This is a genomic window from Lysinibacillus canaveralius, from assembly GCF_047301505.1.
Lineage (GTDB): Bacteria > Bacillota > Bacilli > Bacillales_A > Planococcaceae > Lysinibacillus_B.
This window is the reverse complement of sequence record NZ_CP154840.1, coordinates 2399381-2457051: the sequence shown is the minus strand read 5'-3', so window position 1 is coordinate 2457051 and position 57671 is coordinate 2399381. Positions and strand designations below refer to the sequence as shown.

General features: G+C 37.7%; 56 protein-coding genes, 3 pseudogenes and 1 riboswitch (1 of these 60 cut by a window edge). Of the genes and pseudogenes, 37 read left to right on the top strand and 22 right to left on the bottom strand.

The features are described from left to right. The 4 genes from AA0Y26_RS12450 to AA0Y26_RS12435 form a co-directional block, all read left to right on the top strand. A protein-coding gene (locus AA0Y26_RS12450; RefSeq protein WP_413362098.1) for a ThiF family adenylyltransferase crosses the window boundary here: on the top strand, window positions 1-926 show its 3' portion. Its footprint begins 100 nt before the window's first position; only the last 926 of its 1026 coding nucleotides appear in the window; the start codon falls outside the window, past its left edge; the stop codon is at window positions 924-926. 522 nt (window positions 927-1448) lie between these two features. Continuing rightward, a complete protein-coding gene (locus AA0Y26_RS12445) occupies window positions 1449-1598 on the top strand; it encodes a hypothetical protein (RefSeq protein WP_413362096.1) in 150 nt (49 codons plus the stop codon). Between the two features lie 234 nt (window positions 1599-1832). Continuing rightward, the gene (locus AA0Y26_RS12440; protein WP_413362094.1) at window positions 1833-3308 is read left to right on the top strand and encodes a S41 family peptidase; all 1476 of its coding nucleotides are present in this window, start codon (window positions 1833-1835) and stop codon (window positions 3306-3308) included. A gap of 68 nt (window positions 3309-3376) precedes the next feature. Further along, window positions 3377-4279 (top strand): CobW family GTP-binding protein, encoded by a 903-nt coding sequence (locus AA0Y26_RS12435; protein ID WP_413362092.1) that lies wholly within the window; start codon window positions 3377-3379, stop codon window positions 4277-4279. A 71-nt stretch (window positions 4280-4350) separates the two neighbouring features. Here AA0Y26_RS12435 and AA0Y26_RS12430 read toward each other — a convergent pair. Then, window positions 4351-5923 (bottom strand): annotated as a pseudogene (locus AA0Y26_RS12430) (IS3 family transposase). A gap of 486 nt (window positions 5924-6409) precedes the next feature. Between AA0Y26_RS12430 and AA0Y26_RS12425 the strand changes: the two are divergent. After that, entirely contained in the window at window positions 6410-7486 is a 1077-nt protein-coding gene (locus AA0Y26_RS12425; RefSeq protein WP_413362090.1) for an undecaprenyldiphospho-muramoylpentapeptide beta-N-acetylglucosaminyltransferase, read from the top strand. 232 nt (window positions 7487-7718) lie between these two features. On the opposite strand, the gene AA0Y26_RS12420 is transcribed toward AA0Y26_RS12425, so the two are convergent. After that, window positions 7719-8267, bottom strand: coding sequence for a GNAT family N-acetyltransferase (locus AA0Y26_RS12420; protein ID WP_413362088.1), 549 nt, complete (start codon window positions 8265-8267; stop codon window positions 7719-7721). Window positions 8268-8603: 336 nt separating this feature from the next. On the opposite strand from AA0Y26_RS12420, the gene dapF reads away from it, so the two are divergent. The 11 genes from dapF (at window position 8604) to AA0Y26_RS12365 (ending at window position 22511) form a co-directional block, all read left to right on the top strand. Beyond that, window positions 8604-9581 (top strand): diaminopimelate epimerase, encoded by a 978-nt coding sequence (gene dapF / locus AA0Y26_RS12415; RefSeq protein WP_413362086.1) that lies wholly within the window; start codon window positions 8604-8606, stop codon window positions 9579-9581. 157 nt (window positions 9582-9738) lie between these two features. After that, window positions 9739-11769 carry a diguanylate cyclase domain-containing protein gene (locus AA0Y26_RS12410; protein ID WP_413362084.1) on the top strand — a complete coding sequence of 677 codons (2031 nt, stop codon included), beginning with the start codon at window positions 9739-9741 and terminating at the stop codon, window positions 11767-11769. Window positions 11770-11912: 143 nt separating this feature from the next. Further along, entirely contained in the window at window positions 11913-12584 is a 672-nt protein-coding gene (locus AA0Y26_RS12405) for a response regulator transcription factor (RefSeq protein WP_413362082.1), read from the top strand. Beyond that, window positions 12581-13984 (top strand): sensor histidine kinase, encoded by a 1404-nt coding sequence (locus AA0Y26_RS12400; RefSeq protein WP_413362080.1) that lies wholly within the window; start codon window positions 12581-12583, stop codon window positions 13982-13984. The genes AA0Y26_RS12405 and AA0Y26_RS12400 overlap by 4 nt, the downstream gene beginning before the upstream one ends. A 230-nt stretch (window positions 13985-14214) precedes the next feature. Then, complete coding sequence (locus AA0Y26_RS12395; RefSeq protein WP_413362078.1) at window positions 14215-17019, top strand: 2-oxoglutarate dehydrogenase E1 component; 2805 nt, start codon at window positions 14215-14217, stop codon at window positions 17017-17019. 147 nt (window positions 17020-17166) lie between these two features. Then, complete coding sequence (gene odhB / locus AA0Y26_RS12390) at window positions 17167-18426, top strand: 2-oxoglutarate dehydrogenase complex dihydrolipoyllysine-residue succinyltransferase (RefSeq protein WP_413362076.1); 1260 nt, start codon at window positions 17167-17169, stop codon at window positions 18424-18426. A 202-nt stretch (window positions 18427-18628) separates the two neighbouring features. After that, window positions 18629-18814: riboswitch (Lysine riboswitch) on the top strand. Window positions 18815-18921: 107 nt separating this feature from the next. Beyond that, entirely contained in the window at window positions 18922-19764 is an 843-nt protein-coding gene (locus AA0Y26_RS12385) for a transporter substrate-binding domain-containing protein (RefSeq protein WP_413362074.1), read from the top strand. Between the two features lie 86 nt (window positions 19765-19850). Further along, complete coding sequence (locus AA0Y26_RS12380) at window positions 19851-20579, top strand: amino acid ABC transporter permease (protein WP_413362072.1); 729 nt, start codon at window positions 19851-19853, stop codon at window positions 20577-20579. A gap of 19 nt (window positions 20580-20598) precedes the next feature. Further along, a complete protein-coding gene (locus AA0Y26_RS12375; RefSeq protein ID WP_413362070.1) occupies window positions 20599-21333 on the top strand; it encodes an amino acid ABC transporter ATP-binding protein in 735 nt (244 codons plus the stop codon). 358 nt (window positions 21334-21691) lie between these two features. Then, window positions 21692-21889 (top strand): DUF6501 family protein, encoded by a 198-nt coding sequence (locus tag AA0Y26_RS12370; protein ID WP_413362068.1) that lies wholly within the window; start codon window positions 21692-21694, stop codon window positions 21887-21889. A gap of 319 nt (window positions 21890-22208) precedes the next feature. After that, window positions 22209-22511 carry a hypothetical protein gene (locus tag AA0Y26_RS12365; RefSeq protein ID WP_413362066.1) on the top strand — a complete coding sequence of 101 codons (303 nt, stop codon included), beginning with the start codon at window positions 22209-22211 and terminating at the stop codon, window positions 22509-22511. Window positions 22512-22680: 169 nt separating this feature from the next. Here AA0Y26_RS12365 and AA0Y26_RS12360 read toward each other — a convergent pair. The 4 genes from AA0Y26_RS12360 to AA0Y26_RS12345 form a co-directional block, all read right to left on the bottom strand. Then, window positions 22681-24011, bottom strand: a protein-coding gene (locus AA0Y26_RS12360; protein WP_413362064.1) for an IS3 family transposase whose coding sequence is annotated in 2 segments (ribosomal slippage) — window positions 22681-23633 and window positions 23633-24011 — 1332 coding nt in all. Because the reading frame shifts where the segments join, the coding sequence is not laid out codon by codon here. 257 nt (window positions 24012-24268) lie between these two features. Then, a complete protein-coding gene (locus tag AA0Y26_RS12355) occupies window positions 24269-25375 on the bottom strand; it encodes a toxic anion resistance protein (RefSeq protein WP_413362062.1) in 1107 nt (368 codons plus the stop codon). Further along, window positions 25375-26010, bottom strand: a complete 636-nt coding sequence (locus tag AA0Y26_RS12350) for a 5-bromo-4-chloroindolyl phosphate hydrolysis family protein (RefSeq protein ID WP_413362060.1) — start codon at window positions 26008-26010, stop codon at window positions 25375-25377. Before AA0Y26_RS12350 ends, AA0Y26_RS12355 begins: the two co-directional genes overlap by 1 nt. A 93-nt stretch (window positions 26011-26103) precedes the next feature. Continuing rightward, on the bottom strand, window positions 26104-26385 hold the full coding sequence (locus AA0Y26_RS12345; RefSeq protein WP_413362058.1) for an acylphosphatase: 282 nt from the start codon (window positions 26383-26385) through the stop codon (window positions 26104-26106). A 312-nt stretch (window positions 26386-26697) separates the two neighbouring features. On the opposite strand from AA0Y26_RS12345, the gene AA0Y26_RS12340 reads away from it, so the two are divergent. The 3 genes from AA0Y26_RS12340 (at window position 26698) to AA0Y26_RS12330 (ending at window position 28789) form a co-directional block, all read left to right on the top strand. Next, entirely contained in the window at window positions 26698-27012 is a 315-nt protein-coding gene (locus AA0Y26_RS12340) for a DUF1033 family protein (RefSeq protein ID WP_413362056.1), read from the top strand. A 213-nt stretch (window positions 27013-27225) separates the two neighbouring features. Next, window positions 27226-27426: a cold-shock protein gene (locus AA0Y26_RS12335; protein ID WP_036158806.1), complete on the top strand. Its 201-nt coding sequence runs from the start codon at window positions 27226-27228 to the stop codon at window positions 27424-27426. Window positions 27427-27853: 427 nt separating this feature from the next. Next, window positions 27854-28789, top strand: coding sequence for a hypothetical protein (locus AA0Y26_RS12330; protein ID WP_413362054.1), 936 nt, complete (start codon window positions 27854-27856; stop codon window positions 28787-28789). A gap of 181 nt (window positions 28790-28970) precedes the next feature. Here the strand turns inward: AA0Y26_RS12330 and AA0Y26_RS12325 are convergent, their stop codons facing one another. Further along, window positions 28971-29612, bottom strand: a complete 642-nt coding sequence (locus AA0Y26_RS12325; RefSeq protein ID WP_413362052.1) for a hypothetical protein — start codon at window positions 29610-29612, stop codon at window positions 28971-28973. A gap of 884 nt (window positions 29613-30496) precedes the next feature. Here AA0Y26_RS12325 and AA0Y26_RS12320 point away from each other — a divergent pair. Continuing rightward, a complete protein-coding gene (locus AA0Y26_RS12320; RefSeq protein ID WP_413362050.1) occupies window positions 30497-30655 on the top strand; it encodes a hypothetical protein in 159 nt (52 codons plus the stop codon). A 12-nt stretch (window positions 30656-30667) separates the two neighbouring features. Here AA0Y26_RS12320 and AA0Y26_RS12315 read toward each other — a convergent pair whose 3' ends face one another. Together AA0Y26_RS12315 and AA0Y26_RS12310 are read right to left on the bottom strand one after the other, a co-directional pair. Then, window positions 30668-31666, bottom strand: a complete 999-nt coding sequence (locus tag AA0Y26_RS12315; RefSeq protein WP_413362048.1) for an EAL domain-containing protein — start codon at window positions 31664-31666, stop codon at window positions 30668-30670. Then, on the bottom strand, window positions 31663-32556 hold the full coding sequence (locus AA0Y26_RS12310; protein ID WP_413362046.1) for a MerR family transcriptional regulator: 894 nt from the start codon (window positions 32554-32556) through the stop codon (window positions 31663-31665). Before AA0Y26_RS12310 ends, AA0Y26_RS12315 begins: the two co-directional genes overlap by 4 nt. Window positions 32557-32813: 257 nt before the next feature. Here AA0Y26_RS12310 and AA0Y26_RS12305 point away from each other — a divergent pair, with 257 nt between their 5' ends. After that, the gene (locus AA0Y26_RS12305; RefSeq protein ID WP_413362044.1) at window positions 32814-34007 is read left to right on the top strand and encodes a methyl-accepting chemotaxis protein; all 1194 of its coding nucleotides are present in this window, start codon (window positions 32814-32816) and stop codon (window positions 34005-34007) included. A 143-nt stretch (window positions 34008-34150) separates the two neighbouring features. Here the strand turns inward: AA0Y26_RS12305 and AA0Y26_RS12300 are convergent, their stop codons facing one another. Next, the gene (locus AA0Y26_RS12300; protein ID WP_413362042.1) at window positions 34151-34324 is read right to left on the bottom strand and encodes an asparagine synthase; all 174 of its coding nucleotides are present in this window, start codon (window positions 34322-34324) and stop codon (window positions 34151-34153) included. A gap of 111 nt (window positions 34325-34435) precedes the next feature. Then, entirely contained in the window at window positions 34436-35938 is a 1503-nt protein-coding gene (locus AA0Y26_RS12295; RefSeq protein WP_413362040.1) for a DNA/RNA helicase domain-containing protein, read from the bottom strand. Between the two features lie 314 nt (window positions 35939-36252). Between AA0Y26_RS12295 and AA0Y26_RS12290 the strand changes: the two genes are divergently transcribed. Further along, a complete protein-coding gene (locus AA0Y26_RS12290; RefSeq protein WP_413362038.1) occupies window positions 36253-36720 on the top strand; it encodes an NUDIX domain-containing protein in 468 nt (155 codons plus the stop codon). Between the two features lie 62 nt (window positions 36721-36782). After that, window positions 36783-37409, top strand: coding sequence for an NUDIX hydrolase (locus tag AA0Y26_RS12285; RefSeq protein ID WP_413362036.1), 627 nt, complete (start codon window positions 36783-36785; stop codon window positions 37407-37409). Window positions 37410-37478: 69 nt separating this feature from the next. On the opposite strand, the gene AA0Y26_RS12280 is transcribed toward AA0Y26_RS12285, so the two are convergent. Continuing rightward, window positions 37479-38342 carry a manganese catalase family protein gene (locus AA0Y26_RS12280; RefSeq protein WP_413362034.1) on the bottom strand — a complete coding sequence of 288 codons (864 nt, stop codon included), beginning with the start codon at window positions 38340-38342 and terminating at the stop codon, window positions 37479-37481. A gap of 160 nt (window positions 38343-38502) precedes the next feature. Further along, window positions 38503-39345, bottom strand: coding sequence for a hypothetical protein (locus tag AA0Y26_RS12275; protein ID WP_413362032.1), 843 nt, complete (start codon window positions 39343-39345; stop codon window positions 38503-38505). A 276-nt stretch (window positions 39346-39621) separates the two neighbouring features. Here AA0Y26_RS12275 and AA0Y26_RS12270 point away from each other — a divergent pair, with 276 nt between their 5' ends. Next, window positions 39622-40389: a polysaccharide deacetylase family protein gene (locus AA0Y26_RS12270; protein ID WP_413362030.1), complete on the top strand. Its 768-nt coding sequence runs from the start codon at window positions 39622-39624 to the stop codon at window positions 40387-40389. 67 nt (window positions 40390-40456) lie between these two features. Here AA0Y26_RS12270 and AA0Y26_RS12265 read toward each other — a convergent pair whose 3' ends face one another. The 3 genes from AA0Y26_RS12265 to AA0Y26_RS12255 form a co-directional block, all read right to left on the bottom strand. After that, window positions 40457-40729 carry a Parvovirus coat protein VP1-like protein gene (locus AA0Y26_RS12265; RefSeq protein WP_413362028.1) on the bottom strand — a complete coding sequence of 91 codons (273 nt, stop codon included), beginning with the start codon at window positions 40727-40729 and terminating at the stop codon, window positions 40457-40459. Window positions 40730-41139: 410 nt separating this feature from the next. Beyond that, window positions 41140-41445 carry a hypothetical protein gene (locus AA0Y26_RS12260; RefSeq protein ID WP_413362026.1) on the bottom strand — a complete coding sequence of 102 codons (306 nt, stop codon included), beginning with the start codon at window positions 41443-41445 and terminating at the stop codon, window positions 41140-41142. 106 nt (window positions 41446-41551) lie between these two features. After that, entirely contained in the window at window positions 41552-42010 is a 459-nt protein-coding gene (locus AA0Y26_RS12255) for a DinB family protein (protein WP_413362024.1), read from the bottom strand. Between the two features lie 460 nt (window positions 42011-42470). Between AA0Y26_RS12255 and AA0Y26_RS12250 the strand changes: the two genes are divergently transcribed. From AA0Y26_RS12250 to AA0Y26_RS12230, 5 genes are all read left to right on the top strand, one after another. Next, window positions 42471-43070 (top strand): TetR/AcrR family transcriptional regulator, encoded by a 600-nt coding sequence (locus tag AA0Y26_RS12250; RefSeq protein ID WP_413362022.1) that lies wholly within the window; start codon window positions 42471-42473, stop codon window positions 43068-43070. A gap of 105 nt (window positions 43071-43175) precedes the next feature. Continuing rightward, window positions 43176-45365, top strand: a complete 2190-nt coding sequence (locus AA0Y26_RS12245; protein WP_413368187.1) for an MMPL family transporter — start codon at window positions 43176-43178, stop codon at window positions 45363-45365. A gap of 136 nt (window positions 45366-45501) precedes the next feature. Continuing rightward, entirely contained in the window at window positions 45502-45726 is a 225-nt protein-coding gene (locus tag AA0Y26_RS12240) for a hypothetical protein (protein ID WP_413362020.1), read from the top strand. Between the two features lie 46 nt (window positions 45727-45772). Beyond that, window positions 45773-46090, top strand: a complete 318-nt coding sequence (locus tag AA0Y26_RS12235) for a hypothetical protein (RefSeq protein ID WP_413362018.1) — start codon at window positions 45773-45775, stop codon at window positions 46088-46090. Continuing rightward, window positions 46075-46377: a hypothetical protein gene (locus tag AA0Y26_RS12230; protein WP_413368185.1), complete on the top strand. Its 303-nt coding sequence runs from the start codon at window positions 46075-46077 to the stop codon at window positions 46375-46377. Before AA0Y26_RS12235 ends, AA0Y26_RS12230 begins: the two co-directional genes overlap by 16 nt. A 77-nt stretch (window positions 46378-46454) precedes the next feature. Here AA0Y26_RS12230 and AA0Y26_RS12225 read toward each other — a convergent pair whose 3' ends face one another. After that, complete coding sequence (locus AA0Y26_RS12225; protein ID WP_413362016.1) at window positions 46455-47081, bottom strand: hypothetical protein; 627 nt, start codon at window positions 47079-47081, stop codon at window positions 46455-46457. 714 nt (window positions 47082-47795) lie between these two features. On the opposite strand from AA0Y26_RS12225, the gene AA0Y26_RS12220 reads away from it, so the two are divergent. The 4 genes and pseudogenes from AA0Y26_RS12220 (at window position 47796) to AA0Y26_RS12205 (ending at window position 50607) form a co-directional block, all read left to right on the top strand. After that, window positions 47796-48356: a transposase gene (locus tag AA0Y26_RS12220; RefSeq protein WP_413362014.1), complete on the top strand. Its 561-nt coding sequence runs from the start codon at window positions 47796-47798 to the stop codon at window positions 48354-48356. Beyond that, a pseudogene (locus tag AA0Y26_RS12215) lies at window positions 48317-49183 on the top strand (IS3 family transposase); the annotation flags it as partial. The gene AA0Y26_RS12220 and the pseudogene AA0Y26_RS12215, both read left to right, overlap by 40 nt. A 235-nt stretch (window positions 49184-49418) precedes the next feature. Next, window positions 49419-50270 carry a hypothetical protein gene (locus AA0Y26_RS12210; protein ID WP_413362012.1) on the top strand — a complete coding sequence of 284 codons (852 nt, stop codon included), beginning with the start codon at window positions 49419-49421 and terminating at the stop codon, window positions 50268-50270. Between the two features lie 97 nt (window positions 50271-50367). Continuing rightward, window positions 50368-50607, top strand: a complete 240-nt coding sequence (locus tag AA0Y26_RS12205) for a hypothetical protein (RefSeq protein WP_413362010.1) — start codon at window positions 50368-50370, stop codon at window positions 50605-50607. 1155 nt (window positions 50608-51762) lie between these two features. Here AA0Y26_RS12205 and AA0Y26_RS12200 read toward each other — a convergent pair. From AA0Y26_RS12200 to AA0Y26_RS12180, 5 genes and pseudogenes are all read right to left on the bottom strand, one after another. After that, window positions 51763-53367, bottom strand: a complete 1605-nt coding sequence (locus tag AA0Y26_RS12200) for an ABC-F family ATP-binding cassette domain-containing protein (protein ID WP_413362008.1) — start codon at window positions 53365-53367, stop codon at window positions 51763-51765. 168 nt (window positions 53368-53535) lie between these two features. Continuing rightward, entirely contained in the window at window positions 53536-54381 is an 846-nt protein-coding gene (locus AA0Y26_RS12195) for a tyrosine-type recombinase/integrase (protein WP_413362006.1), read from the bottom strand. Window positions 54382-54961: 580 nt separating this feature from the next. After that, window positions 54962-55138: pseudogene (locus AA0Y26_RS12190) on the bottom strand (excalibur calcium-binding domain-containing protein); the annotation flags it as partial. Window positions 55139-55399: 261 nt separating this feature from the next. Further along, complete coding sequence (locus tag AA0Y26_RS12185) at window positions 55400-56215, bottom strand: S-layer homology domain-containing protein (RefSeq protein ID WP_413362004.1); 816 nt, start codon at window positions 56213-56215, stop codon at window positions 55400-55402. Between the two features lie 216 nt (window positions 56216-56431). After that, window positions 56432-56617, bottom strand: coding sequence for an ImmA/IrrE family metallo-endopeptidase (locus tag AA0Y26_RS12180; RefSeq protein WP_413362002.1), 186 nt, complete (start codon window positions 56615-56617; stop codon window positions 56432-56434). Between the two features lie 180 nt (window positions 56618-56797). Between AA0Y26_RS12180 and AA0Y26_RS12175 the strand changes: the two genes are divergently transcribed. From AA0Y26_RS12175 to AA0Y26_RS12160, 4 genes are read left to right on the top strand one after another with little or no spacing between them, the layout of a single operon-like run. Continuing rightward, window positions 56798-56950 (top strand): hypothetical protein, encoded by a 153-nt coding sequence (locus AA0Y26_RS12175; RefSeq protein ID WP_413362000.1) that lies wholly within the window; start codon window positions 56798-56800, stop codon window positions 56948-56950. Window positions 56951-56975: 25 nt separating this feature from the next. Beyond that, a complete protein-coding gene (locus AA0Y26_RS12170; protein WP_413361998.1) occupies window positions 56976-57257 on the top strand; it encodes a RusA family crossover junction endodeoxyribonuclease in 282 nt (93 codons plus the stop codon). A 4-nt stretch (window positions 57258-57261) separates the two neighbouring features. After that, window positions 57262-57384, top strand: coding sequence for a RusA family crossover junction endodeoxyribonuclease (locus AA0Y26_RS12165; RefSeq protein ID WP_413361996.1), 123 nt, complete (start codon window positions 57262-57264; stop codon window positions 57382-57384). After that, on the top strand, window positions 57381-57626 hold the full coding sequence (locus AA0Y26_RS12160; RefSeq protein WP_413361994.1) for a hypothetical protein: 246 nt from the start codon (window positions 57381-57383) through the stop codon (window positions 57624-57626). The genes AA0Y26_RS12165 and AA0Y26_RS12160 overlap by 4 nt, the downstream gene beginning before the upstream one ends. Window positions 57627-57671 lie beyond the last annotated feature (45 nt).

Here is a 57671-nt window from a genome sequence, read left to right as displayed (position 1 = left end):
GCTCAGCTAGTGCTGAAATGCTGGCGAGGGCTGGTGCTGGGAAACTAACGATTGTCGATCGAGATTATGTTGAATGGAGCAATTTGCAACGGCAACAGCTTTATATAGAGACGGATGTTCATCAGAATTTACCAAAAGCAATTGCTGCTGAAAAAAGATTAGCACAAATAAATAGTGAAACTACTATTTCAGGTATTGTGGAAGATGTACATGGGCTAAATATTGAGGAATTAATGAAAAGTCATACCATTGTCGTCGATGCAACCGATAATTTTGAAACAAGCTTAATGATTAATGATGCGGCAATGAAGCAAGGCATCCCGTACATATTTGGTGCTTGTGTCGGGAGCTACGGCCTAGCATTGCCTATTATTCCAGGGAAAACACCATGCTTACATTGTTTGCTGGAACATCTACCACTTGATACAATGACCTGCGATACAGTTGGGATCATTAGTCCAATCGTGCAAGTTATTGCTGCTTTTCAAGTGACGCATGTATTGAAATGGCTTGCAGGAAAAACAATGGCACCCATCGTCCAATCAATAGATCTGTGGAAAGGGGAGAGAGCTGAAATTAATGTGGCAAAGCTTAAAAATCCACATTGTCTAACCTGTGGAGAAAAACCAATCTATCCGTTTCTCCAATTTGAAAATCAAATGAAAACACATGTACTTTGCGGGCGTGATGCAGTTCAGCTAAGACCCGGTCTCGTGCAAGAGTATTCACTAGAACAGCTAGCGAGCAACATAAGTCGGAAAGTCACAAACCTTGTATTAAACCCGTATTTATTATCATGTCAGTTTGAGGTATATCGTATCGTTTTCTTTGCGGATGGACGTGCCATTATCCATGGTGTAACAGATTCGAAAAAAGCACGCGTAATCTATAACAGATTTATACAAATGGGGGGAGCATGCAAATAAGGTAGTGATTCTTTAAAGTGAAAGTTTTTAATATGCAGCTAATTGGCTGGCATGAGTTCGGTATTGTACCAAGCTCATGCCGGCCAATTTTGTTTGAAAATATCAAGCTCGTTGAGATTAAGGGATTGTAGGTAGATTCATATTCCCCAAACATTTGAATTAGAACCTGGTATTTGGAGTAAAATCTATATTTAGAAGGCATTGGGGATTCATTAGAGACATTTTCTCATCAATAGTATTCGCTGTCTTTTTATAATGGATTGTCTCAGCTGTACTCAGATGGAAGCAAACAATAATAAGGATTCATCAGGAGGTAGTAAAAAGGATGATTTATGAGATTGATTCAATTAAATTTAATTGATTTTTCATTTTACATGCAAGACAGGACACGTGCTGCCAATTACTATTTCCCTAAAAAGCTTTTTTGAAGGAGAGGGGACAAACTACCTGTAAACACTGCTATTTCATCATTGAATCACGGGTAAATGAATCATTTTAAATCTTTACAGGAGCTGGATGGAGATGTACAATAGCACTTTCGGGACCTGTGATTACAACCGTTCTGAAATTGATATAAGAGCTGCTGCATTGCCATTAATAAAATTCAGTATGCTGGTATATATGAAAGGTTCTGAGCGTATGGTATACAATTTAGGACAGCTGTTTTTATAAAATAACGGCGCTTACATAAATACCCCTTAGATTTCAACAGAGAACTGTGTGATTTGATGTATCGGCAGTTCTATGCAGATTAGCAATCTAGCAGCTTATATGAAAAGGCGTTTCGATGATCAGTACGTTTAAAAGGAACTTTCTAAAAAAGTTGACGTCTTTTCTTTTCGAAGCGGAATCAACCTGTTAATATGTTATATAGCATGCAATGCAAGTAAGAGAGTGGTGAATAGAATGGATGAACAAAAACGCGAGGAAGAAGTAAGTGAACAGCCAGTAAAGCCGGCGGGAAAATATTTACGTGTCAAACCGTTTGCTTTGATCATGATGCTCTTTCTGACAATTCTTTTAACAGCTGGATTGACGATTTTCGCCCTGACATTTGGCGAGAAAAAAGTCGTTGAGGTGAAAGTGCCTGTTGAAAGGGAAGAATTTACAAGATTATATGAAGCTTTTGATGAATTAAAAGATAATTATTATGTAGATGTGGATGAAGAAGCCGTTATCTCAGGTGCAATCAACGGGATGTTTGATGCATTGGATGATCCTTATACAGATTATATGAATACGGATGAGGCAGATCATTTTAACGAGAGCCTGTCTTCTAGCTTCCAAGGAATCGGGGCTGAAATTCAGGAGCGCAACGGTCATATCGTCGTTGTCTCGCCAATCAAGAATTCTCCGGCTGAGAAGGCTGGTATTATGCCGCAGGATATGATCCTAGCTGTGGATGGCAAAAGCATACAAGGTATGACTGCCTCGGAAGCAGTGCTGCTGATTCGCGGTGAAAAAGGTACATCTGTTACATTAACAGTTCAACGCGGGGATGCAGAACCAATTGAAATGACAATTGTTCGTGATGATATTCCAATCGAAACTGTGTATGGTGAAATGGGAGATGACAAAATTGCCCACATTCAAATTACGTCCTTCAGTGAGGAAACGTATGATGAATTATTGGCTATTTTGACTGAGCTAGATGGACAAGGCATGAAAGGGATTATCCTTGATGTTCGCCAAAATCCAGGCGGCTTCCTAGACGCTGCTATCGAAATTTCAAATCTGTTCCTAGAAGACGGGAAGCCAATCCTTCAAGTACAGGGACGTGATGAAAAACCACAAGTATTTACCGCAGAGGGCGGCAAAAAATTCGAACAGCCTGTCACAATCTTAATTGATGAAGGAAGTGCATCGGCATCTGAAATTTTGGCTGCTGCATTGCTTGAGTCAGGGAATGCAGAAGTCATTGGGGTTTCTTCATTCGGTAAAGGAACGGTTCAGACGGTGAGCTATTTAGAGGATGGCGCAAACCTGAAGTTCACTACTGGAAAATGGCTGACACCAAAAGGAAATTGGATTAACGAAAAAGGTGTAACACCTACAATTAAAGTAGAGTACCCAAGCTATGCCTCATTGACTTATGTTAACCCGGAAACAGAGCTGACAATGGGTATGAATGATAAAATGATCGAATCGGCTGAGGGGATGCTCGCAGCAATTGGATACGACCCAGGGAAAGTAGATGGCGTATTTGATAATAACACTGCAGAGGCTGTAAAGTCGTTCCAAAAGGCGGAGAACATTGAACAGACGGGTGTTATTGCAGGAGATACGACGTATGCATTGATGGATGCATTGCGTGAAAAAATCGAGAATGATGACCCGATGCTGTTAAAGGCAAAAGAAGTATTAACAGGTAATGCTGAATAGTAAGTAACTGAATAACCAAAAAAGAGCTGGCGTATTGTCAGCTCTTTTCTATAGAGGAAGTGTGAGGAATGAAGGATGTATATTTATTTAGTGGTTTTTTAGGGAGCGGTAAAACATCTATGCTTACAGATGTCATTCGCCAATTGAAAGAGCAGGGGATGAAGCCGGCTGTTATTATGAACGAGCTTGGGAAATTGAATTTTGACTCGCAGGCTGTAGATGAAGATATTCCATTAAAAGAAATGCTTGAAGGATGTATTTGTTGTTCCGGGGCTGAGAAAACAGAGGCACAAATTCAGTCTTTGCTCCACGATGCTGATTTCGATGTCTTAATTATTGAAACGACAGGAGCTGCTCATCCTGTGGAGGCACTGGATGCAGTTTATTCGCCCCTTTTTGCAGAAAAGCTTAATATAAAGGGAATCGTAACCGTGGCTGACGGCAAGCTTTGGCTGAACCGGACAGGCCTGTCACCACAGGCCCGTTCGCTATTCATGGAACAAATTCGTCATGCACATTTGCTGCTGGCTAATAAGATGGACCTGCTGACAGAAGCAGAGCAGGCTCAGGTAGTCTATGAACTGCAGAGTTTTAACACGAATGCATTTATCCTGCAAACGACAAATGGAAAGGTTCCGTTGAACTTATTACAAAATATGCAGTCAACTGCAAGGGTAGATAAAGAGGGAATTATCTCTGCAAAGATTGGGAAAAGCTTCAATTTAGGCTCCCGCCTGGTTGAATTCAACCGATCTTTTACCCAAGAGGAGTTTGAATCATGGGTAAAAGAGCTGCCAGAGACCGTCTATCGGATGAAAGGATATGTGCCGATAGATGGAATAAAAAATCCTATGCTGTTCCAATATGCTTATGGAATGGTACAGTGGCTTCCTGAATTTGTCCATATGCCAGCCAAATTGGTTATTATTGGAGAGGACATTCAGCAAATCAAAGTTCATGAAATTGATTAATAGGAAAGAGCTGCAGAGAGGTTACTGAACTGCCCCCCTGTCAAGTAGACAGTGGAAATAATAAAAATGCTTTAAGCGGCTTGAGCCCTGTATTCCAGGGGACTCAAGCCGTTTAATGTTTCTTGGTAACGTTCGTTATTGTAGAACTCTATGTACTTATTAATGGCGTGCTTTAACACTTCATAAGACTCGTATTTATGTAAATAATACTTCTCTACTTTTAATGTCCCCCAAAACGCTTCAATTGGTCCATTATCGATGCAGCGACCCACTCTAGACATGCTATGTATCATGTCTGCCTTTTCAATGATTTGCTTAAATTCTCTCGATGTATATTGATAACCACGGTCGCTATGTAAAAGGGGAAATTCATCTTTAGACAATTGACGGATAGCTGGTCTTACGGTCTTAAACACAAGGTCGTTATTATTTGAATGACCTAATACATAACTTACAATTGATTTGTCATAGAGATCGATAATGGCACTTAAATAGGCCTTTTTCCCGTTCCCATACTTAAATTCAGTTACGTCCGTACACCATTTCTGATTTGGTTTTTCTGCCGTAAATTCACGTGCTAGAATGTTCTCCGCTATGTAATCTGGCTTTACCTTACGGTAGCGCTTTGGTCTACGACGAATAACCGCTTCCAGACCACAAATTTGCATCAGGCGGTAAATGCGTTTCTTATTCACTTTCGTTAACCCTTCTTTTTCTCGCTGACGATTAATGGTCATGGTAATGCGGCGGTATCCATAAATGCCATCCACCTGTGTGTATAAATGCTGAATCGAGTTCATTAACCGTCGGTTTTCCATTTCGTGTGCTGTGGGCTGGCGATTCAACCACTTGTAATAGGCTGCACGTGAAACGTTAGCGACGTCACATAATAATACAATGGATAAGCTTTCATTCTCCGCCAGCTCCCGGATTGCGATATAACGGCGCTGAATACGAATCTTGCTTAACGATCCCTCCTTTCGATTTCCTCTAACTTTTTTAACAGTAGATTTTCAGCACGTAAACGTTCATTCTCACGTTCAATCTGTTGGATTTTTAAACGCAGTTCATCTTCCGGTGTACGCTCTTCTCCCAGCTTTGTTCGCCCACGGCGATCCGCTAAGCCCTGTTCACCCTCCTTTTCAAATTTACGTACCCATTGATACACTTGTTGGTAGGACACCTCATATTGTGTCGCTGTTTCTTGATAATTCTTACCATTCGTTAGGCAAGCTTTTACGATTTCAATGCGTTCTTCTACGGTTGTTTTTCTTCCTTTAGTCATAGGTTGGCTCATTCCTTTACCCGGATCATTTAATTTACTATGACTAGTATAGAATTTTAACCAAGTATTGAACACCGATAGACTGCTAATCCCATACTTAGCTATAAGATCGAACTTGGAATAGTTTCCTGATAAATAATCTTCTACCGCACGCCGCTTCAATTCCTCTGGGTACACCTTATTTTTTCAGGGCGTGTTAGGGCTTCTACTCCGCCAAATTTATAAACGGCGCGCCATACTTGTAGGGTTGTCATGTTTACTGAAAACATCGTACAGATTTCTTGAAGCGTATGACGACCTTCTTCTAAATATTGAAGTGCTAAGATTTTAATTTCCGGTGAAAATGATTTTTTAGGCATGCAAAAACTCCCCATTTGATAAACAGATTTTATTTTTTAATCTGTCTACCTAATGGGGAGCATATCATACGGCTTTCTTTGTGGCTTTTTTTATAGATATGTACTCAGTAAGTTTTAATAAAGGGTAAGGGAGAAAATTGGAGCAGCTGCTCTGTTATATTATAAAGGATCATGGCATGATACTAATGCTGAACCGGTAATTAAGATAACCTCTGAATTATCCATTGAACAGACAGGAATCCTCTATTAAGGACAAAATCTGAAGTGATTTTGTCTTTTTTCATTCGATTGTTTTGTTAAGTGCGAAATTATGCTAAAATGAGCGTTATGGGCCTAAAAACAATGAAAATTGGAACGGCCCAATTCCATTTGAATCTATCAGTAGATTGCTGTCGAACAGTAATGTATAAAAATCGGGAAAAATTCATATACTTTAAGAATTAAATTGATCTAAATAGAAGGTTTATAGAAGTTAGGAGAATGTTTGTGAAGCAAAAATCAATCATTTTAACGGGCGGAGGGACAGCAGGACACGTTTCGCTCAATCAGGCAATCATTCCTGAATTACTTGCTCAAGAATACGAAGTACATTATATCGGTTCCCGAGATGGCATCGAAAAAGAACTTATCGGCGATACGTTTCCGCAAGTACCTTATCATGAAATAGCAAGCGGGAAACTGCGTCGTTATTTTTCTTTAAAGAATTTTTCTGATCCGTTTCGGGTAATGGCAGGAGTAGGACAGGCATTTTCAATTATAAGGAAAGTAAAACCTACCATCATCTTTTCAAAAGGAGGGTTTGTATCTGTTCCTGTAGTGATTGCTGCAAAAATGGCCAATGTACCGGTTGTCGTTCATGAATCGGATGTTACTCCAGGATTAGCCAACAAAATTGCTCTTCCTTTTGCGTCGCATGTGTTTACGGTTTTTAAGGAAACTATGCAGCATCTGCCAAGCGATAAAGCGACGTGCACCGGCTCAATTATTCGTCAGCAGCTTTTCGAAGGAGATAAGGAGCGTGCATTAAAAATATGCGGGTTTGAACCGACGAAAAAGGTCCTGCTTGTTATGGGTGGAAGCTTAGGTTCTGCCGTGTTAAACGAAGCTTTGCGGGAAAATTTAAACCAGCTGCTGCCGGTGTTTAATATTGTTCACCTTTGCGGTAAAGGGAACGTTGATGAATCTCTGCGTAACATCGAAGGGTATTGCCAGTTCGAATATGTAACAGATGAGCTTTCTGACTTGCTGTTCCTTTCAAATTTAGTTGTTTCTCGAGCAGGTTCTAATTCCATCTTTGAATTTTTAGCTTTGCGGAAGCCGATGCTTTTAATTCCATTATCAGCCGCCAAAAGCCGCGGCGATCAAATTTTAAACGCGAATTTATTTAAAAAGCAAGGGTTTGCTCATGTGCTTGAAGAAGAGATGCTGACAAAGTCAACATTTATGAAGTCGATTGAGGCACTTATCCGGGATGAGGAAGAAATTATTGATAAGATGCTTGATGCCGAACAGCCGAAAACACCAAAAGAAATGGTTACGCTTATTACACAATATGAAAAATAGTTAAGGGTTGCTATTATGTGTGGCTTTTGCACATAATGGCAGCTCTTTCTTTGTTTATGGGAGGCTGTAAAAATGGCATTCTAGCAATGTTGGCATACGATAATAGAAAACACACCGGGGTTAGCCCATAAGAGACGTACGATATGGGAAAGGGAGCACAAGCATTCACTTTCTTGTGCTCCCCATAAAAGTCGAAGGGTATATATTGAAACGCAATATTGAGATGAATTTATTACATAGCCTGTTCTTCTTCTTCAGCACGCTCGTGCGCTGTTGTTAGGTAGAAGAGGTCCTTAGGAATTTTATAAAGGTTAAATTGAAGTTCACCGGCATTGATTTCGGCGTAAAGTGCAGGATGTGATTCATTTGCATCTACAACGTATGGCAGTTTTAATGCAGCAGCTCTGGAACGGTCGTTTTCTTTTCGGATGCGTAGGAAGACAGTGTGGAAGTCGTATTCGTAGAATAGCTCGGAGAGGAATAAGTATTTCGCTTTTTGATTATAGCCTTTGCCTTGATATGGCTTACCTATCCAGGTACCAAGGAAACCGGCGCCATCTTGCACGTCGAATATACTTATTGTCCCAATCGGCTGACCCCAATCATCCGTTATGGTGCGGGAAATGGTCTTCCCTTGTTGTTCTTCTTCGATTAATTGTTTCGTCATAAACAAGTATTCCTCAGCAGAAGCTGCTTTTTGACGAACGTAAGGAAATACAGCAGGGTGTGAAAGTAAATTGTATAGCTCAGTTGTTTCATGAAGATCTCGATGTTTTAACATGCGAAACGCCTCCTTTTTAGGATAATGTAGGCCTAGTGTTAGGCATTCATTTCGAACTCGATTCCAACCTAAAAGAAATAGACGTCGAACTATCGTATTACCGTTAGTTTCCCCTCTATCTTGCTTATGAAAACACAATATCGAAATAACATAGTAGATAATTTATTCTACATTAAAATTAGTGTTTAAAGCAATATTATCGCTCGAAAAAAACGTAAATTTCTCGTAAATTATTATTAAATTCAGAAATATAAGAAAATGAAAGAAAACAATATTTGAACGATTTTCTGATACAGGATAATATAAATACATAACTCTGGGGAGGCGACAATACGTATGGAAATAAAGTTATTAAAGGTACATGGTTCAGGCAACACTTTTTATTTATACGAAACAAAGGATGAACAGGAATTTGATTGGGTAAAGCTGGCACGCTGGCTATGTGAGGAAGGGAACGAAAGCGGGGCAGATGGGTTGCTGCTTGTATGTCCTTCTTCTCATGCAGATGCGAAAATGCGTGTTATTAATGCGGACGGTTCAGAAGCCTCTATGTGCGGTAATGGACTGCGCTGTGTTGCTAGATACATATGCGAAAAACTTCAAGTTGAAGAGGCAATTATTGAAACGATGAAAGCAGATTTGAAAGTAAAAAAAGAAAATCCTTTATTTAAGGAACTGCCGACATATTCAGTGGAAATTTCTCCTGTTTCGTTTGAACTAAATTCATTGCCAATGGTATATAAGGGAAAAGAACAGATTGTTCATGAAGTGATGGAAGAATTCTCTCCTACTATTCGATTCACAGCGGTATCTGTTCCCAATCCTCATTTAATTGGAATAGTTGGAGAGTATTATATTAAACATCAATCTCACCAATTTTTATTAGCGCATTATTTAAATCATGACAATGAATACTGTGCAGATGGCGTGAATGTAAGCTATGTGTATCCAATGGGGGAGGACTCCATTTATGTTCGAACGTATGAGCGAGGTGTTGGTTTTACAAATGCATGCGGTACAGCTATGACAGCTTCTGCCTTAGTGGCAAATTTAAATGGTATTGTTTCTTCAAATGAAGTGACGGTATATAATCCAGGTGGTTTTGTAAAATGTGTTGTAGAGAAGACAGATGAAGGTTACCAGTTGCTCCTTATCGGCAATGCTACAGTCACAGCAAGCTATACATTAGAAGTCAACGAAGATATTTTCAATTGGAAGCATTGTGAATCTACAATGGAACAAGTAGAATATGAAGAGTGTATACAATTTGTAAAGGAACAAACAACTGAATTTTTAATAGACGGAAAAGCATAAGTTTTCGAGAATCGAAATGTCTAAAAAATCTTGCCGAGACTGCTCCTGCTGTTACAGACAGAAGTTCAGTTAGCGGCAAAAGTGTAAGCGGCAGGTTCCAGCAGCGACCTGCGCTTTTCTTATTTAGAGTAAAGAAAGATAGTAGTGGGGTGTAAGCATGACAGCGACGGTACTTGATGAAAGACAATTAGATCTATTGTTTAAAAAAAGCAGGGACTTTGTTTTTTTGTGCAAAAAATCAGATGATGACTACATCTATGTTTATACAAATCCTGCAGCAAATACCGTCTTTAATCAGCTTGTCATTGGTAAAAAACTGACGGAATTGATCTCTCGCGATTACGCAAAATTGATTTTAAAATATTATAATGCCGCTTTGAAAACAGATGAGCCGCAAGTGTTTCAAGACTATTCTCCGGTTGGCGAAGAAGTGAGAAAGTATGAGTCTTCTGTTACGCCGATAATTATAAATAGTGAAAGGTATATTTTAACAATTACGAAGGAAATTGCCTTTGATCGGGACTTTCAAGATAAATATTTATTTATGCGGAGTATCTTTTTTAAAACATTCCTCTCAACCATTCTCATCTCAAGAGACTGGAAGCTTCTTGAAGCGAATCGTTCTTTCCTGGAGACATTCCAGCTGGATATTGAACAAGTGCGGCATAAAGATTTTCATCAGTTGAATTTGTTGGATAAACGTACTTTAAAGGACCTGAAGGATTTCGTAATAAATGCTCCCGCTGGTGACCAGTTTTACACAAGATTGCTGAAACTTAAAAGCTTGGCAGGAGGCGAACGCAGCTTTACAGCTACATTTGCACCGCTTGTTGAAGATGGGGAAGTTGCTGCAATTTTTATTATATTGCAGGAAGTGACGAAGTTCCTAAATCAGGAAAGAGAGCTTCGTGAGATGACACACGGTCTTGAAATTTTAAAACGTGCTATGAATAAGACAGCTGATATTTCCCTAACAGACCTGCAGGGGAATATAGTGGATATCAATACCCGATTTATCGAACGTTCCGGTTTTTCAAGGGAAGAGTTGATAGGCAGCACCCATCGTATTGTAAACTCACGCTACCATCCTGCCGGGTTTTACCGAGATTTGTGGCAGAAGATTAGCAGTGGAAAGGTTTGGCGAGGTGAGATATGCAATCGCAATAAATTTGGTGTACCATATTGGAGCGAAACAACAATCATTCCGCTTTCGAATGCAGATGGGCAAGTCGTACAGTATTTGGGCATCCATTTTGATGTTTCAGAAAAGAAACAGGCAATGGCCCGGCTTCGCAATGTTGAGCGTACGTTTCGGATGATTACGGAAAACACAAATGACTTCATAATCATTACTGATGAGGCCGGTATTATAAGCTATGCATCGCCTTCTTATATGCGCATGCTTGGTTATCGGGAAGAAGAATTACTTGGTAAATTTTACTGCAAATTTTTAGATAAAGAAAGTATTCCTAAATGGCGTAAGATCCTTGACAACCTACATAAGAGCGGAAAAGAAGAAATGGTCGAATTGAAGCTGAAAACAAAAAATGGCGCACTATTTTGGACAGAGGGGCATTATAAAGTGGCTTTAGAGGACAATGACTATGGTATGAATCAAATCATCATGCTATCTCGGGAAATAACCCACCGGAAAGAACAGGAAAGCAGGCTTATGTTTCTGGCGTACCATGATAGCCTAACCAATCTGCCAAACCGCCGTTATATAAATAGAGAGTTTCCTCACCTAGTGGAACAAGCTAGATTGCATCATGAATCAATAGCTGTTGTGTATATAGATGGCGATGACTTTAAAGTAGTAAATGATGAATATGGGCATGATATTGGGGATGAATTTATTCGACAGTTTAGTCAGGCACTGTTAAAAGCGGTGACTATTGAAGATATAGTCAGCAGAATAGGCGGTGATGAATTTATCGTTTTGCTGCCGAAGTTGCCTCAAGCTGCCGAGAAACGAATAGAATTCATTCAAGATTTTATAAAACGTGTCAAGCATAACTTACAAGAAGGATGGTTCATTAATGAACATCATTTTAGTCCAACAGCTTCAATGGGTATTTCTCTGTTTCCGGAGCATGGGGAAGAATTAGGCACATTGTTAGAAAAGGCAGATCAGTCTTTATATAAAGCGAAATTAATAAGGAAAAATAGTGTAAAGTTTTATGAATGATTTTTTGAAAGCAAAAAGGCTGTGTGTTAAGTTATCCTTAACACACAGCCTTTTGTGATGCATATAGTCTGAGGTGCCTTGCATTACTTATTTATCCGGGGTGAAGGAACTGTAAACATTTTTTTGTGAAGGAAGAGGATTTTGTGAAAAAGATATTACTAGTGGAAGATGAGAAAAGTATTGCTCGTTTTTTAGAATTAGAGCTTCGTCATGAACAATTCGAAGTGAAGGTTTGCTACGATGGAAGGGAGGGGCTAAATGCTGCTTTAGAAGGGCATTTTGATTGTCTTTTATTAGATGTAATGCTTCCTGGATTGAATGGCATTGAATTATGCAGAAGAATTAGACGGGAATCAGATGTACCGATTATTTTACTGACAGCTCGTGATGCAGTAATGGACCGTGTGGCTGGTCTTGATGCAGGGGCTGATGATTATATCGTTAAGCCGTTTGCGATTGAAGAGCTGTTAGCACGCATCCGTACAATTTTCAGAAGGATTCACCCTGCAGCGCAAAGTGATGACAAGCTGACTGTCCGCAAGCTGATCATTGATCCAACAGCCTATGAAGTATATTTTGAGGGAAAGAAGCTTGAACTAACCCGTACGGAATATGATTTACTAAAGCTGTTAGTAGAGCATAAAAATAAAGTATGCACCCGTGAGCTTATACTCGAAACAGTCTGGGGCTACGATACAGAAGTAGAAACAAATGTGGTAGATGTTTATATCCGCCATTTGCGCGCTAAACTTATGACGAAAGAACCTCCTTATATTGAAACAGTTCGTGGCGTAGGGTATGTGATGCGCGAATGAAGTTAAAATCTCTAGTAAAGAACCAATCTCTTAAAACAAAATGGATGCTAACGACAGGATTGACGATTTTTATTTCCTATGCGGCTATTTGTATTATTATTTTCATTGCTTTGCAAACGTGGCTTCTTGCAAAAGAAGAAGAAAATGCTATCCGTACAGTGGATGACATGACTACATTCTTTTCTTCCCAAGGATTGACTGTTACAATACAAGAGCTGCAAAATCAAACGGGCTTGATGAAAGCTGTATTAAACCAAGATCAGACAGTGCGTCTTTATCAGCTCGATGGGACAGAAATTTTACAGATTAATAATACTTCTCCAGCAGCAGAGCTTGATATGTCCTTTTCTGCACCTAATGAAACACTAATTAGCGAGGTTACGCTTGAGGGAACCGATGCATTTGTCATGCATCGAATCGTACAAATTGGACCAAGGCAGTATATTTTACAGCTTGTCCATCCTTTACTGTCATTTCAGTCGATGATGGGGTATATACTTACAACAATGCTTATTATGGGAGCGGGAGCTGTTATTTTGGCGGCCGCCATCAGTTATTATGCTTCTACAGCAATGACACGCCCTCTACGGCAGCTGCGTAATTCTATGCAGGCTGTTAAGGAGCGAGGATTTGAATCATCGAAAGTTGATTTTGCGTATGATGCAAAAGATGAAATAGGAGATTTGCTGCGACTTTATGAATCCATGCTGCAGGAACTGGAGATTTCGTTTAACCGCCAGCAGCAATTTGTATCAGATGCGTCCCATGAGTTAAGGACACCCATTCAATCGATTGAAGGCCACCTTTCGATGATGAAGCGCTGGGGAAAAGATGAACCGGAAGTGCTGGCGGAATCACTAAATACTACATTAGAAGAAGTAGCGAGGATGAAAAACATAATGGAAGAGCTTTTGCAGCTTGCAAGAAAAGAGGCAATTGCAGAAGATATAAGTGCTGATACGGAAGAAATCGTTCAGCAGGTAGTAAAGGATTTAGGGTTTCTTTATAATAATGTACAATTTGATACTCGTGTTATAGGACAGAAGAGGTTGGCGGCTATTTCTGAAGAAGCATTAGCCCAAATTATCCGAAACTTATATGAAAATAGTATTCGATACAATGAAAATATACCCCATATCCAGACAACTATTCATTATGACGAGCATAATATTTTCCTTGAAATTTCTGATAACGGTATAGGGATACCAAAAGAACATCTTCCTTATATATTCGACCGTTTTTACCGGGTGGACCATGCGCGGGTCCATGTAGAAGGTAGTAGTGGGCTTGGTTTAAGTATTACGAAATCCCTCCTGAAAAAATACGGGGGAGAAATTGAAGTGCACAGTAATATAGGAAAAGGCACTGTATTTTTAATACGTCTAGCCTTAAAAATGTAACAATTTCCATGATTTATTTTTGTTTCTTTTTAGTTCGCGAAAAAAATTGCTTATTTTGCTAAAAAGAGTTGTATTTTTTGTGAAGAGTAGTAAGATTGATATGGAAAAAACGTTCTTTCGCACAAGTGTTTTATTCTTATGAAGATTGAGCAAAGAATGGTAAAATATTATATAGATTTAACAATTATTAAATGGAACTGCCAAAAGGCAAAAGTTGGAGGTTATTTTTCATGTCGAACAATGTATACTCTGCAGGTTCCCCTTGGGCAGCATTTGCTGGACCAAACTTAGGTTATGTTTTAGAGCAATATGACCTATACCTGCAGTCTCCTGAAGAAGTAGAGGCTGAGTTAGTCGCACTATTCCAAGCTTATGGTGCACCACAAGTAGAAGGTGTTGACGCAGTTGTTGCTACAACAGGTGCAGCGCAAGGTGACTACAAAAAAGTATTAGCGGCAGTAAGACTTGCTGATGCAATTCGCACAAAAGGTCACTTAGCAGCAGATCTTTATCCACTAAAGGACCGCAAATTACACACTGCTCTTATTGATGAAAGCGCATTCGGTTTATCAGCTGGTGACCTGGCTGAAATCCCGGCAGCTGTTTTCTTCAAAGAAGTACCAGCTGGCGTGAAAAATGGGAAAGAAGCAATCGATTTCTTGAAGTCCGTTTATACAGATAAAATTGCATTTGAATACAACCAAGTGTCAAATGAAGAAGAGTATGCGTGGATTCAATCTCAAATTGAGTCTGGTGCTTTAAAATCAGCTTTGTCTAACGAAGAAAAGAAAGCGCTGCTTGAGCGGCTTACTCGTGTAGAAAACTTTGAAAAATTCATTCACAAAACTTTTGTTGGTCAAAAACGTTTCTCCGGTGAAGGGTTAGATACACAAATTGTTTTATTAGATGAAATTTTAAAAACAGTAGAAAAAGAAAATCTTGGGAATGTTCGTATCGGAATGGCCCACCGCGGTCGATTAAATGTCTTGACGCACATTCTAAACAAACCATATGACATGATGTTCTCTGATTTTGCTCACGTTTCAAACGACTTATTCTTCCCGGAAGATGGCCGTCTTGAAATTACAAAAGGTTGGACTGGCGATGTGAAATATCACATGGGTGCTTCTTATACACGTGAGTCAGGCATGAACGTAAAGCTTGCCTATAACCCGTCACATTTAGAAGTAGTTGCGCCGGTTGTATTAGGGACAACACGTGCAGCACAAGATGTGACAACAAAAGCTGGCGCTGTTGAGTTCAATCCGAACAAAGCGCTGGGAATTTTAATTCACGGTGATGCTGCATTCCCAGGTCAAGGGATTGTAACAGAAACATTAAACTTTGCGAAAACAGAAGGCTTCTCTACAGGTGGTACAATCCACATTATCGCAAATAACATGATCGGATTCACAACAGAGCATTTTGATTCACGTTCTTCTGTGTATTCTTCTGACCCTGCAAAAGGATATGAAGTACCAGTGATTCACGTGAATGCTGACGAGCCGGAAGCGGTGGCGCAGGTTGGCCGTTTTGCAGCAGCTTATCGTCAAAAATTCGGTAAGGATATTTTAATTGACTTAATCGGTTACCGCCGTTATGGTCATAACGAGACTGATGATCCAACTGTAACAAACCCTGATACTTATAAATTAGTATCGAAACATGATCCAATCCGTGTGCTTTATGGTACTAAACTAGCTGAAGCTGGTTTAGTATCAATGGAAGAAGTGAAGGATCTTGATGCGAAAGTATACGCTGAAATGCAGGCATCTTATGACCATGTAAAAGAAATGGCAGAGAAAGATGAGCACAAGCATCCGGAAATGCCAGAGGAAGTGAAAGTTGCCTTCCCTGAAGTTGAAACAGCTGTTGGCATTGAGCGTTTAGAAAAAATCAATGAAGAATTGCTGCAGTTTGAAGAGGGCTTCCAGCCGCAAAACAAACTAGCAAAAATTCTAGAAAAACGCCGCGAAGCATTTACTAGCGAAAAAATCGACTGGGGACATGCAGAGACATTGGCATTTGCAACAATTATCCAAGATGGTAATCCAGTGCGCTTTACAGGCCAAGATGCACAACGTGGTACGTTCTCACAACGTCATTTAGTACTTCATGATAAAAATAATGGTTCTGTTTTTACGCCATTACATCATATTTCAGGTGCTAACGCGTCATTCACAGTGCACAACTCTCCACTTACTGAAGCGGGTGTTGTAGGCTTTGAATATGGTTACAACCTTGAAAACCCAAATGTACTATCTATTTGGGAAGCACAATTCGGCGACTTTGCTAATATGGCGCAAGTTATGTTCGATAACTTTATTTCGGCAGCACGTTCGAAATGGGGACAAAAATCTGGTTTAGTACTGCTATTACCACATGGTTATGAAGGTCAAGGTCCTGAGCACTCTTCAAGCCGTATGGAACGTTTCTTACAGTTATCTGCAGAGAACAACTGGTTCGTAGCAAACTGTTCAAACGCAGGCAACTACTATCACTTGCTGCGTCGCCAAGCTGGTATGCTAGGTTCAGAAGGTATGCGCCCATTGGTAGTCGTATCACCAAAGAGTCTTCTTCGTCACCCGCTTGCAGCAGCTTCTGCGGAGCAATTGGCTGACGGAAAATTCCAAGAAGTAATTGAACAGCCTACAACAGGTCAAAAACCTAAAGCGGTTGAAAAAATTGTTCTTGCAACTGGTAAAGTGACAATTGATCTTGCAGACCGAGTAAAAGATGGTGAAGGCTTCGATCACCTGCACATCGTTCGTGTAGAACAGCTTTACCCATTCCCAGCGGAGCAAGTAAAAGAAATTATCTCTCGTTTCCCGAAAGCGAAAGAAATTGTATGGGTACAAGAAGAGCCTAAGAACCAAGGTGCTTGGAACTACATGCTAGAGCATTTATATGAATTATCTGAAGGCAAAAAAGTGCGCTACGTTGGACGTCCTGCAATGAGCTCGACATCTGAAGGCGACAGCGATGCTCATAAAGCAGCTCAAGCAGCATTAGTTTCAGAAGCGGTATCAAAATAAGTCTCGCTTTTTTAACTTACAATGAGTACCATTTGAAATGGTAGAAATGCCGAAACACGACTTAAGGAAAAAAGAGGGCTACTTGTTGGGTAGCCCGCCCATTTGTCTTATAATAAAGGAAATGGGTAATCAAAGGAGGATATTAAAGTGGCTGAAATTAAAGTCCCTGAATTAGCAGAATCGATTACAGAAGGTACAATTGCCCAGTGGGTGAAAAAAGTTGGAGATCGCGTAGAAAAAGGCGAATTCATCGTAGAATTAGAAACTGATAAAGTAAACGCTGAAATCATCTCTGAAGAAGCAGGCGTATTAACACAAATCCTTGCTGAAGAAGGCGACACAGTACTAGTTGGTCAAGTAATCGCAGTAGTAGAAGCAGGCGAAGGCGCAGCTCCTGCACCAGCTGCACCAGCACAAGAAGCAGCACCGGCACAAGAAGCACCAAAAGCAGCGCCTCCAGCAGCAGCTGCAACAACACCAGCACCGGCGGCAGTAGAAGAAACTTCAGGTGAGCGTGTAGTTGCATCACCAGCAGCTCGTAAACTAGCTCGTGAAAAAGGAATTGACTTAGCAGCAATTTCTCCTGTAGATCCACAAGGCCGCGTACGCGTTCAAGACGTAGCAGCACACGGTACTGCACCAGCAGCACCAGCTGCAGCACCAGCAGCAACAGGTGGTCCATTAGTATTCGCTCCAGCAGCTGATTCTGGACGTGTAACAATCGAAAAAATGTCTCGTCGTCGCCAAACAATTGCAAAACGCTTACTTGAAGTAAAACAATCTACAGCAATGTTAACAACATTCAATGAAATTGACATGACGAACATCATGGCATTACGTAAACGTAAACAAGATGAATTCGTAAAAGCAAATGATATTAAATTAGGCTTCATGTCATTCTTCACAAAAGCGGTTGTAGCAGCACTTAAAAAATACCCTTACGTAAACGCTCAAATCGCAGGTGATGAAATTCACTTAAATAACTTCTTCGATATCGGTATTGCAGTATCTACAGAAGAAGGTCTTGTAGTGCCGGTTGTACGTGATGCAAACAGCAAAAACTTCGCTGAAATCGAGAAAAATATTGCTGAGCTAGCTGGAAAAGCCCGCGACAAAAAATTAGGCCTAAACGATATGGCAGGCGGCTCATTCACAATCACTAATGGTGGTGTATTTGGTTCATTGATGTCAACACCAATCATGAACGGTACACAAGCTGGTATCCTTGGTATGCACTCAATTGTAAACCGTCCAGTAGCTGTTAACGGCGAAGTACAAATTCGTCCAATGATGTATGTGGCTCTTTCATATGACCACCGAATCATCGATGGTAAAGATTCTGTTGGCTTCTTGAAAACGGTTAAAGAGTTAATCGAGAACCCAGAAGATTTATTGCTAAATTCTTAATTTAATTCCTTTGTCCCACTTGTTTAGGCAAGTGGGATTTTTCTGTATTTCAATATAATTAATAGTTTTATGCTACGAATTTCAGCGTTTTTTTTATCGCCATAGGTATTTAAGTATACTTTTTCGAAAATTGAATGTTGACAGTTATTTCAGAGTGTTGTAGTATTCTAGTAACATCAATTCAATATTTACACCTCACATCTCGTGAGGTAGAGGTGCGATATTTATTAGTTTTTCATGGAGCTGCGAGAAAGCGTTGAAATGAAAAAGAAGGAAATGTCGCCGAAGTGTGCATAAGACTCGCTTATGTATACTGGGGCTGCAGTAAATAACTGTAGAACTGTCTTGCATGGTCTTTCCCGATCATGTAAGTTGTGCTATCTCAATAGGGAACTAGAGGAAATGGGCTACATATCAAACGCGACCTTCAGTTCTGTAAGGTCGCTTTTTATATGCACAATATACCCAATTTTCTGATAAAAAGGAGAGAGATTTATGAAGAAAAAACTATTATTATTGATGGCTGCTATGATGACGGCACTTGTGCTGGCTGCATGCGGGTCAGATGATGAAGGCACTGCTTCTGAAGACGGAGAAAATGAAAGCGGAATACTAAAAGTAGGGATGGAGGCGGGCTATCCACCATTCAACTGGACACAGAATGATGATTCAAACGGCGCTGTGAAAATTGAAGGTTCAAAAGAGTATGCAGGCGGTTATGATGTAGAAATCGCTAAGAAAATTGCTGAAGGTCTGGGCAAGGAATTAGTTATCGTAAAAACGGAATGGGATGGCTTAGTGCCTTCGCTGCAATCGGGCGCTGTAGACGCAATTATTGCGGGTATGAGTCCAACTGAAGATCGAAAAGCAGCGATTGATTTTACTGAAAACTATTATACTTCTGATTTTGTAGTAGTAGTGAAAAAAGGCGGAGCCTATGAAAAGGCAGCTAAACTGGCAGATTTCGAAGGTGCGAAAATTACGGCTCAATTGAATACGACAAACTATAAAGTAATTGATCAAATTCCTGGTGTAAACCAACAGGTAGCTATGGATAATTTCCCAGCAATGCGTGTAGCCTTGCAAAGCGGAGCAATTGATGGATACGTTGCAGAGCGTCCAGAAGCTATCTCAGCTGCTGCAGCAATCGATGGCTTTACTTATAATGAACTGGAAGACGGCTTTAAGACAGAGCCGGCTGATACAGCTGTAGCGATAGGTATTCGTAAAGGTGAAAAGAATATTGATAAGATGAATGAAGTGCTTTCTAACATTTCAGAGGATGAGCGACAAAAATTGATGGAAAATGCGATTTCCAACCAACCAGCTGCTCAATAAATAATATTTGCTGCTAGCCGCAAGTATAACGCGGCTAGTTTTTCAATTTGATAGAGAACAGCCAAAAGCTGTTAGGGGGATTTTATATGAGTTTCGAAACCATTATCTCAATATTGCAAAATAACTGGCCGATGTTTTTAAGGGGAGCATATATTACATTAGCCATTGCTGTAATCAGTACAATCATTGGTGCATTTATCGGATTCTTTATTGGAATTATGCATACCATTCCAACTGCTAAACGTTCGGTTAAAAGCGTCATTTTAAAAGTATTCAATTTCATACTTTCTGTGTATGTCGAAATTTTCCGTGGTACACCAATGATGGTACAGGCGATGGTTGTCTTTTATGTTCTTTATGCTTATGGGATCGAATTAGATCGATTTATTGCTGCGTTAGTTGTTGTAGGTCTAAACACAGGTGCCTATATGGCTGAAATTGTACGCGGGGGTATTGTGTCGATTGATAAAGGGCAATACGAAGCTGCACAGGCTATCGGGATGAATCATTTCCAAACCATGATATTTGTCGTTTTACCACAAGTAGCTCGAAATATTTTACCTGCTACAGGTAATCAGTTAGTAATGAATATTAAAGATACTTCAGTGTTAAGTGTGATAAGCGTTACAGAACTGTTCTTCCAAACAAAATCAATTGCAGGTGCAAACTTTAAATATGCGGAAAGCTTTGCTATTGCTTGTTTAATCTACTTGATCATGACTTTTATTGCTACTCGACTATTACGTTTGATGGAGAAAAAATTAGATGGTCCTGATTCTTATAAAGTAGAAAACACTACCGCTGTTGCTAAATAAAATGTAAGGAGCATCCATTATGGAAACAGTTATTGATATTAAACATTTAAGTAAGTCATTTGGACAGCACGAAGTATTGAAGGATGTTAACTTCTCAGTTCGGAAAGGGGAGGTCGTTTGCCTAATCGGGTCTTCTGGTTCAGGTAAGTCAACATTACTTCGCTGTATCAATCTACTTGAAAGGCCAAGTGGAGGAGAAATTATCTATGAAGGGGAAAATATCCTTGATGATAAACACGATATTGAAAAGTACCGTACACATCTAGGGATGGTCTTCCAGCAGTTTAACTTATTCAACAATTTAAATGTTTTAGGGAATTGTATCGTTGGGCAGCAGAAAGTGCTAAAGCGCTCGAAGCAGGAGGCGACGGAAAAGGCATTGAAATACTTGCAGGTAGTCGGCATGGATAAATATCAAAACGCAAAGCCGCGGCAATTGTCTGGAGGACAAAAGCAGCGTGTAGCTATCGCTAGGGCATTAGCAATGAGTCCAGATGTTATGCTTTTTGATGAACCGACATCGGCATTAGATCCTGAAATGGTCGGGGAAGTGCTGAAGGTTATGCGCAGGCTGGCAGCAGAAGGGAATACAATGCTGATCGTCACTCATGAAATGGAATTTGCAAAAGAGGTAGCTGATCGCGTGGTGTTTATGGACAAGGGCGTTATTGTAGAAGAAGGATCCCCGGATCAAGTGCTTGTAAACCCGCAGCATGAACGGACAAAAGAATTTTTAAAGCGCACACTTAAATAACAAAAATCGACAGGCTTATGGCCATGTCGATTTTTTAAAATAAGAAAATAGATGTTTTACACATGAAGAAAATCCTTGCTTATATGCTTGTTATAGTCTTATTTTCTTGAATTCCATTCTGATACAATAATAAATATAATAACAAAAGCGAATGCGATAGCAAAGAACCAGGATGGAATACTACCGAATGCCATAAAATCACCTCTCGTCATAGTTTATCATGAGATGTATGGTAAGCACAGATGAAAAAAAGCATTTTTTGCGGATTTACACAATATAGTACACAATTAGAATAAAATCGTATAAAATAAGTACTAAATAGTAGAGCATCATTCTCTATAAAAAGTGAGGTATTATCATGTTACATTTAAAATGGAAAGACGCACCAACGATTCGAACAGTCAAATGTGTGCATACGAATGCTTCCAAGTATTTAGTTTCTAATGTACTGACAGTCGGGAAAGAATACGAAGTAAAAAATGAAACAGAAGAATTTTTATTCGTTATTGACAACACAGGGAATGTTGGCGGCTATTATAAGGAATATTTCGAGTAACATAAAGATCCGGTTCACAGGCGGTAGGTGGACCGGATTTTTATACTTTTAGAGTACTTTATTTCTAGGTCAGAAGAATCAACAGGCTGGAACGCGAAAGTTTGTTATATGTTAAAAGCGTGCAAGAGAAAATATGCAGGTTATTATTAGAGTAATACTGTTTGTAAATAATACTGCGTCGTTTTAACACTTGGAAAATTATAGTATAAAAAAGTTAAAATAAAAATAGTATTATAATATACACTAAACAATCCATTAAACGGAATTAAACTTTAAGCAGCGGATTTAAAAGGATGCTAAAGTGAAGGGGGAGTGTAACATGGATTTAGTCATGGCCATTGCGCCTCTTATCATAGTAGGAGGAATTCTAGTATATGTAATTAAGAGGCTCGAATATAAAAATAACAAAGGCAGCCTAGGTAAGAAAAAATCGAAAGGCGAACAAAATTTATTAGATAGTTTAATCCCAATGGGGACGCTTTTCGGCCTTGTAATTGGTGTGTTTATTGATATGTTTATGTTTTCCTCTTTTTCTTTAGCAATTACGGCTAGTATCGGAGCTGGAATAGGCTGTTTAGTCGGGTATTTTGCCTATGAAAGCTATAGTAAAGTAGGGAATTAATGATAGAGGCTGCTTTTCAGAAGAGGTACTGTTAGGGAAAAGCTTAGGATGAAAATAATCACTCTTATTTACAATAATATATACTTGATAAAAGAAGAATCCGTTTTGAATAATCTTGAACTGCGCCCTATTTTGTAGACAGTTTAATAAAAAGGGATCTAGGTTGTGGTTAAGCCGCAATGAGATGACTTCGGTAAGTAGCCGGAGTCATCTTTTTTAATGTCCATTGCTTTCGCCTGTTGTTGTAATAATCCATGTATTCCATCACACTAGTATGTAATTCTGCTAAGCTTTCAGCTTCTTTATAGTTCACTTCATCTTTAAAGTGACCAAAGAACGATTCCATAGGCGCATTGTCCAGACAGTTTCCTCTACGAGACATCGATTGAAGGAGACCCATCTCTTTCACACGCTGTTGAAATTCAGGATGTGTGTAATGAAAACCTTGGTCTGAATGAATCATTGCTTCCGGATGAATATTGCCGTCGAGATGTGTTTTTAACTTCTCAAGCGTGTTATAAACAATAGACATCTTTAATGTAGTGGACAGCTCATAGGCCACAATTTCTCGTGTTGCGATATCTTTTATGCATGATAAATAAGCGGTCCCGCCACCTTTATATGGTAGATACGTAATGTCCGTTACAAACACTTTTCCAGGTTCTTCTTGCTTAAATTCACGTTTTAAATGGTTTGGAATATGACGGTGTGCTTCTGTAACTTTCTCTAATTGGCGATATGGATTCGCACGACGTACTTTGGCATACAAATTAAATTTACGCATAAGACGAAGAATCTTTTTATGGTTCATAGGCGTATCAAGTATATCCACCAAAGCCATGTAAAATCCGCGATAACCTATTTTCCCCTTCGTTTGATCGTAAATTGATTGTAACAAGACGTAGTCTTGATAGTCCGCTTCTTCACGTAAAGCATGTTTCTCTCTATTTTGAAGCCACTTATAGTAACCACTTGGACTGACATGCGCTACCTGACAGAGATAGCTCGTCATATTTTTCAATTGATATAAACGAATCGTTTCATTGATTACTTGATATTTCTCTTTGGGTGTTAGAAACGATTCTTCTTCGCCTGCCTTTCCATTTCGTCGAGCTTTTTTAGTAGGGCTAGTTCTGCCTCTAATAGACGAATACGTGCCTCTGCTTTTTCCAACTTTTTATCAGCCGATAATTTTTCAACACGAGGGCGACCTGTACTGCCTTTTCCACGACGTTCTTCTAAAAAGCCTGTTTCACCATACGTTTGATAGATTTTTTTCCACCGGCTGATTGCACTTTTTGCCTTCTTCATACCGATGATTTCTAAATCAAATCCAGCTTCTGTAAAGATTTGAGTCGGTCCTTTGCCAATTAGATTTTCTTGAGTGGCTTTTAATTTAAAGTTCGCCGTATACTGGATCGATCGATCCGATACTGAAATGACATTCGGATTCGCTTCTATTTGTCTTCTTTGATATTCATTGAAAATTATTTTACTCATAATGCTCTCCCGTTCATAAATGGTATGGTTAGTATAACGGGGTTTTTAGTTGATGAAAATAGAATAACTCCGAATAATGTCACCTTTTTTAAAGTGTCCACTATTCGGGGTTCAGTTCATCTTTTCAAAACGGATTCTTTTTATTTGCACCGGCATGGGTTTGCGAATTACTTTTCATCAATTTATTTTAAAGCTGAAAAACATGCTGCCAGAGAACACTGTCTATCATATCCGCAGGTTATTTTTACCTGTTATCTTTAAGAAAGAGAGGACTCCGTCTGTTTGCGTTTTTCATTTGCAACTGCCTGCATTCGAAGTGTTTCTTCAATATCCTGCAGCAGCTTAAGCTGTGTTTGCTTGAAATAGTCAATGTCGGCATGGGATATGCTTGTTCCGCCAATACGGCTTCTTTCTTTTGAAGAAGACCCCGCTAGCTGGGCTTTTTTCCTCATCAATTCATCAGAAGCTTTCATTAAACGCTCCTGCGCTTGACTTGCACGGCGTTGATGATTCAAACTAAGGAGCATTGAAATTTGTGATTGCCAAAGTGGAATTGTCGTCATGATTGATTCCTGAACTTTATCAATCAGCATCCGATGTGTCTGCTGGATCATTCGAATTTGAGGAGCTGATTGAATAGCGATTTCCCTTGATATCTCAAGGTCATATATACGCCGATCCAGCCATTCAAAAGATGTATGCAAATCTTGTAGTTCCTGTTTAGCCATTGGATTTTCACTAATTCTGACTTTCTGCTGAAGAGATGGCAGTATTACATCCTGAATTTGCTGGCGCTTAATTTCTCCAGCTGCAATATACACATTAATCTCATGAAAATATTCTTCATTTAATTTATATAGCTCTTCTAGCATAGAAAAGTCTGACAACAGTCCCTGCTGTGAATGTGCCAGCTGAATATTCAAGCGGTCGATGTGTTTACTAAGGCGATTGTATTGTGACATCGTTTGCTGAACAGATCCAGTCTGTTTGCTAAAAAACTTGCCGAATAACCCGGACTTCTTCTCAATGAGAGCGTCCGGGTCAATTTGGTCAAGCTGGTCCATAAGCTGAAAGAGAATTTCCCCAACTTTTGATGTGTCTTTTCGCTGCACATGTAATAAAAGCTTAGATGAGAATTTTTTCAATGCTTGCTGAGCCGACAAGCCAAAGGAAATCACATCTTCATAACTACTTATATTAAGATCTTCCGCAAATTTTATAGCCCGCTTCTGGTCGAAGCGGCTAAGGGCAGAAAAGAGGGGAGTAGCTGAGTTGTTTTGAAGCTGTGTTTCATATTCATACTTGGCTGTTTCCGCAGATTGGCTGTTGGCCGAAGCGAAGGCTTCAAATGGGTTAACAGTCATTATTGGTCACCGCCGCTCAGCCGTTCCTGGCGCTTTTCATTTTCAAGCTTCGCAAAATCAAGCTCAATTTTTAGATGATCAATATCTGACTGCAATGCAGAGCGCAGATCATCCTCAAACGTTTCATTTAACACTTTTAGCGTTTTTCTTGTATCTTCCAGCGCAAGATGGATGTCAGTTCCTTTTACCTGCTCTTTGGTTAGGAGTGTATACTTGTCTGCCAGCTCTACTGCTGAGGGCAAGTGTGAATAAAAGAAATCCTCAACTGCGTAGAATTTATGTGGATCTTTATCCACAATATTCAGGATCCGGCGAGAAACCTTGCTCATATCATTTAATAATCGAAAAGACTTAATGGAACGAACACGCTGCTGTGAAAGCTGAGTAATCTGATCACGTGCTTGTTTCAATTGGGCCTCAATATGGTTATAATCTGCCTTTGAAATGCCTAGCTCTTTGCTGCGCTTAGACTTCTGTATATTCAAAATCACTAAATTGCTGACATAATAACTACCAAAAAACAGGGCAAATCCAACCAAAGCCATCTCAAAACTAAAAGTGGAAACAGTAAAAGAAGTTAAACCAATAAGAAAGTTCACGGCATGTCTCGTAATAAAATTCATGGCACCTAGCATAGTTTGCACCTCCATTCAAAAGCTTTACTAATACATACGAATGAATTAAATAAAAGTTTCATACCATTATTTTATCACACAAAAAGTCGGACATTAAACAATATCCGACTCCATAGCAGTATAACCTTTTACTTCTTTGAAAATTTCGAGGGAGAACTCATTAGACGCAGTTTGTGAGCTTACTCCTTTTTTAATAAAAACAATAAACTCATCCACCGCAGTTGTGCGTCCTTCTACCTCGACTTCGAGCCGTCTTTCACTATTTAGAGTACAATACCCTTTTAAGCCTAATTCAAGCGCTTTTTGTTTAATGAAAAATCTGCGGCCGGTTCCTTTTGCATATCCAAAAAATACAATTTTGACCCGCTTCGCCATTTCTACTACCTCCTTATTAGGGTTAATTCTATTCTGCTGATCAATGACCCTACTAATATTTATTAATTTTATCCGAGGGTTAATTTGTATAAGTTAGATAGAAATTTTGTATGGAGTTGATCAGTTTGTTGATCTTTAAATATGTACATAAGTGAATGGTTAAGAAGATTCTTCCTCATAATTGATGTACGTACATATTTTATAGCAGCAGAGGTAATTTCAACAATATCTTACCAAACACAAATCCCTATTGATAGACATATTCGGTTCTAGTGATTAAAATACAATAGTAAAGAAAGGAAAGGATTGTCGATGATGTACAAAATTATTTACATGAAGGCAGATTTCGAACCATGGTGGCAATTTGAAGGGTGGGAATCGCAAATCGTTTCGACAAACCTATATGAAACGAAAGAAGAATTTGAAGATGCACTCGAAAAAATGCTGCAGGAATTTCGTTCAAAATTCGAATTTGAGGATCGCAGAAAAGATAAATTTATCGCTTTTTGGAATGAAGAAGAATGCGAATTTTGTGAAGGCTGTGATGAAGATGTCCAGATTTACCATGGCATTATAGTAGAGGCATGCGTTCCGACCAATTATATACATTGTAATTTACAGAAATAAAAGAAAATTTTATAAAATGACGGAAAAATTGTTTGACATAGTGTAAATAGATGGTATACTAAGAGTAACAATAAAATTGCTTGGCCGGGTACAGATTCACATATTACAAAGAGTGATCGGTAAATTTTTCGGTACTCTTCGTAATATGTGAGTTTTTTTATTGCGGTAAAGAAATTCCATATTGTTAACTTTATTTTTTGGAGGTTTTCTTAAATGAAACAAGGTACAGTAAAATGGTTTAACTCAGAAAAAGGTTTCGGATTCATCGAAGTAGAAGGCGAAAACGACGTATTCGTACACTTCTCAGCAATCCAAGGCGAAGGTTTCAAAACTCTTGACGAAGGTCAAAAAGTTGAGTTCGAAGTTGTAGATGGCAACCGCGGACCACAAGCTGCTAACGTAATTAAACTTTAATTCTCTGTAATTAAACATTAACTATGTTAATCCACAGGCACCCTGCATTTGTAGGGTGCCTTTTTGTGTGCTGGATTTTAGAAAAGGAGCGGCAGCCAGAAATACCAGCTGTGTGATTGGTGAAAATAGGGATAGGGGAGTTTTCCAGTACATGGAAACATAAGAAATAAGGATGCAGCAGTCCAGATTCACCTTTCTTTACACGTAATAATTACAAGTACAATAACGATAGAGGTATTACTAAATTATAGGAGATTAATGTTTCTACTATATAATTCAGTGGGAATGGAAGGTTCACTAATAATGTTAATTTTATATACATAAATTATCTTTTATACAAATTTTAAGCCTGTATGGGGAATTATTAGGAAAAATATATTATAATAAGTAGAAAGATATTAGTTATAAAGAAGGGGGTGTTCTCATATTGAATAAAACAATTAAAGAGCTATTAGGGGATCAGTGTCTAATAAATGATAGCAATATTGAAAGCTTATTATTAGAAATTCCTCAATTGATTGATGAAAAGATAGAATCTGATGACTACAAAGAAGTCACAGATCTGATGGGGATATACTTAAAAGCTTGTATCTACTTGGGGCGGTATACAAAGCCTTATGATACATTAAAGAGGCTGGATGATATAACAGCTGAATTGAATGGTGAAATGTACACAGGTAAGTATTTTTCAATTGCTGAAAGTAAGTATTATACAGTGCATACCCTTGGTAAAGCCCAGCAATTTTACGGAAAAGCGCTTACAGAACTTCTTCAAGCCATGAATTCCCATGAGAAGAAGATTAAAATAGAGACAGGGTGCCAATATTTTGAGCGCAGCATGGAGCTTCTTAAACAGCTTGATAAAGAGCATTTTAATGGGAAGGAACATCATGTACTGAATTTTTACTTCACCTTTTTAACTTTGCTATCAGTTTTAGACAGAAAAGAAGAGTTTCATCACTGTTTTAAAGATATTTTTACATGGGATTTGGATTTTACTGATGAATTTTGCCATTTGCTCCTTTACAAGATAGAAATCATGTTCCTGACTTTGGAAAAGCAGTATCAGACGGCTCTTTCCATCTACAAGCGCTTTTTTGAAAAGGAGGATAAGTCCTATATTTCATCTATAGGAGTATTTATCTTAACATGCTGTGAAAAAACAAATAATGTAAGGGAATACGAACGTTTTTTGAAAAAGGCATATAAAATAGAGCGTAAAAAATATAAAAATATGGATCATACCGTATTAGACTCATTATTGAGAAACAGAGAGAAGCTTACACTTGATATTTACATCGGTTCCTTCAAACAGGATTTCAATGTGATAGGTGGAAAGCCTGCAGTTTATAAATTCAATTAAAGAGACAGACAAATTATTTAATTCACTACTTATTAATTAGAATTGTATAGTGGGCTGAGCTTATTGCTTAGCTTTTTTGCATTTTATCCGACACTAAATAACGAAAAATTAAAAAAACTAAAGCAGTTACTAAGCCTGGAACCAATAGTAAAACACCCAACAAAATGTTGAGTGTTTGCCACTAATATTCAAGAGTATCCAATAGGAAAGAAGTTTCCGCTGCACCTTGATCTGTATTGATACTAATCGTTTCTTTTACTAATCCAAAACCTGATGCAAAATATCGACGTATGATTTGTCCCTCAATTTTTTGAGTGAGCTCCACCACATCATGGAAGGTTTCGAAGGGAGTTTCAATCTGCTGGTTTACATTTGTTACTGTCCAGCCTTCTAAAGAAGTACCTATTTCGATGGGAAACGTAAGAAAGCTCCTTTTTACTGTCATTCGCTGCAAGTCAGCTGTAGTAACTTTTAGGTCAGTTTCACCTTCATACATTATTTCAATCGCATCTTTCGTAATGCGATAAATACTATAAGTAGCTACACCTTGTTTTACAATAATTGTTTTTACATAATCCTCAGATAACCAAAAGGTTTCTTCAGTGAAAGAATCTCCATTTTCATTACTCTCATAAAACGTGGCCTTCGTTTGATCTTCCTTGAAGAATAGCTGCAACGGTGAAGCGTTTTCATAAGCATAGGCATATTCTGCAGCAACTGCGCTGACCTGTTCTTCAACCAAAAATTCCTCTGTATGTTCTCCTTCTGCCATATTACAGGCAGATAATAAAGCTACTGCCATTATTAAAATAAGCTGCTTCATTCATGACCGACCTTTCACTATGCGTAATAAAAAATAATATGTATGTTAACTTATTACATATTCCTTACTTTTGATTCTATTAAACATTTATTTGTTAATTGAATAAATATACCTGCATTATTTTTAATTCATCCATACCTTCAAACTATTTATTCTAGTGGAAGCTTTAGATATCTAACGGTAACGTGATAAATGACGCAGGGAAAATATGCTGTGTGATACGATCGGGATTACAGAAAAATTAGTTTAGAGAAACTAGTAAATGTTATGTGGATAATGAGTTTTTTTTACTAAATCAGTTGTAGATGCACTGAACAGTCAAACGTATTATCAATGTATTAATAAAATAAAGTAGGATAATAATGCAATGTTCTTCCGGATAATAATATATCCTAATAGCGTGTTGCCATAATGTTAAGCGGGGATCAGAATGTAAGTATGTACGTACAAAGATAACCTTTACGGATGTGCCAAAATCGTCTGTTTATGGGGAGATTTCCGGGCTAATGGAGGATACAAGCAAGGCAATTGAAACGAAGATTGCTTCTCTAGTAGAAAAGCGTATAAGAAGTAGGAAAAGGGGCTGTCATAGTTCTAAAACAAACAGTGGGTTGAGCTTTATGGAGAGGCGATAATTCCGAAGGGAGTCGCTCCTTTTTATAACAAGGATAACAGCTATGGCCACTCTCATAAAGAAGTGAGATCGGCGCTTGGTGCAGTTCCGGCTTCTACCACTGGAACTGCCGAAAATGGGACGGTTTTCACCTTGATAGATGGCCTCATTCTTTGGTAAGCAAAAAGCCGATCCAGAAAAAACAAAAGTTACTATCCCTAGTAGTGGCGTCAGTTTAGAAACTCCTGTATGCTTCCGAAATTGTTCACAGATGCGCACGTATTTTCCGAATGGGGTACCAAGCACACACCCAGCCTATGAGCAATCCATACTCGTGATGGCGGCCGTTGGGTATGTGAACAGTAGATTAGTAAAAGTAAGGCCGTACTATATTTCTATTAATAATGGTTACGTAATCATCTCTATATAGTACATGAGATATTTAAAGCAGGCTCCAGTCAAGTTGTATCACGGGTTCTGCCTGTGGACGACTGAAATAGAAACCCTGAAATAACTCATAACCCATTTCCTTAAGGAATAGATAATCATCTCGTTTTTCAATTCCTTCTGCTAGAGGAATTGAGCCGATTGATCTCGCTTTATCTAAATAGAAGCGGGCTGCCTGTTGCTTGTCTGTGTCATTTGCAATTCCTTCTACAAATTGGCGGTCAAGTTTCATATAGTGAGGGGTAATATCTGCCAGCAGGTCAGCCGTACTAAAACCTTCTCCTACATCATCTAGTGCGTAGCGGAATCCTTTTTCCTGATAATAATTCAAAATATGCTTTAAATGATCTGTATCTTTGACTTCTTCTGTCTCCACTACTTCAAAAACAAAACGATCAGGCTTAATATTGAGTCGGTTTGCGAGCGCTACTGTGGAGCGTAAACAGAATTCTGGTGAATATATGGAGGTCGGTAGAAAGTTGATGAATACTTTATTAGGCAGCCTTTCTGCATATTGCACGGCGGCAAGACGGCATGTACGATCGAGAGCATAAAGCTTTCCTCGAATTTTGGCAGCTGCAAATACCTCACCAGGTGAAAGTAATTTACCATCCACAGAGATAAAACGAGCAAGCACTTCATGACCATAAATTTCTTCATTCCGCGTAATGATCGCCTGCGAATAACAAATGATTCGTTTTTCCTTTATAATCTGCTCTACCCAGGAAGCTGCGAGTAACGTCTTTATTTCCTTTAGTGATAACCATCGCTGATCATTTGCAAATTGAATTTTTGAGAGCTCGCTAAAATCTTCACAGAAGCTTACTACCTCATTCATTGCTTCTTCTTCAATATAAAGATGGCCTTCTTCATTTATAATGGCAGGGAATCCCATACGTTGAATATGTTTTGCAATCATGTGCAGTAAGTGTTCTTTTTCCTGAAAACGAACCTGAAATGTAGAAGGTTTAATGGTACAGTTTATGCAGCTCATTGTAGTTTCTCTCCTAAAATAGACTCTAATGATTCTTTATAGAGTATTGAATGTAAAGTATGTGACTGGAGATAACTTCTCGCTCCAATGCCGCCCGCATAAATTTGGACGTGCGGGTTATATTTAGCAAATTCATCAAGCGATTCCAAAGAGTCAGGGCATAGCTCGAATGGTGTCAAGCTCATTGCTGACAATAAAACAATGGCTGGATTGAATTGTCTTATTAGATGTTCTATTGAACCTGGGGCAGGAGAGCTGGAGATTAAATAACCGCGGTATCCCATTATTCGAGCTTTCAAAAGCATAATGCAAAGCGGCAGATCATGAACTTCTCCAGGCAGACAGGCAGCTAGTATTAATGGAGCATCATTAGGAACCTGTATTTGATGCCGTAGGCCGACAAGATAATCGCGGATAACTGTTGAGCAAACACTTTCCTGGAAAGGACTCCACTCGGATTTTTCCCACCTTACACCTATTTCATATAACAAAGGCGAGACTACCTCGTCGAGAAATGCAAGAATTCCGAGCTTGTGATGTGCCTTCTGTAAAATACGATGAATGGCTGGAACATTACAATTTGCACCTTCTTCTAGCAATCGAAAATAAAATTCAGAAATAGTAGGAGTAACAGGTTGAGTAGGCTGCTCAGAATGGTTTTCAAGTACATAGTTCGTTGCTTGCTGAATGCTCATACCCTCATCTACAAACCTTCTTACCATTCGTAAAATATGAACGTCGTGCTCAGAATAAACACGCCGGCCGTTATCCAGTCGCTTCGGTTCTACTGTTTTATAGCGGTCTTCCCATTTCCGAATGACAGGTTTTGTTAAACCAGTTCGAACGGAGACTTGTTGAATAGAAAGCATGTCATCTTTAGTATTGGTCAAAACTTCCCCTCCATCAATGTTTTAATCTATCATACAGTATTAACCAACAATCAGTAAAGCTTGTCTAAATTTTGTCTAACATTAGGGGATGAAAAGTTGTACAAGCTGTGACGTACGAAGTATAATGAAGAAAAATATGGAAGAAGGAAGTGGAGTAGAGGTTTTCATGGTCCAAAAAAACAACAGATATAGAAGAAGGGCTAGGTCAGTACCATCCAAATAGCAACAAAAAGGAGCTTGGACCTTTACTATTACAAATGGAATTAATTGACCTTGGAGAAGAGGACATGAAACGTCTAATGTCTTTTCAGCATGTGGTCTCTTTGCATATAGAAGAAATTACGGACATTTTTTACGATAAGATTCTTGCTGTTCCAGAATTGAAAAATCTCATCGAGCAGCGAAGCTCAGTTACAAAGCTAAAGGCAATCGTTGGGAAATATGTGGTGTCGATGTTTGATGGGGAGCTTACTCAAAAGACAATTGAACAAAAGCGCCAGTTAGCGCAGATCCACTTTAGAATGGGATTAGATCCGAAATGGTATATGGGCACATTCCAGCAGATTCAAGAAAACATCATACGTTTATTAGTAGAGGATGAAACAATACATACAAAGCCATTGGTAATCGCTACCGTTGTATCTAGATGGATGAACTTTGAAATGCAGATCGTGCTGGAGGAATATGAAAAAGAAAATCAGCGACTCATTAGCGAACAATATAATATCGTGAAAGAAGAATTGAAGAACAGTATTTCATCTATCAGCGGCAAACTGGCCAACCTGACGGAAGCAACAAGCAGGCAAATGACAGATGTCGAGCAAACAACCGTTTTATTAGGTAGGCATATCAGTGAGAATAGCGAAGCTGTAAAACGGGTTGCGGAGCGGTCAGAAACGGGGCAGCTTTATATGAATCAGTTGGAAAAAGAAACCGAAAAAATGCTTCAGCAAATTCAAGAGGTAACATCATATACGACAAATTTGGTGGAAGCTTCGGGGAAAATCGAATCGATTTTAGGCATTGTACAATCGATTGCTGACCAGACGAATCTGTTAGCATTGAACGCTTCTATAGAGGCAGCGCGGGCAGGAGAATATGGAAAGGGATTTGCCGTTGTCGCGCAGGAAGTCCGTAAGCTGGCAGAGCAATCCAAGCAGTCTGTTAGTCATATTACAACCCTTGTCATGACAGCCTCTCAGTTAACCGGCCAAGTCAATATTTCTATAGGACATGTTCATGAAGCTACAGCCTCAAATGGAAAAGTGGTCGACAATGCAAGACACGTGTTTGATGGGATAAAGAAAGAAGTAGAGAAGAACGAGCAGTCGATTGAACAGGTGAAGGGGGATATTACGCAATTAACGGACGTTATTGAAGCAATTAATGAAGAAATAAATGAAGTGGCAGGAACTGCTGAGTCATTATTTGCTACGGCAACAAATTTATAAGGCAAGGTTCCATGGGATCTTTCTGATGAAATCCTTATATGTAAGGTTTTAAGGCAGAAAATCATCTACACAACAGGAATTTATTTTACATATGTCTAAAAGAACAGCATCTCGACTTAACAAAGTCGAGATGTGTCTGTTAACTAGCTACGATGCTCCACAAGGTCAATTGCACCTAAAACAATATGGGCAAGACCAAATCCAAAAATAGTGTTCGCAATCATTTGATTCGAGCCATTCTTTTGTTTCAGTGCATACCCAGTTGCAGTTACAGCTGAACCTAATATCGTTGGGATTAAGCCTTCACGAATATTCATAAAAGATCCCTCCATCGTTAGTAGTTAATGGTGAACTATCACCATACTTACTTTGGTCCGTATCGGTGAAAATTATGCAAAAGGATACCGACTATGAATTGAATACGTTAGTTACGCTAAAATGTTCACTATCTTTTCCAGTACTTCCGGATTATCGATTAGTACAAGATGCAGCTTTTTTCTAGCTCTGGTCACATTTTGAAATAGCAGCTTCGTCTGTTGATACTTTAGTTTTTTTTCGCCTTCGGTATGTGATAATTTATTCTGTTCATTGTAATAAAAGGAAGAGTCGATCACGACAGCCACTTCCTCATAATCCTGACCAATGATTTCATAGAAGCTGTCCTCGCGTACTTCGCCATCCTCAGATTGAACAGCTGGAACCTTCAAAAGGGTGGTATCAAGCACCTTCCATCCTTCTTCATTTAAGTAATGAAGATAGCTGCCAGCGGTATCATGAGAAGAGAAGTATTGAGCGCTAATATTTGTATATTTTTGGTTATTTGATTGTTTAGCCAAATCAAACAAATTGCTGATGAATGCCTGGATTTCTTTACTGCACCGTATAATATTTTTTAATTCATATTGCTTTGGGTGTAGCCGCTCCTCTAAATAACCTGGAATGTCATTCTTCATTTCTTGCGAGGTTAAATATTGCTGTCTGTCGAATGAGAAGATACACTTCACCGGCACTGTAAGAATTTTATTGAGGAACAATGCAAGATGTTGCTTATCAAGCCGCTGCGCTTCATCGAAAATAATTAAATCGTACATACTCCAATCCTCATCTATGAAGGAAATAGGATGCACCCCAGTTGGAATTGACTCAATGGGCCAGCTATAGCTATTTTTTAACTTTTCATGTCCAGTATTCAACTTTCCGCAATGATAGATCTTCACACCATGCGACTTTCGGATGTAGTCTTTTGCAATATCGTATAGCAGCAGTGTTTTACCTGTGCCAGGTCCGCCTTCTATGGAAAGAAAAAGGGGAACATCAACTGGTGCCAATTCCATAATCTCTCGTTTAAATGTACTTTGCTGTGCTGTCAAAAAGTATTCATCCTTTAAAAAAGCTTCTGGTGATTCAAAGGGTGAAACTAGGTAATTAATTGGATCGAAAAGATGATGAAGATTCTCGATTTCCAGTAAACGCTGATCTCGCAGCCGATCAATTAATACTTGGAAGTCCACCTCTTCAATTCGCTGAGAATCAATGAGCATATAAAGCTTTTCGGTCGACGAAACATAGGTGAACTGATAGAGCTTTACATCCAAAAATTTCAAATAATATTCATTTTGTATCAACTGTTTTGTAATTTTCTCCTCTGTACTTTTTCGTTTCAATTCAATATTCACAACACTGTTTAAACCAATACGGAGTAAATCAAACTCCTTCCCAATTTGGTTAATCATAAATCCGACAAAAAAATTATTGAATATATATGTAAAGGGTGTATGTTTACGCAGTGTGTCTACTAATGAAAGTAAATCAGCTAATTCGTTCATTCTAATATGCGGATTTATGCCAAAGCCGCTAACATACTTTTTGAAGCTTAAGTCACTTAAATCTGCTTGTGCATTCAGTAAGGAAATAAGATTAATCGCTTTCACAGCTTGCGCCTCCTTGTTATTCACAATAATAGTTTTTTGTTTAACTTTTATATGTGCATTATCCGTTAGTATTCCTTCCCATTTCCACTCTTATGCCGTTTACTTAAATTGTATTCAGGTGAAGATTGTATTTTACATAGCCAATCTACTGTTTATTGTACAGCAAAAAACTAACCAGATTCCTATATGGAAATGACAATTTTTTCAATTTCAGTTATTGTATTATATGATAAGGATTTACCTGTATTAAAAGCAAATAGGTTACGCAAGTGCATGCAGACTATTGAGGAAAAACTGTGAAAAGGAGAGATAAAATGTATCCAATAAGGATGAGGAGCAGTGCATTGATTATAGAAGATGATGCAGTTTTGTTAATCGAATTCAAAGATGAGAACGGCGTACATTATAATTTACCTGGAGGAGGCGTAGAAGCCGGGGAAAGTCTAATTGAGGCAATGGAAAGGGAGGCTAGAGAGGAAGCTTCTGTTGAGGTAGAGGTAGGTGAAGCGGTGCTTATTTATGAATACGCTCCACACCTGAACAATGAGAAATATGGCAGCATTCATTCTGTTACAACCATTTTTGAATGCAGAATCAGGGATGGGAAAGCTGTACAAATGCCTGCTGTACCGGATAAAAATCAGACAGCAGTGAAATGGGTTTCGCTTAATGACCTGCATAAAGTTATTCTTTATCCAAATATTCGTGATCAAATCATTAACTATAGTAAGCATAAAAAAATGATGGGTTTTCTTGAAGAGCACGAATTGGAGACGTATTAGTAATTTTATAAAATAAATTCTATCTACATAGGGAGATTACTAACTGGGAAAGGGACTTAACAATGGAAGTACTAAATATTTTTACGAAAGATTATGAACATATTGGCATAGCAACAAGAGAAGAAACGCATCGCTATGGTTATTGGCACGAGGTGTTTCATTGCTGGGTACTAGAGAGAATTAATGAACAGTGGCATATTTATCTTCAGCTTCGAAGTAAACTTAAAAAAGATAATCCTCGTCAATTTGATATTACTGCGGCTGGTCATCTGATGTCAGATGAAACAGTGAAAGATGGTATAAGAGAAATGAAGGAAGAGTTAGGTCTACAGGTGGATTTTAATGATCTGCACCCTCTAGGTATCATCCCATATAAAATTGAGAATGCATCCATAAAAGATTTTGAGTTTGCGCATGTATTTCTTTATACAGTTGAAAATGGTTTTGCTCAATTTAAAATTCAGGAAATTGAGTTAGATGGCATTTACCGCCTTCCTTTAGAGCAATTTATTCAATTGGGGAATGGTGTGCTGAAACAAGTAACGATAGAAGGCTATGAAGTAATCAACAAGGAAAAAATCTTTGAGCAAAAAGTCATCACGCTAGCTGATATGGAAACCCTGCCATCTATTTACCAGATGCCTTTAATAGCAAAAATAAATAGCTGGATGGAAAAACGCGATAGGTAAACCTTGCAGGACAATTAGATATGTTCAATAGAAAATCCCCAGCGGAATATGCGGGGATTTTCTATTTTATTAGCGCTCTAGATCTTCAAGACCTGGACTATGCTCATTTGGCATAGCAGGCATTACAGGGACAGGGAAGCCCTTTGGCGGCTGGGAAACCTGTAAAGTGCCGCCGTTTCTGCTAGGTGATGTTCCTTGGAATATTTCGTTCATACGAGTTTGGTCCAGACGGAAATCAAACAGCATATTATGGTAGCCCATATCAACAAACTTACGGCATTCAGGGTATTTATTAATATCATAATTTGGAATAGGGAGTATTTTCCCCCAATTCACTCCAAGTGTTTCGAGAGCCTTGGCAAATGCATTTTGGTGAGCATTATCGCGAACAATCAGGAAAGCAAGTGTTTCACGGAATGTCTGATTGGAACTCATTTCGTAAATACGTGTTTTTTGTAGAACTCCTGTTGATTCAAGGACTAGATTATCCAATAAATCAGCAATTAGATTTCCATGTGCATAAACCCAGGAGCCATTCCATGGAAGTCCGGCAGCATCTACTGGAAGTGATGCCTGTGCACCGATGATAAAGTGATGAGGATTAGTGTTAGCATCCTTAATTGGGTCCTCTAAAGGAGCACCAGCTGCACCGCTGTTTCCGGGCATAGCAGACTCACCTGAGCCGTTTAATAATTGATTGATCGTATTTTGCACAAGCTCTACGTGCGCAATTTCCTCTAGAAAAATACCGCGCAGCAAATCACGGAACTGTGTTTCTTTTCCTCTAAAATTAGAGCTTTGGAAAAAGAATTGCATCATTGTGCGCATCTCGCCAAAATGCCCTCCCAAAATCTCCTGTAATACTCTTGCAGCTGCAGGATCGGGCTTATCAGGCTTAATAATATTGATTAATTCTTCTTTATAATAATACATTTAGCTTCCTCCTTATTAGTTGCTTCAGCACTTTTCCGCCATAATTAGTATGGATAGAAAAAGCTGAGCAATTCATTATTTAAAAAATAACGATGTTGGAAGCTAAAGTATCTCAACCAATAGACTGTACAATTTTCTAAAGTCTAAAATAAATTCATTTTTAAGGGGATAATTCCCTTAATTTGTTCAACATGGTTTCTTTAAATTGTTTGTTTCCCCAAAGAGTGACAGCTTCCAGCTCCCCAAGTTCCTCAGCCAGTTTATCTACAATTTGATAGCCAATAAAGTAGCCGAGACGAGTATAACCAAAAGCCGAACCGCCATTGATGGAGAACCATTCTCTGAATATATCTTCCGGGGAGGATGAATGTAAATCTTCCATGAATCTTTTTATGATGTGAACATCGTTACTTTTGGCAAAATCAAGCCATTCAATATCTTCTTCGAAGGCAAAATAAATATCCTCAGTTGTGGCGGCTGCTTTCATGGAAAAATAGATAGCAGTGCCTTCCTGAAGTAACCATGTACAAGGGCTTGTCCATGGGATAGCTGACCAATCGATTCCTGCTTTTTCTGATAGGAGATTGTGCAGAGCATGGCCAAATTCATGGGCTATGATTACTTTCAAATGGTCCTTTTGAGGAGAAAGCTTTTCTAAGCAAAAGACGATTTCAGGCATAATCTTCCTATATGTATAAGCATTTGAGCCATAAAGACCTACTAGCAGATGTACGTCTTTTGTAAATTGGACTTTATACATTTTCTCATACTTAGTTTTGATTTCCATGATAAAATCGGGCATTGACTTGGCCATTATTTTCAAGTCAACTATCTTTTCCTTATGCTTGGATACAGCTTCAGTTAACTTTTTATCGGGATTTTTGCAATGATACTTAAAATATTCTTCAAAATGACGCTGGTTCTTTTGAAAATATTGCTGGATATACGCAGTGGAAGGTTCATAACGGTCTAAAAATTCGGTAACAGTATTATGAATGATCAATAATATTCCTCCAATCTTATTTCAGGCAAATCTTATTTTTCAGTGCCTAGTTTATACTATTGGATAAAATCCCTTAATTTCCTTTCATAATCTCACTAGCATTTAGTAAGATAGTGATTTACTGATCGACGTAGAAAATGCTCATACAATAGAGGAAAATGTCTAATGGAAATTCCCATTTATTCAGCCATTCTTATCAAGGTTTTTTTTTAGGCTAATCGCAGATAATAAAGTAATCAGGAATTTTAAAAATAACCGATAGTGGGAAGTGACGCATTGAAACGTAAGTACATCTTTGCTTTATCTATCTGCACAAGTTTTATACTCATGTTTTTTATCGGTTTTCATACGTCTGCTGATAAAGGCAGACGTTATTACGAGCAAACTGGCGAAGTATTGTGGGACATTGATACACAGGAAAAAATTGTGGCCATTACATTTGACGATGGGCCGGATGACAAATATACAACGCAGGTGCTGGATTTGCTGGCAGAATATAATGTTAAGGCAACCTTTTTTATTATTGGTAAAAATGCGGAGAAGCATCCCGAAGTCATACTTCGTCAATTTGAAGAGGGGCATGAATTGGCCAATCATACGTATTCGCACCCATGGAATACTACACTGAAGCGAATAGAAGTGGAATTGCAAAAGACGAATAATATTATTTACAGCATTACAGGATTTAAGCCAACGCTTTTTCGTCCAGTTGGAGGGCTCTATACAGATGGAATGATTGATGTGGCAGTAGAAAACGGTTATACGGTTATTATGTGGTCGTGGCATCAAGATACGGAAGATTGGAAAGACCCTGGGGTAAACAAAATCATTGGTAAAGTACTTGATGGGACAAAACCTGGCGACGTAATTTTATTCCATGATGGAGGATCAGACCGAACTCAAACGGTAGAAGCTCTGAAGGAGATTTTACCCGAATTGAAAAAACAAGGTTATCAATTTGTCACCATATCTGAAATGCTGGAGATAAAAAATGAAAAGCGTCCTAATGAAGTACAGGGGGATAACCGCTACTTTTCTGAATAGAAAAAGTAGCGGTTTTTTTATGCAGGTAGCCATTAATATCTCGACAACGATAGAAAAGGGTCATGCACTAGAAAAAGAAGTTTTTCAATCTTATGGCTTTGGAAAAAAGTGCAGCATCTTTTCCTTCTTTCGTGTAAGGGTTCATTTTAGGAGCTAAACATTGCTGGAATTGCTGATCACAGAACAGTTTATCTCCATTCATTTCATAGCACCGGTCATGCATATAGCAACAGGAATCAACAGCATTTGTCGGTGCGCCAGGACCTGAACAGCCAGGACCGCAATAGCGGTATCCAGGCATGCAGAATCCTAATCCTCTTCGATATCCGTTATGTCTCATTCTGCCACCTCTTTTCTACAATATGTTGTGTTTTAAATGGTAGGGTTGCGCTAAACCAGTTCTTTTTTGCCTATGATATTTTTATGGCAGCTTAAAAATGGTTTAGAGCCTTTTTTAGTATATGCACCAGTTTTATTGAGCTCTCCTTTTATGATATAAAGGAAATCATAATGTCGCTTTTTCTAGATATATAGTTGTGCCGAATAAGATATATAAGAATGAAGGAGGTTCAGAGATGATAAAAGCTCTTTTGGTAGAAAGAGGTAGTAGTATGATGATTTTTGAGTGGAAGAGACGAGGGTAAGAAGATATCAGAAATAGCAGAAACAAGAAGGCGGGATAGCAGGATACATAGATCAGCCATTTAACGCATCTTTCAACCTATGTAATTAATAGACCGAAGTTATGGGCTATCCCTTAAGACGTTCGATTTCTTTTGTTAAGTATTGAACCTGCTTTTCCAATTTTCTAAAGCGTTCAGGACTGATTTCATAATTGGAGTTCCTGCCATCCGAGCCGTTGTTTGCACTACCAGCCGCTTCAGCTTCTTCAGCTTCCTGTATCGACTCAGCCTGTAAAAACAATGAAAATGTGCCAATCGCTTGACTAAGCATTGCAATAATACTTGATAAAATAGCTAAATCGACTGCGACTACCTCTTTGTTTATAGAAGGTTCGAGTGAATCAGAATTGCTATTATTATTTTTTCTACCCAACGGATCTACTCTCCTTTTTTCATTTTCCTTCAGTATATGTAGAAAAGTGAGCAGATGTCAGGGCTTCTAGCAGCAGAAAAATTTTGAGGAAAAGGAATGATAATGGTTAAAGACTCTTTCTGATATTTAAAATAGCTTGAAAATGCATACCTTCGTGGAAAATCGTTCGAATGAGCACTTGCTCAAGCGTATGCATGCCCATTTCAGTAGGAGGAAACTCTTCCTCTAGGCGGTGGCCATAAGTTTGTTTGATTGTCTTCGGCTGGGTTTCTAATAGCTGCTTTAATTCCTCGAAAGATGGGGTTTCTTCTGTAAATTCAGATGGTGAGGTACCGAAACCAAACCAGTTTTGATAGGCTGGGGGAACATCCCCCATATCCTTTGTTAATGCTGCTATCCAAAGAAATTGATCCAAATATATATGTCCCATATTCCAGCGAATATTATTACGGAATCCAGGCGGTATCATTTCTGCCATTTCCTCTGTGACGCCTTCTAGTACAGCTAACAGTTCGTTTCTATAAGTCTCCAATTGAGTAAATAAAATGGTGTGTCGTGTTATCATTCATAATCTCCTTTCTATGATCATTTATATTTGACGAAAGAACACAAAATCCTTTTAAATTTTGAGAGTACGTTTTATTAAAAAAGGTGGATGAATATATAAAAAGCCAGAAATTTAACTAATCTTTTCAAGTAATACATTAATAGATGGGGTCATGTGAATGTGGAAGGTCAACCACCGTATAGGAAGAAACAAGACTTTCTGCCTTTATAATACAGCCAATTATATATGATACTAAAAGGGTTATTGGAAATAGCGGGTCTTTTACCTGGTGTTTTAGCTTAGACTGCATCAATGAATTCTTGTGTACGTGAATTTATGTTAATTTCCCTTGATCCAGCTAGGTTTGTTGATTCACTGTTCATAGCTTTCACAAGAAATTCTCTATATTGTTATAATGAAAAACAGTTTACAAGCAGATTTTCACATGATAATATCAAAAATGAACGGAGGTTCACGCATGCAGTATTTAAAAGAAGAAGTTAAAAAACGTATCATAGTTGCGGCTTTGGATGAATTTAAAGAAAAGGGTTATGTAAGTGCATCTATTAGAAATATAGCCAGTAACGCAGATATTGCATTAGGAACAGTCTACAAATATTTTAAAAATAAGGAGGATTTGTTTAATTCGATAGTAGAACCGGTCTATGATGATCTGTTTACTAACATCAATAAAATCATTTTTGCTGATGTTAATCCCGATGAGAAATTACTTGAAATCAAAAATAGAATCTTGGACATTTTTAAAGGGAATAGTAAAGAACTCTTAATTCTTTTTGGTAAAAGTAAGGGATCTAAATACGAGAGTCTCAAAAATGATATTGTGGATATTCTTTATAAAATTCTTCAAAAAGAAGTATTCTTTCGCTTTGAAGATAAGAATGTTGTGAAAGACCCATTTATCTTCTCGGTCCTTTCAACAACCTTTATAGAAGGAATTTATACTATTTTGAAGACTCAAGAAGATGGGGATAAAATCAGTGTTCTCATTGACCAATTGATGTTTTTAACATTTCATGATATTGAAAGCCGATTTAAAGAAATGTCTCACATGAACTAATGTGGATATTTTTTTAAGCTATAAATGAACAATTGTTCACGATTGTTTATAATAATAATTTTGTGTGTTCTGCCACATAGGTAGAGAAAACAGGAGGAGATTACAATAGCAAAGTATCTTTATAAATTAGGGAATTGGTCAGCGACACATAAAAAATCAGTGCTTTTTAGTGCTTTAGGAATTTTGATTGTATTAGCAGCGCTAGTTTTGTATCTAAAACCAGCTTTTAATGGGGAACTTACGATTCCGAATACGCCAGCTGATAAAGCGGCTGAATTAATCAAAGAAGAATTTGCAGGTTCTGCTGAACAATCTACCGTAAACATCGTATTTAAAGCACCAGATAACGAAACATTGGAATCAGAAGATGCGCAACGTAATATTACGGATGTACTTAATGAGATAAGTAAAGATTCCAAAGTGGCAAGTGTTTTATCACCGTTAGAATTAAACAATTTAAATGAAGATAAAACAATCGGTTACGCCCAAGTTACGTTTTCAGTAGAAGCAGATAAGGTTTCAGAGAAGTCGAAACAACATATTTTGGATAGCATCAAACTAACAAGGGATGCAGGTATACAAACAGAAATCAGGGGAGGGGATATTGCCTTCTCCGACATGGAGTTTGAAGGAATTTATGAGGTTATTGGAGTAGTAGTTGCCTTTGTAGTATTGGCGATTACTTTTGGTTCATTTATTGCAGCAGGTTTACCAATTTTAATAGCTGTATTAGGTTTAGGAATTAGTTTAATAGGAATTATGATTGGGGCTTATTTTATTGATTTAAACTCTATCTCAATAATTTTGGCAGCAATGTTAGGTTTAGCGGTAGGTATTGATTACTCTCTATTTATTATTACACGATTCAGACAAGAATTAGCAAAAGGTAATACGGTTAACAATTCGATTGCTATAGCCACAGGAACATCTGGAAGTGCTGTAGTATTTGCAGGTCTCACTGTTATTATTGGCTTATTAGGCTTATCTGTAGCTCAAATCCCATTTTTAACGCTTATGGGTGTTTCAGCCGCTATTAGTATACTGACAGCGGTTCTTATTTCTATTATTGTTTTACCAGCAATTTTAGGTATAGTTGGTAACCGATTGTCACCTGCCAAGGAAAATAAGTTTTTGCAAAAGCTTACTGGTAAGAACAAGAGATTAGACGAAGCGAAAGCAAACAAGTGGGGGAGATTAGTTACTACACATCCGATCATTGTATCGCTAGTATCCATTGCATTCCTAGCAATTCTCACAATTCCGTTCTTCCATATGAATTTGGGTCTGCCATCTGATGGGACAGCTAAATCAACGGAAATGACAGAAAGAAGAGCATATGATTTATTAACCGAAGCATATGGAGAAGGATTTAATGCACAGTTGGTCGTCGCCGCAAAAGTAGATGAATTGACAGAGGAAACACAACTAGCTGCTGGTGAAATAGTGCAAGAAATAAGTGATTTAGAAGATGTAAAAGCTGTTTCACCGCCAATACCAGGACCTTCTGGTGAAATCTTCATGATTCAAATCACACCAGAGTCTGGACCGGATGATATAGAGACTAAGGATTTGGTAAATCTTATTCGAGACAAATCTCAAGCAACCGAGAAGGAACATGGTATTGAACTAATGGTAACAGGCAGCACTGCCATGAACATCGATATATCACAGCAATTGAATGATGCTCTGCCTGTATTTGCATCCTTAATTGTCGGTCTTGCATATATACTTTTAGTAATGGTCTTTAGATCACTATTAGTGCCGCTGAAAGCTGTTTTAGGATTCTTGCTTTCTCTAGGAGCAACATTAGGATTTATGGTGTTCATTGTTCAAGACGGTAATTTCATTAATTTCTTTGGTTTCCCAGCACAATCTCCAATACTAGCCTTTTTACCTGTTATTACAATAGGGATATTATTTGGACTAGCAATGGACTATGAAATTTTCTTAGTAAGTAAGATGAGAGAGATTTATATGCATACTGGAGATAGTCGTAAAGCGATCTTATATGGAATGAGAGATAGCGGGGGAGTAGTTACTGCTGCAGCTCTCATCATGATGGCCGTGTTTTTCGGATTTATGATGAATCCAGATGCAATGATTAAATCGATTGGAATGGCATTAGCATTTGGGGTGTTTTTTGATGCGTTTATCGTCAGAATGACAATTGTCCCTGCTGTCATGACTCTTATGGGGAAAACAGCATGGTATATTCCAAAGTGGTTAGATAGAATTCTTCCTAATATTGATGTAGAAGGAGAATCTATACTGCATAAAGAGGAAGCTGAAAAATAAAAGCCTGCTTTGCTGTGCCCTGTATTGTATCAAACAACTTAAAAAGGATTCCCCTTTATTAATAGAATGAAGGGGAATCCTTTTTTATTTGAAACTATAAAAGCAAAAGGTACCTCAATATAGAGGGACCTTTTGCGTGAAGAACGAGCGTTTAAAAATTAGTTTAAACCTTGGCTTTCTTTCCACACCAAAGGTTTATTGTAATGTAAAACCCTTGATAGAAGAGGGATCTGGCACTTTTTTGAAAAGCGCGCCCAAAATTTCTCCCCAATTAGGTGCTTCCCATCGCCTGATTGATAATATCAGTAAGCTGGGCATTACGCTAGCCTTCCACAATCATCTGTGTAGGAAACAAGGATAGAAAAGAAATGTTAAAAAAATTATTAAATGAAACAAAGAAGTAAATTATGAAAAAAATATTTAAACAAATTTCAGCTTTATTAGTTTTAACACTCTTGATTCAATTGGTGTTTCCCTTATCCAGTTTAGCGAATACTACTGATAAGAACGATACTATTTATCAAGAAAATCCAAACACAAATGATTTGCAATATAAGTTGGAAAATCATGAACTTCTTTTAGAAAACAATAATCAAGAATTAATTACTGAAGATACTTTAATCCTACAACCACAAATATGGTCATTCTTATTAAGAGTCCTTATTAAAGACGCTATTGAAGAAAAGATGGGAAAAGAAATAAAAAATGTATCGGAAAAGAAGTAAGTGAGAGAGTTATCCCGCAGATGCAGGAAGCAGCAGTGAAAGCAGAAGCAAAGCATGGTTATGATGGGCTTGTTGGACCCGCAAAATCGGGAAGTATTAATCAAGGAGAGCATATAGTTGAAATGCTTGGAGCAAATGGTAAACCCGTTTTGAGAGGACAGGTGAACATTAATCCCTCAAGAAATACAACAACTTGGTATTGGCATACTGTAGAGGATGGCTTTCAATGGCATTATGGCCAAATTCAACTAAAGCACAGTAGTTTACCAAAATGGGGAACTGATTAAACTAACTAGTTTCATAAGTATTTTTATAGCGAAGATCTTATTTGCGAGAAAATAGTAAGATGGAAGGAATCCCTGAATCAATATGCAAGAATTTGAGAAATCCAATTTTTTATATATACTTCCTTTTGCAAATCTGTAAAATTGATAGGTAGTGAAAGAGATTGTAATTTTTCAGGTAGAATGTGTATCTTATTTCGAATTGATTCATTTTCAATAGATTCTGAATCTATAAAGAATAAGTATCGACCTTCAATTTTTTCTCGGTATACAGAAGAACAGTCTAATGTCTTATATAACCGTGTAGAGAAATTTTCACCATTTATGGTTACATCGAAATGGGCACGGACACCGAACTGACAACGAATGTGTTTTCCTGAAAGTTTATGTAATTCTTTTTCAAATTGAATCAATGGGCTTTCATTCACATAATACGTTTCAGTGTAATAGTGATCGCCTATATCTTTTTTTATGTGGACGTCATATGTGTCATATTTAACTTCCATAATTTTAGCATCTTTTTCTTGAACTCCAATTAATAAATACTCATCAATAAGATGTTGAATAGTTTGATGATCTAAGTCGGTTCCATAGCTTAAAATAGTCAGCTGGTTACGTAATTTGGTTAATAAACTAAACATCTCTTCGTTATTTTTTAAATCCCATCCTATGCGAGGACTATAGATTAAGTAATCACCGAGATTCATTTATCTCACTCCTTGAATTGTATAAAATTCTCATAAATATTATATCACCAAATTACTATAAAATATATTTTTGTTAAATAGTAGAAAAAATACTTTTTTATTTATATAGTTTAATACTAGAGTATCGATATACTTGTTTATTTCATAATTAGCTTATGGTTAATACTTGTACATAGTAAAAAAACAGACAATCCTTATTTGTCATCTGCTGCATTACTTCGAATATTTCGTTCATATCTGTTATGTCTAGTTTTTTTACAGATAACGACCAAGTGTTCTCTGATTATAGTGTTGTGCTAGTTATTAACGATTTCGCTAATTGCGTTCCAAATTGTTCCTTCTGTCTGGAAATTTACTTATTCCACAATCGGGCCAGATTGAGGAGTAAGGTAACATCCATATAAATAATGCAATCCAGATAGCAAAGGATTTCACTTAAATGAACAGCAATGATAGTCAGGAGGGGGTAAAAATGCAACAGGGAAGTGAGAATTTTCAGCTTAAAGATAGTTATTTTGTTGTTATACATCCGAATACATATGTTGTTATAGGGATTTCTATATTATTAATTGTAATTACTTTATTTATATCAAAGAAGATAATTAGGCGTAAGTAGAAAGAGTGATTACATATTTATAGTAATCAATAATCGGGCGCAATTCGGTACTGCACCCCAAAAGTTAGAGTAAAAAACTAACTTTTGGGGTGATTTTTATGACTAAATATAGCGAAGAATTTAAATTGATGGTGGTTCAAGAATATTTAAGTGGCTCTCTAGGATATCGAGCGATAGCGAAGAAATATGGTATAGATGATTCTCCATTAAGGAGATGGGTACGTGCTTATCAAGCGTTTGGGCGTAACGGATTATCCGTTAAGAAAACGAAGCAGTTTTATTCTGTTCAATTTAAATTAGATGTATTAAACTTTATGAAACGAACAGGTGCTTCCTATCAAGATACTGCGATTCACTTTAACTTGAATGATCCAACTTTAGTTGCCAGTTGGTATCATCGGTTTTCAAAAGAAGGGATAGAGGGCCTGCAAAAAAAATCAAAGGGGCACCCGTCTATGTCTAAGAAACAAAAACCAACAGCGAATAACCAAGAAAAAACCATGTCACGTGAGGAGCAGCTAGAACGTGAAAATGAACTGCTTCGTTTAGAGGTGGCCTATTTAAAAAAGTTGAAGGCTTTTCGAGAGAATCCGAATGCCCTCCTCGAAAAGTACAAGCAGCCATCGCCTTCGAACTTAAACAAGAAGGATTTCGATTAAAAGATGTCTTAAAACAAGTGGGTATTCCAGAAGCAACCTATCATTATCAAATGAAACAAATGAAACAAGCAAATTCGAACGAAAAGTGGGAAACATTGATTTTAGAGACCTTTGAAAAGCATGAAGGCCGATATGGCTACCGTCGTATTCATGCGGAATTAAGAGCGCAGGGGTACATAATTAATCATAAAAAAGTACAACGGATTATGAAAAAGCTAGGATTGAAATGTGTAAAATTTGTCCGTAAATCACGCTATAAATCCTACAAAGGAATGGTTGGGAAAGTCGCTAAAAACCTTTTGAATCGTAGATTCAGCACACCGTATGCCCTTCAAAAATTGGTGACTGATGTAACCGAATTTAAATGTACAAATAATGAGAAATTATATTTAAGCCCGATCATGGACTTATATAACGGTGAGATTATTGGGTTTAGTATGTCAAAACGGCCGAGCCTAGATTTTGTGTTAGAGTCACTTAAACAAGCACTTCCAATCATTCAGAAGCGTGCCGCATATCGGACAACGATTCACTCCGATCAAGGATGGCACTATCAACACAATACGTGGGTGAAAACAGTAAGGCAGAACAAGATTTTCCAAAGCATGTCTCGTAAAGCAACATGCGCAGACAATGCGGCCATGGAGAACTTCTTCAGCATACTAAAACAGGAAATGTATTATGGGGAACAATTAATCTCTTACGCAGCATTACAAAAGAAAATAGAAAAGTATATCAATTATTATAATAACGATCGTATTAAACAAAAACTGGCCGGCATGAGTCCGGTAAATTACCGAATACACGCCAGCCAATTAGCTGCATAATAAAAACTCTAACTTTAAGGGGTCACTACCTTCTTTAATAAAGAATGCGTCATTTTTCATTAAAGAGCCAGATCGTGGAATAACAACTTTTTATGAAAGATTACCAAACGACGGTTTGGTAACCTAACTAAATAAAAAACCACCCATATGTATAATATTGTAAATGAAACTGGTAGAATATTGAATTAAATGCACTTATCAATAATTTATTGGTAGACGTATAAAGGAGACAATCATGAATAATCATTCCAGCATCATAAAAATTAAAAATATGAATGAATATAAGATACCTGAGCAGATTAAAGAGTCATTAAAAGACGTGTACTGGCGTATTCCATCCAACCATTATGTCGATTTAGTAGCCGAAATGGAACACCGAACAATAAAAAGCATTGGACTAAGTTGGGACAATCTCACTCACCCTTTTGCTAAATATATTCACGTATCTAGTAAGGCTACAAGGGAGATGTTGAAGGAAATGCTTGTTCTGCAAGCTCCGCAAGATAGAGTCGTTTTTTCATGCTGGGAAAATGAATCAGAAAAACTAAAGCTTTTGCAGCAGTTTCCATTCCAACTTTTCCGAAAAACATATATGGAGAAATATGAGGTTAGCACTTTATTAGAAAAACTAAATGACATAACGGTACCTCAAACATTACTGTCACTCAAACAAGTGTTAACACAACCTTCTTTAGAGGAACAATTATTTAAGCTTTTAAAATATAGCTATGAACAAACACATTTACATAACCCTGCAAAAATAGAGGATTGGCACATTTGGAGAGAAAGCTTATTAAATGATAATCCTGATTTACAATTGAGTTATATTGCTGTTGAAAACAACCAAGTTACCGCTTATATATTCATCCATCCAGTTGATGGAGAACGATTTGAAATTGGTTGGGTCGGTCAACAAGGTAATACGAACTTATTACCGATTTTAAAGAAACAGCTTATTGGGTTACAAAATAAAGGCATTAAGAGCGTAGAATTCGAAGTGGATACTACGGACTATAACGCTTGGCAATTTGCAGATTTATTAGATTTAAATTCAAAAATTAGTTGGCACTCTTATATTTTAAAATAAACAATTTATTTCGAATGTTACCAAACACCGCTTTGGTAGCTTTGCTACTTATGTTATATTTTCATATAGAATATTTTAAGTTTGGTGTGAAACTGTTATGAAAAAATTATTATTATTAATCGCATTATCTGTATTAATAGCAGCCATTGAATTTGGCAAAAGTTTCGGAGTTATTGTTTTACCCATTTCGGCGAGTCTAATTTTATTAATTGGGAGTATTACTGTTTGGAGAAATACTTTTTGGACTTATGTAGAAAAGAAATATACAGTGTTGTTTTTAAGTGTTGTATCACTTTATACCATTGGAACAATTTTTAATGTTTTATTGTACAACTAATATTTTTAAATTCATACAAGTCTATACAAAATAACGTTCCCAAATGAAACTTAGGGAATCAAAGCCTCATTCAACTAAATGGAGCTTCGGCTGCTTTTTATTCTTTTATATCTGCATATAGATAACTAAAGAGGTACATTAACCAATGAAAAAATTTAACTTCTTCGTAATTTTGGATGTCATTTTCTTAATCATTTTCCTAACATCATTTAATTGGCAATATGAACACTTGTTTATGACTAAAATTACTATAATAATCTTTGTACTAATTCACTTGTTATTTGAAATAAAGAAGGAATACATTTCGATAAATAAAACTATATTTATTATTTTTAGTGCCATTATTTTAATTACACTAATGATTAGCATCATTGTTGATAATTCTTCACTAAATAATGCAATGAACAATGGAATGTATCTTCTTTTTGGATATATTTTTGTGCTTATTGTCCGTATGTATCAAGACTTGTACACCGAAAATTAATAAGCTAGCCTTTTATTTAGTGTCTAGTATTAGAATATTTCTTATACAAATACTTACAAAATAACGTTCCCAAACAAAAGTTTGGGTAGACGCAAGAGGCTAATAAACGTTGTAAAACAAACGTTTATTGGCTTTTTCTTTGGATATTGTTTATACAGCTTTTTATGCAAAGGTATATAAAGATAGTGACAATAAGACTTTTCAAGATTTTGCAGAAAAAGTTGCTGGAATGTTATCCGAATAAAAACCTGTATATAGAGATGTTTTAGATCTTTATTTTTTTAATCCTATACTTCAATTGCTGGGGATTTAGATGAAACAATACTCAACAATCAAGCGCTTTTCTTGAATAAGAAAAGTGCTTTATCAATGCAGTAAAAAATGGGTAAATTAATCTTGAAAAACTAAAAATGGATTACTTCCTATTCTTTTAACTATTGGCAATCCTCTCTTACTTGAAACTATAAAAGTAAAAGGTACCCCCAAGATAGAGGTACCTTTTTCTCCGGAAATCTTACATCTGCCCGTGTATAGATTCCTCAAATGCTCCCCAAAATTCTCCCCAAAAAGAATAATTCTGAATAGATTCATAAGGAGAACAAATGTTAATGTTTATTTTAGAAAACCTTGATATAACAAGGTTTTAGAGATAAACTAACTTCCTATAAAAATTAATTTAAACCTTGGCTTTCTTTCCACTCCAAGAATTCATCATAAGTCAATTGCTTATCAAGGATTGTACCGTCTTCACGGATTTCAATGACGCGGTTTGCGATCGTTTGAATGAACTGATGGTCATGCGATGTGAATAACATTGCACCTTTGTAACGGATTAAGCCTTCGTTCAGCGCCTGGATTGATTCAAGGTCCAAGTGGTTTGTTGGCTCATCTAAAATCAATACATTTGAGTTGGAAAGCATCATCTTTGAAAGCATACAGCGTACCTTCTCACCACCGGATAATACAGCTGGTGATTTTTTCACTTCTTCACCAGAAAACAGCATACGGCCTAAGAATCCACGAAGGAAGCTTTCTGTTTCGTCTTCAGGTGAGTACTGACGAAGCCATTCTACTAATGTCTTTTCAGAGCCGGTGAAGTATTGCTCATGATCGTTTTCAAAATAGCTTTGAGATGTTGTTACACCCCATTTGATTGAACCCGCCTCTGCTTCGCGACGCTCCATCAGGATGTCGAATAGAGCAGTTTTTGCTAATGGCGATCCTAGGAATACAATTTTGTCTTCCTTGTTCATTGTAAAACGGATGTCCTTGAACAATGTTTCTCCATCAAGAGAAGCAGATAAGCCATCCACTGTCAGCACGTCGTTCCCGATTTCACGACCGATTTGGAAGTTGATGAACGGGTATTTACGGCTGGAAGGGCGAATATCATCCAGCTCAATTTTTTCAAGCATTTTCTTACGGCTTGTCGCTTGTTTCGATTTAGAAGCATTGGCAGAGAAGCGCGCAACGAATGCTTGTAATTCTTTAATTTTTTCTTCTTTTTTCTTATTTTGATCTTGTGCCATTTTCAATGCAAGTTGGCTTGATTCATACCAGAAATCATAGTTACCAACGTAAAGCTGGATCTTTCCGAAATCAAGATCCGCAATGTGTGTACAAACTTTGTTTAAGAAGTGACGGTCATGGGATACGACAATAACTGTATTCTCAAAGTTGATTAAAAACTCTTCAAGCCATTGGATTGCCTTTAAGTCAAGGTGGTTGGTAGGCTCATCAAGTAATAGAACATCTGGTTTGCCAAATAATGCTTGTGCAAGCAATACTTTGACTTTATCGGAACCTTCCAAGTCTTTCATCAGCATGTAATGGTATTCATCGCCGATACCTAGACCGTTTAAAAGAGTAGCAGCTTCTGATTCAGCTTCCCACCCGTTCAGCTCTGCAAATTCTCCTTCTAACTCAGCAGCACGCATGCCGTCCTCATCAGAAAAGTCTTCTTTCATATAAATTGCATCTTTTTCATTTTTCACTTCATACAGGCGTTTGTTACCCATAATGACTGTATCCAGTACACTGAACTCATCGTATTCAAAGTGATTTTGGCGAAGCACAGATAAGCGCTCGTCTTTACCCATTGATACGTGACCTTCCTGGGCTTCGATATCACCTGAAAGGATTTTTAAGAATGTTGATTTACCGGCACCATTCGCACCGATCAGGCCGTAACAGTTGCCTGGGTTGAATTTGATGTTTACATCTTCAAATAATTTACGGTCGCCATAGCGAAGACCTACACCACTAACTTGAATCATTTGTAGTTCCTCCTTGTTTTATCTACTAATTGCTTTAAACGTTTTCTGTTTAGTCCACAATGTTTCCATTATAATACGAAATCGGCTCAAAGTTGAAGCTATATATGCTTTTTGAAGGGATTTTTCTCAATGTACCCCAATTTGTACCCCAAATTGGCCGTTTTGCTGTCATTCAAAAGAAGTATTGGTTATTTCCTCAATGACATCCAAGGCCTTTTTATCATGAGCATCAATTGGATGAACATAAACTTTCACCACAGTTTCTACAGTATCACCCAATAATTTTGCTACGGTAGAAGGGGCAACATTATTTGATATTAAAATAGAGGCATAGGTATGCCGTAACATATGTCCTGTTAAGTTTGACAGTTTGTATTTTTTCCTTAAATCCCTAAAGGTACTATTTATATAATGAGGACTTACTCTTTGTCCTTTAAAAGTAATGAAATAGTACGAATCTGTTTCGATTTTAAAGTCATACCTATTCATTGTAGCCTTAAACCAATTATTATACTCGACTAGTATATCATACAAATTTTGAGGTATCTTTAAAGTTCGGTAACTATTTTTCGACTTGGGACGGCCGGATTTATTTTTATAATAGTTTCTTGTTTCATCAATCCTAATTGTACGATCTTCCAAGTTAATATCTGTATAACGAAGAGCAAGTACCTCACCGCCACGAACACCCAGAAGTATGAGCATATATAAAATGGTTTTTCTTGTTATATTTTCTTTCTCAATACATTCCATAAAATATTTTAATTCATCTAATTGCAGGGTAGTGCGCTTTTTAGGGATACTTACTCTGCTGAAATCTAACTTTGTAAAAGGAGGCTTATTTATCATTCCTTCATTTAAAGCATCATTAAGTACAGTAACTAGCAGGGTAGCAGCTCTTTTGATCGTATTCTGGGCATAGCCTTCATTATTCATTGCGTCCACCAGTTTAGACTGCACAAGTAAACGTGTCAGTTTTGGCAAAGCGGTATTACCTAATATTGCCAATTCCATTTGAACCTGAAATTAGGGTTAATCTAGAACCGATATGTATATTATCTAAATTGTTGAATTTTCTAAACTTTTTTATATTTATAGTTTTGAGCATTTAGAACCCCTCTTTATATTTTTATGTATATACTTTTATATTGAAATAGACTGGGAATAGAGAATAAAAACAAGGTTAGTTGTATGGTAAATGTTTTAACAAGTTCTCTCCATTAAATCTATCAACTTAATAGTCATATTTTATTTATGTAAATATAACTGGACAAAAAATGTGAACAATCAACATTTATGTTTTGTATTCATATTCAGGACATACCTCTACGGCAAGTCCTGAAAATTGTATCAAATCGTTTTTAATATTCTTTCTCATTCTTCGCAGATTTTTATCTTTTGATTAAGCAGCTATTTAAACCACTTTTGCAAAGTAGGGTTATTGGTAAATACTTTGAATTCTGCATTATAGATAATCATTAGAAATTTAAAAACAGTTAGTGATTGCAAAATATCATTTTCAGATTTCCTGTCGTCGACTCATATCTAGAAGAACAACGTTAGAGAGACAAGGGACTTACTTATCCTTCAATTATTATCTTTCACAAGCAATCCCGACTTTGTCGCGATCCTTTGAATCATTCGCTTTATATAGATCGGCTGATACGGTAGGGGAATCTTTTGTTTTACCACCTTTATTTCTTACCTTCGAATCTTTTGCCACGCCACCTATATAATCTTTGTTTAACTCTGTGCAGTTTTTGTAGGCTTTCGTAGCAGCTTCCGTTTGTGTAGGAACATTAACTAACTGTACCGTTGGTTTATATAACTTCCACTATAAATTTAATAACTAATTTTTAGTTAATAAAATCCTTCTAAATTAAATTATCCATAATAGTTAAAATGTTACAAGTGTGGTGCGAAAAAATAAGAGCCTGCTATTTAGCATGTTCCTATTTCTTCTCATATTTAGTAATTCAAAAATAGTGCGTAGTTTTTGAATAGCGAGTCTTTTTTTTATAGAACTAGCTCTCTATTTTTCACAAGCAACCGCGTCGCCATCTCGATCATGCTTTTTTGAATAGGCAGGGTGACCAACTTCCACACCGTTTGGATAGTATTTTCGCATTTCATTACAGTTTTTGAAACTAGTAGGAGCTCCTTGAATAACCTCACTAGCTAAAGCTGGACTGTTATCAGTATTACTTGAGCCAGGCTTACTTGTTGATTCATTATTTGTATTTGGAATAGCAACCCCAGTTTCTACATAACGGATTGCGCGTGCGATAAATACAGAAATGTGAGCTCGTGTTAAATTTGCATGTGGTTTAAATGTGCCATCTCCATAGCCAGTTGTTATTTTGGCAGCAGCTAAACGTCCCACAAATTCTGACCCTGTATCTGTTGGTTTCACATCTTTAAAGGCAGTATTACCAGTAGGTAAGTCAAATGCTCTTCCTAAAAATGCTACCATTTGTCCCCTTGTTACCTTATTACCTGGCTTAAATGTGCCGTTACCATATCCTTTGATAATGCCAGCTTCCGCAGCTGATTGAATATAGCCGCTGTTAATATGACTAGCTGGTATATCTTTAAAATCTGTTGCACGTTGTGTGCCATCTAAATTTAAAGCCTTTGCAACCATGACAGCAACTTCTTCACGAGTAACGATATCTGTAACACCATAATTACTACTATCATCAATAATACCTCGTTCTAGTAAGAACATAATATCACTGTAATTCTGATGCGAAGCTGGGACATCCGTATAGTCTGCATCTGTAATCAGGGGTTGTCCTGATAAAGCTAAGATTACTGTAAATGCTCCTGCTAAAAATTGTTTTTTCATTAATAAAATCCTCCTAAAATATAATTTAATTAGTAGTTGAAAAGACATGGTTATAGTGTAATAAAGAATCTGCTTTGGACCATGTTCTTTTTTATTATGTAATTTTTATGGATGTAGAAGTATATTACTCCGGAATAACCAGTGTTTATTTACAATATAAAATATATATCGTCTATATATAAAGTTTTTCTAGTAGAATCTATGACGATTATATGTTTAAGATAATTCCTCTCTACAAAAGTGTTTCAAGTTGACTAATTCAACTGGCACACCTCGTAAAGAGGCAAGCTCATATATATTATTTACTTCTGCAAAATCTTTATCCGGTATTAGTAATTCTGCAGCAAATAGATTGGCTTCGCGTTCGATTTTACTTAGCGATAAAAATGTATTCTTCCGCATAAATAACTACTCTGACCGGGTGATGGTCAGCATACAAGACAGCATTAAACGGGTGATTCGAGTTGATACATTGAGTATCCTTTTTATCGCTAATCATACGGATGTGCAACTTAAAATCAATGAGTTGGCCGGTGCAAATCAACTTGCTGAATTGGATGCTGTGTTTGAAATATTGACCAATTGAATGTCAAGGCAGCCGCTTCCGTTCGTGAAGTGGAGATGGAGCTGTTGTTCGAAGATCTGCTGGCAATGAACCGGGAGCACGCAATTGATATGGCGCTTGATACAGGGGATGTAGAGGCATTTAATAAGCTGTTGGAGGTACAAATATGATTTCTAACTTCAGAGGTGGGCTATAATGATTCAATTTACAGTACCTGGGCCAGTACAAGCACAGGAACGCCCGTGGTTTAGCAGAGTAGGAAAGGGCGTCCGAACACACGACGCCCCTAAATCGAAATCATATAAAGAGTTGGTCAAGTTAGTAGCATGGGATAACAAGCCGAAGGAGCCTATTTCCGGGGCAATAAAGCTAACGATGGATTGTTTATCTAGTCCCACCAAAAAACCTTCATACAAAGCCAAAACAGGCGCTTATAGCGAGTGGAGAGTTAAGGCCAACGAAAAAGCCGGACTGTGACAACTTGGTAAAGGGCATCAAAGACGGCTGCAGCAAGATCATCTGGAATGATGATGCACAGATTGTTGAGTTGATTGTACGGAAATTCTACGGCATGCAGCTAACGGCAGAGGTGATGACAGGATGATGAAAGGACGACACTTCCTCTTCACGTCTGAGGCGAATGATGATGTGCGTCTCGATTTCCCGGCCAGTACGATTAATAAGCTGCTGGAGCTTTGGAACAAGGGTTACGACCATGAGTATATTTGCAACAAGCTTCGGATTAAACCGATTGAGATGGCGCTGATCGTGATAGATTTGGAATATGCTGATAAGCTGCCGAAGAGAAAGAATGGATTTTTAGGCAGCAAGAGTATCGGAGCATAAGAAACAAATTGCGTAGTACAGGTGGTGAGAAAATGGAATATGAAC

Bases quoted from the DNA above. Each gene is read 5' to 3' on its own strand.
- AA0Y26_RS12445 (WP_413362096.1), top strand. From the start codon at position 1,449: ATGTACAATAGCACTTTCGGGACCTGTGATTACAACCGTTCTGAAATT.
- AA0Y26_RS12440 (WP_413362094.1), top strand. From the start codon at position 1,833: ATGGATGAACAAAAACGCGAGGAAGAAGTAAGTGAACAGCCAGTAAAG.
- AA0Y26_RS12435 (WP_413362092.1), top strand. From the start codon at position 3,377: ATGAAGGATGTATATTTATTTAGTGGTTTTTTAGGGAGCGGTAAAACA.
- AA0Y26_RS12420 (WP_413362088.1), bottom strand. From the start codon at position 8,267: ATGTTAAAACATCGAGATCTTCATGAAACAACTGAGCTATACAATTTA.
- dapF (WP_413362086.1), top strand. From the start codon at position 8,604: ATGGAAATAAAGTTATTAAAGGTACATGGTTCAGGCAACACTTTTTAT.
- AA0Y26_RS12410 (WP_413362084.1), top strand. From the start codon at position 9,739: ATGACAGCGACGGTACTTGATGAAAGACAATTAGATCTATTGTTTAAA.
- AA0Y26_RS12400 (WP_413362080.1), top strand. From the start codon at position 12,581: ATGAAGTTAAAATCTCTAGTAAAGAACCAATCTCTTAAAACAAAATGG.
- AA0Y26_RS12395 (WP_413362078.1), top strand. From the start codon at position 14,215: ATGTCGAACAATGTATACTCTGCAGGTTCCCCTTGGGCAGCATTTGCT.
- AA0Y26_RS12385 (WP_413362074.1), top strand. From the start codon at position 18,922: ATGAAGAAAAAACTATTATTATTGATGGCTGCTATGATGACGGCACTT.
- AA0Y26_RS12380 (WP_413362072.1), top strand. From the start codon at position 19,851: ATGAGTTTCGAAACCATTATCTCAATATTGCAAAATAACTGGCCGATG.
- AA0Y26_RS12375 (WP_413362070.1), top strand. From the start codon at position 20,599: ATGGAAACAGTTATTGATATTAAACATTTAAGTAAGTCATTTGGACAG.
- AA0Y26_RS12370 (WP_413362068.1), top strand. From the start codon at position 21,692: ATGTTACATTTAAAATGGAAAGACGCACCAACGATTCGAACAGTCAAA.
- AA0Y26_RS12365 (WP_413362066.1), top strand. From the start codon at position 22,209: ATGGATTTAGTCATGGCCATTGCGCCTCTTATCATAGTAGGAGGAATT.
- AA0Y26_RS12355 (WP_413362062.1), bottom strand. From the start codon at position 25,375: ATGACTGTTAACCCATTTGAAGCCTTCGCTTCGGCCAACAGCCAATCT.
- AA0Y26_RS12350 (WP_413362060.1), bottom strand. From the start codon at position 26,010: ATGCTAGGTGCCATGAATTTTATTACGAGACATGCCGTGAACTTTCTT.
- AA0Y26_RS12345 (WP_413362058.1), bottom strand. From the start codon at position 26,385: ATGGCGAAGCGGGTCAAAATTGTATTTTTTGGATATGCAAAAGGAACC.
- AA0Y26_RS12340 (WP_413362056.1), top strand. From the start codon at position 26,698: ATGATGTACAAAATTATTTACATGAAGGCAGATTTCGAACCATGGTGG.
- AA0Y26_RS12335 (WP_036158806.1), top strand. From the start codon at position 27,226: ATGAAACAAGGTACAGTAAAATGGTTTAACTCAGAAAAAGGTTTCGGA.
- AA0Y26_RS12325 (WP_413362052.1), bottom strand. From the start codon at position 29,612: ATGAAGCAGCTTATTTTAATAATGGCAGTAGCTTTATTATCTGCCTGT.
- AA0Y26_RS12320 (WP_413362050.1), top strand. From the start codon at position 30,497: ATGCGCACGTATTTTCCGAATGGGGTACCAAGCACACACCCAGCCTAT.
- AA0Y26_RS12315 (WP_413362048.1), bottom strand. From the start codon at position 31,666: ATGAGCTGCATAAACTGTACCATTAAACCTTCTACATTTCAGGTTCGT.
- AA0Y26_RS12305 (WP_413362044.1), top strand. From the start codon at position 32,814: ATGGAATTAATTGACCTTGGAGAAGAGGACATGAAACGTCTAATGTCT.
- AA0Y26_RS12300 (WP_413362042.1), bottom strand. From the start codon at position 34,324: ATGAATATTCGTGAAGGCTTAATCCCAACGATATTAGGTTCAGCTGTA.
- AA0Y26_RS12290 (WP_413362038.1), top strand. From the start codon at position 36,253: ATGTATCCAATAAGGATGAGGAGCAGTGCATTGATTATAGAAGATGAT.
- AA0Y26_RS12285 (WP_413362036.1), top strand. From the start codon at position 36,783: ATGGAAGTACTAAATATTTTTACGAAAGATTATGAACATATTGGCATA.
- AA0Y26_RS12280 (WP_413362034.1), bottom strand. From the start codon at position 38,342: ATGTATTATTATAAAGAAGAATTAATCAATATTATTAAGCCTGATAAG.
- AA0Y26_RS12265 (WP_413362028.1), bottom strand. From the start codon at position 40,729: ATGAGACATAACGGATATCGAAGAGGATTAGGATTCTGCATGCCTGGA.
- AA0Y26_RS12255 (WP_413362024.1), bottom strand. From the start codon at position 42,010: ATGATAACACGACACACCATTTTATTTACTCAATTGGAGACTTATAGA.
- AA0Y26_RS12250 (WP_413362022.1), top strand. From the start codon at position 42,471: ATGCAGTATTTAAAAGAAGAAGTTAAAAAACGTATCATAGTTGCGGCT.
- AA0Y26_RS12235 (WP_413362018.1), top strand. From the start codon at position 45,773: ATGAAAAAAATATTTAAACAAATTTCAGCTTTATTAGTTTTAACACTC.
- AA0Y26_RS12225 (WP_413362016.1), bottom strand. From the start codon at position 47,081: ATGAATCTCGGTGATTACTTAATCTATAGTCCTCGCATAGGATGGGAT.
- AA0Y26_RS12220 (WP_413362014.1), top strand. From the start codon at position 47,796: ATGACTAAATATAGCGAAGAATTTAAATTGATGGTGGTTCAAGAATAT.
- AA0Y26_RS12210 (WP_413362012.1), top strand. From the start codon at position 49,419: ATGAATAATCATTCCAGCATCATAAAAATTAAAAATATGAATGAATAT.
- AA0Y26_RS12205 (WP_413362010.1), top strand. From the start codon at position 50,368: ATGAAAAAATTATTATTATTAATCGCATTATCTGTATTAATAGCAGCC.
- AA0Y26_RS12200 (WP_413362008.1), bottom strand. From the start codon at position 53,367: ATGATTCAAGTTAGTGGTGTAGGTCTTCGCTATGGCGACCGTAAATTA.
- AA0Y26_RS12195 (WP_413362006.1), bottom strand. From the start codon at position 54,381: ATGGAATTGGCAATATTAGGTAATACCGCTTTGCCAAAACTGACACGT.
- AA0Y26_RS12185 (WP_413362004.1), bottom strand. From the start codon at position 56,215: ATGAAAAAACAATTTTTAGCAGGAGCATTTACAGTAATCTTAGCTTTA.
- AA0Y26_RS12180 (WP_413362002.1), bottom strand. From the start codon at position 56,617: ATGCGGAAGAATACATTTTTATCGCTAAGTAAAATCGAACGCGAAGCC.
- AA0Y26_RS12170 (WP_413361998.1), top strand. From the start codon at position 56,976: ATGATTCAATTTACAGTACCTGGGCCAGTACAAGCACAGGAACGCCCG.
- AA0Y26_RS12160 (WP_413361994.1), top strand. From the start codon at position 57,381: ATGATGAAAGGACGACACTTCCTCTTCACGTCTGAGGCGAATGATGAT.